Annotated in this window: 59 protein-coding genes and 1 rRNA gene (1 of these 60 running past the window's edge); 7 read left to right on the top strand and 53 right to left on the bottom strand. The window is 46.7% G+C overall.

Annotated elements, in window-relative coordinates; all coding sequences use genetic code 11:
- Positions 1-842: the 3' portion of a vWA domain-containing protein gene (locus tag REC12_RS18040; protein WP_308896872.1), read on the top strand. It extends 367 nt beyond the left edge of the window; 842 of the gene's 1,209 nt are visible here — the last part of the coding sequence; its start codon lies off the left edge, out of view; the stop codon is at positions 840-842.
- A gap of 37 nt (positions 843-879) precedes the next feature.
- Here the strand turns inward: REC12_RS18040 and mltG are convergent, their stop codons facing one another.
- From mltG to REC12_RS17970, 14 genes are all read right to left on the bottom strand, one after another.
- Positions 880-1,899, bottom strand: a complete 1,020-nt coding sequence (gene mltG / locus REC12_RS18035; protein ID WP_308896871.1) for an endolytic transglycosylase MltG — start codon at positions 1,897-1,899, stop codon at positions 880-882.
- Positions 1,900-1,934: 35 nt separating this feature from the next.
- A complete protein-coding gene (locus REC12_RS18030) occupies positions 1,935-3,305 on the bottom strand; it encodes a VanW family protein (RefSeq protein ID WP_308896869.1) in 1,371 nt (456 codons plus the stop codon).
- Between the two features lie 343 nt (positions 3,306-3,648).
- On the bottom strand, positions 3,649-3,957 hold the full coding sequence (locus REC12_RS18025) for a DUF1292 domain-containing protein (RefSeq protein ID WP_308896867.1): 309 nt from the start codon (positions 3,955-3,957) through the stop codon (positions 3,649-3,651).
- A 106-nt stretch (positions 3,958-4,063) separates the two neighbouring features.
- Positions 4,064-4,480, bottom strand: a complete 417-nt coding sequence (ruvX, locus tag REC12_RS18020) for a Holliday junction resolvase RuvX (RefSeq protein WP_308896865.1) — start codon at positions 4,478-4,480, stop codon at positions 4,064-4,066.
- Between the two features lie 86 nt (positions 4,481-4,566).
- Positions 4,567-5,508 (bottom strand): aldo/keto reductase, encoded by a 942-nt coding sequence (locus tag REC12_RS18015; protein ID WP_308896864.1) that lies wholly within the window; start codon positions 5,506-5,508, stop codon positions 4,567-4,569.
- Between the two features lie 89 nt (positions 5,509-5,597).
- Entirely contained in the window at positions 5,598-5,849 is a 252-nt protein-coding gene (locus REC12_RS18010) for an IreB family regulatory phosphoprotein (protein ID WP_308896863.1), read from the bottom strand.
- Positions 5,850-5,921: 72 nt separating this feature from the next.
- Positions 5,922-8,552, bottom strand: coding sequence for an alanine--tRNA ligase (gene alaS / locus REC12_RS18005; protein WP_308896861.1), 2,631 nt, complete (start codon positions 8,550-8,552; stop codon positions 5,922-5,924).
- Between the two features lie 191 nt (positions 8,553-8,743).
- On the bottom strand, positions 8,744-9,802 hold the full coding sequence (locus REC12_RS18000; protein ID WP_308896859.1) for an AI-2E family transporter: 1,059 nt from the start codon (positions 9,800-9,802) through the stop codon (positions 8,744-8,746).
- Between the two features lie 205 nt (positions 9,803-10,007).
- On the bottom strand, positions 10,008-10,202 hold the full coding sequence (locus REC12_RS17995; protein WP_308896857.1) for a YrzR-like zinc ribbon domain: 195 nt from the start codon (positions 10,200-10,202) through the stop codon (positions 10,008-10,010).
- Between the two features lie 2 nt (positions 10,203-10,204).
- On the bottom strand, positions 10,205-10,693 hold the full coding sequence (locus tag REC12_RS17990; RefSeq protein ID WP_308896856.1) for a PRC-barrel domain-containing protein: 489 nt from the start codon (positions 10,691-10,693) through the stop codon (positions 10,205-10,207).
- Positions 10,694-10,767: 74 nt separating this feature from the next.
- Positions 10,768-11,871: a tRNA 2-thiouridine(34) synthase MnmA gene (mnmA, locus tag REC12_RS17985; protein ID WP_308896854.1), complete on the bottom strand. Its 1,104-nt coding sequence runs from the start codon at positions 11,869-11,871 to the stop codon at positions 10,768-10,770.
- 6 nt (positions 11,872-11,877) lie between these two features.
- On the bottom strand, positions 11,878-12,255 hold the full coding sequence (nifU, locus tag REC12_RS17980; RefSeq protein WP_308896852.1) for a Fe-S cluster assembly scaffold protein NifU: 378 nt from the start codon (positions 12,253-12,255) through the stop codon (positions 11,878-11,880).
- A 123-nt stretch (positions 12,256-12,378) separates the two neighbouring features.
- Positions 12,379-13,566, bottom strand: a complete 1,188-nt coding sequence (nifS, locus tag REC12_RS17975) for a cysteine desulfurase NifS (protein ID WP_308896850.1) — start codon at positions 13,564-13,566, stop codon at positions 12,379-12,381.
- Between the two features lie 39 nt (positions 13,567-13,605).
- Complete coding sequence (locus REC12_RS17970) at positions 13,606-14,058, bottom strand: RrF2 family transcriptional regulator (RefSeq protein WP_308896848.1); 453 nt, start codon at positions 14,056-14,058, stop codon at positions 13,606-13,608.
- 257 nt (positions 14,059-14,315) lie between these two features.
- On the opposite strand from REC12_RS17970, the gene REC12_RS17965 reads away from it, so the two are divergent.
- Positions 14,316-15,611, top strand: a complete 1,296-nt coding sequence (locus tag REC12_RS17965; protein ID WP_308896847.1) for a replication-associated recombination protein A — start codon at positions 14,316-14,318, stop codon at positions 15,609-15,611.
- A gap of 176 nt (positions 15,612-15,787) precedes the next feature.
- Here REC12_RS17965 and trxA read toward each other — a convergent pair whose 3' ends face one another.
- The 32 genes from trxA to hypF all read right to left on the bottom strand — a co-directional run bounded on the left by trxA (position 15,788) and on the right by hypF (position 47,790).
- Complete coding sequence (gene trxA / locus REC12_RS17960; RefSeq protein WP_308896845.1) at positions 15,788-16,117, bottom strand: thioredoxin; 330 nt, start codon at positions 16,115-16,117, stop codon at positions 15,788-15,790.
- Between the two features lie 23 nt (positions 16,118-16,140).
- Positions 16,141-16,422, bottom strand: a complete 282-nt coding sequence (locus REC12_RS17955; protein WP_308896843.1) for a metal-sensitive transcriptional regulator — start codon at positions 16,420-16,422, stop codon at positions 16,141-16,143.
- 146 nt (positions 16,423-16,568) lie between these two features.
- On the bottom strand, positions 16,569-18,338 hold the full coding sequence (gene aspS, locus REC12_RS17950) for an aspartate--tRNA ligase (RefSeq protein ID WP_308896842.1): 1,770 nt from the start codon (positions 18,336-18,338) through the stop codon (positions 16,569-16,571).
- Between the two features lie 3 nt (positions 18,339-18,341).
- Positions 18,342-19,613, bottom strand: coding sequence for a histidine--tRNA ligase (gene hisS / locus REC12_RS17945; protein WP_308896841.1), 1,272 nt, complete (start codon positions 19,611-19,613; stop codon positions 18,342-18,344).
- A 462-nt stretch (positions 19,614-20,075) separates the two neighbouring features.
- Positions 20,076-20,696: an MBL fold metallo-hydrolase gene (locus REC12_RS17940; protein ID WP_308896839.1), complete on the bottom strand. Its 621-nt coding sequence runs from the start codon at positions 20,694-20,696 to the stop codon at positions 20,076-20,078.
- A gap of 15 nt (positions 20,697-20,711) precedes the next feature.
- The gene (gene dtd, locus REC12_RS17935; protein WP_308896838.1) at positions 20,712-21,161 is read right to left on the bottom strand and encodes a D-aminoacyl-tRNA deacylase; all 450 of its coding nucleotides are present in this window, start codon (positions 21,159-21,161) and stop codon (positions 20,712-20,714) included.
- 1 nt (position 21,162) lies between these two features.
- Positions 21,163-23,379 carry a RelA/SpoT family protein gene (locus REC12_RS17930; protein ID WP_308896835.1) on the bottom strand — a complete coding sequence of 739 codons (2,217 nt, stop codon included), beginning with the start codon at positions 23,377-23,379 and terminating at the stop codon, positions 21,163-21,165.
- 36 nt (positions 23,380-23,415) lie between these two features.
- A complete protein-coding gene (locus tag REC12_RS17925; RefSeq protein WP_308896833.1) occupies positions 23,416-23,934 on the bottom strand; it encodes an adenine phosphoribosyltransferase in 519 nt (172 codons plus the stop codon).
- On the bottom strand, positions 23,931-26,396 hold the full coding sequence (recJ, locus tag REC12_RS17920) for a single-stranded-DNA-specific exonuclease RecJ (RefSeq protein WP_445223114.1): 2,466 nt from the start codon (positions 26,394-26,396) through the stop codon (positions 23,931-23,933). The genes REC12_RS17925 and recJ overlap by 4 nt, the downstream gene beginning before the upstream one ends.
- 134 nt (positions 26,397-26,530) lie before the next feature.
- On the bottom strand, positions 26,531-27,499 hold the full coding sequence (locus tag REC12_RS17915) for a cation diffusion facilitator family transporter (RefSeq protein WP_308896830.1): 969 nt from the start codon (positions 27,497-27,499) through the stop codon (positions 26,531-26,533).
- 312 nt (positions 27,500-27,811) lie between these two features.
- Positions 27,812-28,258 (bottom strand): hypothetical protein, encoded by a 447-nt coding sequence (locus REC12_RS17910; RefSeq protein ID WP_308896828.1) that lies wholly within the window; start codon positions 28,256-28,258, stop codon positions 27,812-27,814.
- 963 nt (positions 28,259-29,221) lie between these two features.
- The gene (locus REC12_RS17905; protein ID WP_308896827.1) at positions 29,222-29,374 is read right to left on the bottom strand and encodes a hypothetical protein; all 153 of its coding nucleotides are present in this window, start codon (positions 29,372-29,374) and stop codon (positions 29,222-29,224) included.
- A 31-nt stretch (positions 29,375-29,405) separates the two neighbouring features.
- Entirely contained in the window at positions 29,406-29,531 is a 126-nt protein-coding gene (locus tag REC12_RS17900) for a hypothetical protein (RefSeq protein ID WP_308896825.1), read from the bottom strand.
- 284 nt (positions 29,532-29,815) lie between these two features.
- Entirely contained in the window at positions 29,816-30,667 is an 852-nt protein-coding gene (locus tag REC12_RS17895; RefSeq protein ID WP_308896823.1) for a polysaccharide deacetylase family protein, read from the bottom strand.
- Positions 30,668-30,933: 266 nt separating this feature from the next.
- A complete protein-coding gene (secF, locus tag REC12_RS17890) occupies positions 30,934-31,899 on the bottom strand; it encodes a protein translocase subunit SecF (RefSeq protein WP_308896821.1) in 966 nt (321 codons plus the stop codon).
- Positions 31,899-33,137 carry a protein translocase subunit SecD gene (secD, locus tag REC12_RS17885; protein WP_308896819.1) on the bottom strand — a complete coding sequence of 413 codons (1,239 nt, stop codon included), beginning with the start codon at positions 33,135-33,137 and terminating at the stop codon, positions 31,899-31,901. The genes secF and secD overlap by 1 nt, the downstream gene beginning before the upstream one ends.
- 129 nt (positions 33,138-33,266) lie before the next feature.
- Positions 33,267-33,929 carry an HD domain-containing protein gene (locus REC12_RS17880; RefSeq protein WP_308896817.1) on the bottom strand — a complete coding sequence of 221 codons (663 nt, stop codon included), beginning with the start codon at positions 33,927-33,929 and terminating at the stop codon, positions 33,267-33,269.
- Positions 33,930-34,086: 157 nt separating this feature from the next.
- Complete coding sequence (yajC, locus tag REC12_RS17875) at positions 34,087-34,485, bottom strand: preprotein translocase subunit YajC (RefSeq protein WP_308896816.1); 399 nt, start codon at positions 34,483-34,485, stop codon at positions 34,087-34,089.
- Between the two features lie 85 nt (positions 34,486-34,570).
- Complete coding sequence (tgt, locus tag REC12_RS17870) at positions 34,571-35,689, bottom strand: tRNA guanosine(34) transglycosylase Tgt (RefSeq protein WP_308896815.1); 1,119 nt, start codon at positions 35,687-35,689, stop codon at positions 34,571-34,573.
- 33 nt (positions 35,690-35,722) lie between these two features.
- Positions 35,723-36,745 carry a tRNA preQ1(34) S-adenosylmethionine ribosyltransferase-isomerase QueA gene (gene queA, locus REC12_RS17865; protein ID WP_308896814.1) on the bottom strand — a complete coding sequence of 341 codons (1,023 nt, stop codon included), beginning with the start codon at positions 36,743-36,745 and terminating at the stop codon, positions 35,723-35,725.
- Positions 36,746-36,776: 31 nt separating this feature from the next.
- On the bottom strand, positions 36,777-38,117 hold the full coding sequence (locus REC12_RS17860; protein ID WP_308896812.1) for a SpoIID/LytB domain-containing protein: 1,341 nt from the start codon (positions 38,115-38,117) through the stop codon (positions 36,777-36,779).
- Positions 38,118-38,170: 53 nt separating this feature from the next.
- Complete coding sequence (ruvB, locus tag REC12_RS17855) at positions 38,171-39,190, bottom strand: Holliday junction branch migration DNA helicase RuvB (RefSeq protein ID WP_308896892.1); 1,020 nt, start codon at positions 39,188-39,190, stop codon at positions 38,171-38,173.
- A gap of 1 nt (position 39,191) precedes the next feature.
- Positions 39,192-39,818 carry a Holliday junction branch migration protein RuvA gene (gene ruvA / locus REC12_RS17850; RefSeq protein ID WP_308896810.1) on the bottom strand — a complete coding sequence of 209 codons (627 nt, stop codon included), beginning with the start codon at positions 39,816-39,818 and terminating at the stop codon, positions 39,192-39,194.
- Entirely contained in the window at positions 39,815-40,312 is a 498-nt protein-coding gene (gene ruvC / locus REC12_RS17845; RefSeq protein WP_308896808.1) for a crossover junction endodeoxyribonuclease RuvC, read from the bottom strand. The genes ruvA and ruvC overlap by 4 nt, the downstream gene beginning before the upstream one ends.
- Positions 40,313-40,380: 68 nt before the next feature.
- Positions 40,381-40,752, bottom strand: a complete 372-nt coding sequence (locus REC12_RS17840; protein WP_308896807.1) for a hypothetical protein — start codon at positions 40,750-40,752, stop codon at positions 40,381-40,383.
- A gap of 104 nt (positions 40,753-40,856) precedes the next feature.
- Positions 40,857-41,606, bottom strand: a complete 750-nt coding sequence (locus REC12_RS17835; protein ID WP_308896805.1) for a YebC/PmpR family DNA-binding transcriptional regulator — start codon at positions 41,604-41,606, stop codon at positions 40,857-40,859.
- Between the two features lie 124 nt (positions 41,607-41,730).
- Entirely contained in the window at positions 41,731-42,654 is a 924-nt protein-coding gene (gene cysK / locus REC12_RS17830; protein ID WP_308896803.1) for a cysteine synthase A, read from the bottom strand.
- Between the two features lie 113 nt (positions 42,655-42,767).
- Entirely contained in the window at positions 42,768-43,181 is a 414-nt protein-coding gene (locus REC12_RS17825) for a DUF3842 family protein (RefSeq protein WP_308896801.1), read from the bottom strand.
- Positions 43,182-43,200: 19 nt separating this feature from the next.
- The gene (gene hypE, locus REC12_RS17820) at positions 43,201-44,193 is read right to left on the bottom strand and encodes a hydrogenase expression/formation protein HypE (protein ID WP_308896799.1); all 993 of its coding nucleotides are present in this window, start codon (positions 44,191-44,193) and stop codon (positions 43,201-43,203) included.
- A complete protein-coding gene (hypD, locus tag REC12_RS17815; protein ID WP_374214227.1) occupies positions 44,193-45,290 on the bottom strand; it encodes a hydrogenase formation protein HypD in 1,098 nt (365 codons plus the stop codon). The genes hypE and hypD overlap by 1 nt, the downstream gene beginning before the upstream one ends.
- A complete protein-coding gene (locus REC12_RS17810) occupies positions 45,268-45,498 on the bottom strand; it encodes a HypC/HybG/HupF family hydrogenase formation chaperone (RefSeq protein WP_308896796.1) in 231 nt (76 codons plus the stop codon). The genes hypD and REC12_RS17810 overlap by 23 nt, the downstream gene beginning before the upstream one ends.
- Positions 45,499-47,790 carry a carbamoyltransferase HypF gene (hypF, locus tag REC12_RS17805; protein WP_308896794.1) on the bottom strand — a complete coding sequence of 764 codons (2,292 nt, stop codon included), beginning with the start codon at positions 47,788-47,790 and terminating at the stop codon, positions 45,499-45,501.
- A 344-nt stretch (positions 47,791-48,134) separates the two neighbouring features.
- Here hypF and REC12_RS17800 point away from each other — a divergent pair, with 344 nt between their 5' ends.
- The 4 genes from REC12_RS17800 to REC12_RS17785 are packed head-to-tail and all read left to right on the top strand — an operon-like array spanning position 48,135 to position 51,900.
- Complete coding sequence (locus REC12_RS17800) at positions 48,135-49,235, top strand: hydrogenase small subunit (RefSeq protein WP_308896792.1); 1,101 nt, start codon at positions 48,135-48,137, stop codon at positions 49,233-49,235.
- Position 49,236: 1 nt separating this feature from the next.
- Positions 49,237-50,796: a nickel-dependent hydrogenase large subunit gene (locus REC12_RS17795; protein WP_308896790.1), complete on the top strand. Its 1,560-nt coding sequence runs from the start codon at positions 49,237-49,239 to the stop codon at positions 50,794-50,796.
- Positions 50,797-50,812: 16 nt separating this feature from the next.
- A complete protein-coding gene (gene cybH, locus REC12_RS17790; RefSeq protein WP_308896789.1) occupies positions 50,813-51,397 on the top strand; it encodes a Ni/Fe-hydrogenase, b-type cytochrome subunit in 585 nt (194 codons plus the stop codon).
- Positions 51,398-51,399: 2 nt separating this feature from the next.
- Entirely contained in the window at positions 51,400-51,900 is a 501-nt protein-coding gene (locus REC12_RS17785; protein WP_308896788.1) for a HyaD/HybD family hydrogenase maturation endopeptidase, read from the top strand.
- A gap of 171 nt (positions 51,901-52,071) precedes the next feature.
- Here the strand turns inward: REC12_RS17785 and hypB are convergent, their stop codons facing one another.
- Both hypB and hypA read right to left on the bottom strand, forming a co-directional pair.
- Positions 52,072-52,752 (bottom strand): hydrogenase nickel incorporation protein HypB, encoded by a 681-nt coding sequence (gene hypB / locus REC12_RS17780; protein WP_308896786.1) that lies wholly within the window; start codon positions 52,750-52,752, stop codon positions 52,072-52,074.
- Entirely contained in the window at positions 52,753-53,094 is a 342-nt protein-coding gene (gene hypA, locus REC12_RS17775) for a hydrogenase maturation nickel metallochaperone HypA (RefSeq protein WP_308896785.1), read from the bottom strand. It abuts the gene before it with no gap.
- A gap of 246 nt (positions 53,095-53,340) precedes the next feature.
- Here hypA and REC12_RS17770 point away from each other — a divergent pair, with 246 nt between their 5' ends.
- Positions 53,341-53,565, top strand: coding sequence for an alpha/beta-type small acid-soluble spore protein (locus REC12_RS17770; protein ID WP_308896784.1), 225 nt, complete (start codon positions 53,341-53,343; stop codon positions 53,563-53,565).
- Between the two features lie 124 nt (positions 53,566-53,689).
- Here the strand turns inward: REC12_RS17770 and REC12_RS17765 are convergent, their stop codons facing one another.
- From REC12_RS17765 to rrf, 5 genes are all read right to left on the bottom strand, one after another.
- Complete coding sequence (locus tag REC12_RS17765; RefSeq protein ID WP_308896782.1) at positions 53,690-54,499, bottom strand: nitroreductase family protein; 810 nt, start codon at positions 54,497-54,499, stop codon at positions 53,690-53,692.
- Between the two features lie 21 nt (positions 54,500-54,520).
- A complete protein-coding gene (gene larA, locus REC12_RS17760) occupies positions 54,521-55,783 on the bottom strand; it encodes a nickel-dependent lactate racemase (protein ID WP_308896781.1) in 1,263 nt (420 codons plus the stop codon).
- 74 nt (positions 55,784-55,857) lie between these two features.
- Entirely contained in the window at positions 55,858-56,724 is an 867-nt protein-coding gene (locus REC12_RS17755; RefSeq protein ID WP_308896779.1) for a methyl-accepting chemotaxis protein, read from the bottom strand.
- Between the two features lie 590 nt (positions 56,725-57,314).
- Complete coding sequence (locus tag REC12_RS17750; protein ID WP_308896777.1) at positions 57,315-57,500, bottom strand: cell wall-binding repeat-containing protein; 186 nt, start codon at positions 57,498-57,500, stop codon at positions 57,315-57,317.
- Positions 57,501-57,535: 35 nt separating this feature from the next.
- A 5S ribosomal RNA gene (rrf, locus tag REC12_RS17745) occupies positions 57,536-57,652 on the bottom strand.
- Positions 57,653-57,671 lie beyond the last annotated feature (19 nt).

Genomic DNA, 57,671 nt, shown 5'->3' with positions numbered 1-57,671 from the left:
AGGACGCTCCCCATCACGGAGGAAACACCTGGATCGGAACCGGAGGGACATCACCTTTTGGCCACTCCGGCTTTCACCCCGGAGGAATACGGATTGGAGGAGAGTCTCACGGGCAATCGGCTGTCAAAGTAGCCGCCGAGCGAAACTACCGGGATTACCGCCGCGACGCTACCTTGGGAGTTCGTCAGTTTGAGGTCGCTTTACGTCGTTTGCGTCAATTTAGCACCCGTTTCGATGGAGCCAAAGATCAGCTTGATTTGGCAGACACCGTTGAGGAAACCTGTAAGAATGCCGGACAATTAAAGCTCGTCTGGACCAGGCCGCGCAAGAATACCGTCAAAGTAATTGTCCTGATGGATGCGGGCGGCTCCATGATTCCCTATGCCAGAATCTGCAGCCAACTCTTTTCGGCTGTGCATAAATCGTCCCATTTTAAGGATCTTAAGTTTTATTATTTCCACAACTGTATTTATGACCTATTGTACCTGGACGCAAGCTGCAATCCGCGCAAAGCCGTCAAAACGGAAGATATTTTACGGTCACTTCACTCTGATTACAAGGCCATCTTCATCGGAGATGCGGCCATGGCCCCCAGCGAACTCCTGATGAGCGACGGCAATATCTTTTGGGATATAGGAAATACGGAACCGGGAATTATCTGGCTGCAGCGTTTAGCTCGGAAGTTTCCTCACAACGTCTGGCTCAACCCGATTTCTGAACGCTACTGGGAACATGTTCATGGCAATCAAACCATAAAAAGGGTACGCGACATCTTTCCCATGTATGAATTAACCCTTGAAGGGCTTGATCAGGCCATTAAAAAATTAATGGTACGGAAGTGACTGAGGAACCCAACCGGGTTCCTCAGCAGATTTGCCTCTATTGATACAATTTTATATTTTTCAAGTGTTCTTGATATGTCTTGGCAAAGGCATGATAGCCGTCTTTTTTGGCCACATAGTAGAGAAAATCCGTATTAGCCGGATTCAACGCCGCTTGCAAAGAGGCATCTCCCGGGTTGGCGATCGGCCCGGGAGGCAAGCCGCGGTTGAGATAGGTATTATATGGGGAAGGAATTTGCAGATCCTTATTATATAGTTTGGGTTTCGGGGTACCCAGCAGAAACTGAATCGTTGCATCAACCTGAAGAGGCATATTGATTTTCAAACGATTTATTAACACAGAGGCAATTAAGGGACGATCAGATTCCTTCACCGCCTCTTTTTCAATCAATGAGGCTAAAGTTACCCATTGAAGAACCGTGAGTTTTCTGCCGACCAGCTGAGTTTGCACCTCAGGGGTAAGTTTCTTGGCAAATTGTTGCAGAAACATGTCAATGACAGCGTGAGGGCTTGCCTTGGCGTCAATGAAGTAAGTATCGGGAAAGAGAAACCCTTCCAAACGATGAATCCCTTTGGGGGCCCCTGCCAAAAATGAATAGGAAAAGGTATCTTCGACAACTACTTTTGTAAAGGCCTCCTTTGTTCCCAATCCTTTCTGCACGAGCAGCGCGATAATCTGTTCCGTGGAAAATCCCTCCGGAATCGTAACCCGAATCGAATCTGAAAATTCCGCACCACTCATTAACCGTTCAATAATTTCGTCAGGTGTCATAGTGGGGGCTAATTCATAGTCTCCGGCATACATCTTAAAATTCCCATGCCGCGATCGTATTAACCAGCGAAATAGCCAAGCACTTCGGATGACGTGACGCTGTTCCAACTCGTCGGCCAGTTGATCCGTTGTTGTTCCGGAAGTGATAGTAACCTTAACGCTATTTCCCGCTGCGGAGTAAGGCTCTGAAGCCCAAGACCACCATAATAAAAGGCCTAACGTCCCTATTAAGGCGAGAAAAATAATTCCCGCGTGCCAGCCTCCACTCTTTTTCTTTGCGGACACATTTCTACACTCTCTCTTTCCACAGCCCAGACAACCTAAATTCCAATCCTCAAAATACGATTGGCCGGTGCATAAGAATTGCGGCCCAAAAACTGTTTGGTCACATTCCCTGTCCCATCCCGTTTTATTTTCCAAACATTTACTACAATCCCCTTGCTGCCGATTTGATCCACAACGACCCTTCCTCTCGGCAGACTTGAATCTTTACGCCTTTCTGTCCTATATTTTGTTACCTTCTCTACTTTCCGTTCAAGACTTACGGTTTGCCCTGTCTTTTTGCCGTACAGCCGAACCGTCAGTACCCCTGATTTAACATCAGTTCGCAAATAAACCAAACTGCCGGTGTTATTCTTAAACTTAAAATCAATGTTAGGATAATTGACCGTAGCGTCCTGACCCGGCGGAACATAAGTGACGGCAACATCGTGAGGCCTTCGTTCCACAACCTCTAAGTCACTTAGCAAAACGGCATTGTAAAGGGTCGAGGATACTTGACACACACCCCCGCCGGTTCCCTTAACATATTCACCATTAATGATGACGTAAGCCTCTTTGTAACCGTTCTCAGCTTCCCGAGGTCCTACCGTCTTATTAAAAGAAAAGGTAGCTCCCGGCTGAATAATCTGACGGTCTAAAGCCTTGGCCGCCGCAGTTAAATTTGCCGAACGGTTGGTCTCCTGAACAGCAAATTTCGTGGAAAATTCGCCAATAACAGAATCGAAGGCCAAGGACTGAACCTTCTCCGTGGTAACTGAAGCGGGAACTTCTGTCATGGGAACCTTAATCTGTTGAGGCACCTCGGATAAAGTGCCTTTCTGCAGATCGCTTATTAGCTGGTCGACATCCGGCGCACGACCGTTTTGGGCAGGCGCAACAATAACCTTGTCATTCTCGATCTTGTAAGATGCATCTTTAGCAGGTTGACTGAATTTCTTCAGTTTTTCCTCTAGGGCTTGGCTTGCCTGCACTGAATTCACTTTCAGCACGCTAGGCGTTATTGTATTGGGATTACCTTGAGTTCCTGCCAAAGTCTTTTCGGTATCTAAATCAAAACCCAGTTCTTTTAAGGTGACGGGAATCTCCGTTTCATTGTACAACAGGACACGAGATTCTTCCAGCTTGTCCTTTGCCCAGTTCTCAATTTTCGTGGGTGCTTCCGCAACAGGTGTACCGCTTAAATCCAAATCATCCACTTTAGTTCCCCGAGCAAGCGTTTTATCGCCGTTACCTGTGGCATCCTGACGGTCTGCAGCACTTTGAGTGGACGGGCTTGGGGAATTTAGCTTTGAATTGCCAGAGAACGGACTGCACCCCGCTGCTAACCAGCACAATATGATACTCAACAAGATTCTTAAAAAATATAAACTATATAACTTTACTTTTTTACAACTCTTCAATTCCCTCACCTCCACTTTTGTGCTTTTAGTATTTCCGTCAAATACAGGGTTTATCGACAAGATTTAATTCTTTAGCAAATAAACTTATTGTTTTGGCTAAAACTTAGCATGGGGCCGAAGAATCTGTCTGCCGCATTTGTTGAGTTATCCTTTACTTTAGCTGAGCTCATTCTTTAGAATCGGAATGATCTTAACAGACAACAAAAAAAGTGTGCCGCTGACACACTCTCATCCTAATATTCACAATCTAAATAAATAATTTCCTGATTAAAACTAAAATGACAGAAGACCTTGCAAAAACATTCTCAGCGAGGTTTCCTGTCATTTCAGAAACAACATTACAATTCTCTTATTAGTCCTCTTCGGAATCCACTAAATTTTCCCAGGCATCCGCTACTTTTTCCCATTCTTCATCATCTTCGATATCCAGCAGCATTTCGCCTCCCTCGGCATCTTTGCCGAGTTTTAGAATAATAGCTTCATCAGCATCTTCATCTTCGGAATCTTCCTCCGAAATAGGCATCAAGACGAAATAGGTCGAGCCTTCTAATTCTAAGGTGTCAAGATGAAGAAACTCATGGTCTTTTCCTTCATCATCTGTGAGAACGACTGTATCAAATTCCTCAGCATCGTGCTCATGGTCATGGGTATTGTCGGTCATCTGATTCACCTCTTATCTAAGAATATGGTCATTGTACTATTGTAGGTAATGATTGTCAAATATTCAAGGTTGCAAGTGAAAATATTTTTTACCCGATCAGCGCCGGCTAAGATTTTTTTAGATTTCGCCGATCCAAATATCCTTGGAGAATAAAAACCGCCGCCATTTTGTCAATTACCTGTCTCCGCTTACTGCGCGACATGTCCGCTTCCAATAACGTTCTCTGGGCCGCCACGGTGCTTAGACGTTCGTCCCATAGTTCAACCGGCAGTCCAAACTCCGCACGCAACCGCTCCACAAATTCGTCCGTCAAAGCGCAACGAGGCCCTAAAGTTCCATTCATATTCTTGGGATAACCAATGACTATTTCCCCTACTTCATATTCCTCAATCACCTTGCGCAGCTCTTCAATCTCTTCTCGGGACCGCCGAATTGTTTTAACCCCCTGAGCCGTCCAAAGCAAAGCGTCGCTTACAGCCACCCCAATTGTCTTCGAACCAAAATCCAGGCCCATAATCCGCAAAGAAATTCCCCCTCTACCAAGCGCGAAACGGAGTCCAGGCGATTTCCCAAACCAAAGGCTCCAAGAAAATCGCCCGCTCCTCGCCTTTACACTATCTTTAAGCAAAAATGCGGACAAACCCTGCCGCAATAGCCGCAAAGGACACAGGCCTCCTGATCTACCACGGCAATTTTCTCAACATGCAAAGCATTCTGAGGACAAGCCTCTTGGCAGCGTCCGCAGCCAACGCACCAATCCGCGATGTAAAGTTTTCGCGGCTTGTGTTTGACCTTCTCGCGCAAATTGCCCGGAATTTCTTGGCCTGAGACTAAAAGAAGATCGTAATCCACCTCATCTTGGCTCGACATTCCCAAAGCCATAGCTTGTACACTCGAAATCTTTTTAATAAAATCCATGGCCTTTTGGGGATCTTGGCTTAGGTGTCCGCCGCCAAACACTTTCATGGCATAGACCCCGATACCTATTTCTGAGGCAAAAGAGAGGGCACTTAGCATATCCTCAAGAGATCCGTCAATAATTCCCAAACCCTGGTGATTTAAAATAGGATGAATCACATCAAGACCCGGCTGAAGAGCACCGGCCCGAACTCCCTCAACGGCATGGGTCGAAATCCCGATCCAGCGTACCAAACCCTTTTCTTTAGCCCGCAAAAGCTCTTCCCAAGCTCCGGAATGCCCTTTCAGGGTTAAAGCACTTTCTTGTTCATGCAGCAAAAAGAAATCAAGAACGTCTCTGTTTAGTTCTGAACGCGCCTTCTCCAAGCTTTTCCGCATTTCTTCAGCCGTAACCGCATAAGACTTGCTGACAATACGGGCTTGGGGATGATTCCTCGTGGCCTGAGCTATTTGAGTATAATTGCCATAAATCTCCGCTGTGTCGATCCAGTCTATGCCTTGTTCAAGAGCGTACTTTAAAACCTCAGTTCCTTGAGCAGCCGTGACTCGCCCTTGCAAAGGAGAAATTGCCAGACTGCCGAAGCAAATCTCGGAAACTGCCGGACCCCACAGCCCTAGTTTAACCTGGTTCATCTCTGTCTCCTTCCCCGGTTAAGCCCAAACCAACGAACTCCGCACCACGATTGGGTAATGCGGAGTTGTAACGTCGCCATAAAAACATTTTATTTCTCCTGCAAGTAGGACCTAACAAGTTCTTCGATCAGCTCAAAGCGTTCAAGTTTACGAATCATTGACCGAGCCTGATTGTGGCTGGTTATATAAACAGGGTCACCCGACATCAAATAGCCCACCATTTGGTTAATAGGGTCATATCCTTTTTCTTGTAGAGCAGCATAAACTTTTTGCAAAACATCACGAGCGGATACATCTTCACCTACAGCCTTAAACATCATGGTTTCTTCCATACGATCCATTTCCTGTCCCCCTTTCGCCGTCCTTTGCTAAACCTACTAGTTATATATTCTCACTGTCCTATTCTTTCTCCTCTATTTCTGCAAAAATCCCCGGAGGATTGCCGGTACCCGATCTATAGCCTCGCCAACTTTACTGGGATCTTTCCCACCCGCCTGAGCCATATCCGGACGACCGCCGCCGCCGCCTCCTGTGATTTTAGCTACTTCCTTAATAATCTGTCCGGCATGAAGCCCACTTAAACCTGTTGGACTGACAGCTGTCACAAAGTTTACCTTTCCTTCACTGACAGCTCCTAAAACAAGCACTCCAGTAGGAAGTTTGCTGCGCAAAAGATCGGCCATTTGACGAAGGCCTTCCATATCTGAAGCTTGAACTTGAGCGGCAAGCACCGGAATTCCTTCAACCTCAGCGACGCGGCTCAGTAAGCCCTCGGCTTCATTCTTGCTAAGTTTGGCCTGGAGATGGGAAAGTTCCCGTTCCAGATCTTTAACTTGAGCGACAAGCCCGCCGACTCGTTTGCCTATATCGGCCGGTTGTGCTTTAAGGAGTTGAGCAACCTCACTCACTTGCTCATCAAGGGAACGAAGATAAGCCAAAGTTTCTAAACCTGCCACTGCCTCGATTCTCCGCAAACCTGCCCCAATTCCCCCTTCGCTGAGAATTTTGACCATCCCGATTTCCCCGGTGCTCTGCACGTGTGTTCCGCCACACAGTTCTTTGCTGAATGTGCCCATTTTTACAACCCGCACAGTCTCGCCGTATTTTTCTCCGAAAAGTGCGGTAGCACCGCTTTGCTTAGCCTCATCAAGGGACATTTCCGTCGCTTCTACGGGCATATTCTTCAGGACCGCTTCATTAATCAGACCCTCAACCGCTCTCAAATCATCCGGCGTAAGCGGGGAAAAATGGGTGAAGTCAAAGCGCAAGCGTTCCGGAGTCACTAAAGATCCTGCTTGTTGAACGTGTTCTCCAAGGACGGAACGCAAAGCCGCTTGCAAAAGGTGGGTGGCGCTGTGATGCCGGGTTGTTGCCAGACGATTGGTTTGATCTGCTACCGCTTCCACCGTTTCCCCGACATGCAAAACCCCGGTCACGATCTGAGCGCGATGGTACAAAGTGCCTGTGACACCTTTTTTCACATCCAGAACTCGTGCCTCAGCCCGTGAAGTTCTCAGAACACCTCCATCCGCGACTTGACCTCCGCTCTCGGCATAAAACGGGGTTTCCGACAAGAAAATGGTGACTTCTTCTCCTTCACCGGCATCCTGCCTTTCTTCCCCGGCGACAAACAAACCCTCGATATTTGCCATACTGGATATCTTGTCATAGCCTACAAAAGGCGTTATCCCAAGCTGTTTGACCTTTTGAACCAAAGCGGGACTCTCGGACACAGCGCGCATTTGTTGCGACTGCTCCTTAGCCCGCTGGCGGTGTTCTTCAGCCGCAGCTTGGAACGAAGGCATATCTACGGCAAGGCCATGTTCCTCCAGCATTTCTTCAGTTAACTCTACCGGGAAACCGTAGGTCTCGTAAAGGTAGAAAGCATCCGTTCCCGCAAGCACAGTTCCCCCCTGCTCTAAAAGTCCCTTGACCTTTTCCTGCAGCATTTGCGTCCCTTGCTCTAAGGTAGCTTGAAAATTCTTTTCTTCCAAATTTAAATGGTTGACAATAAAATTCTCATTTTCTTTAAGTTCCGGATAGGCATGAGCGTAATCTCTTTGGATAATTCGAAAAACAGACTCTAAAAACGGCTTATCAATTCCAAGAAGTTTGGCATAGCGCACCGCCCGCCGTAAAATACGGCGCAGTACATAGCCACGCCCTTCATTATTGGGCCGGATGCCATCTGCCAGCATAAAAGAAACAGCCCGTGTGTGATCGGCTACCACCTTCAGGGCCAGATCGCTTTTGGGGTTCTCCTTATAGGCTATGCCGGCGAGACCGGCAACAAAATCAATGATCGGACGGAACAAATCCGTATCGAAGTTTGTCTCTACCCCCTGCATCACTGAGGCAATCCGTTCTAACCCCATTCCGGTGTCGATATTCTGTTTGGGCAGCGGAGTCAGCACTCCGGCTTCATCCCGATTGTACTGCATAAATACTAAATTCCAGATTTCCAGAAAGCGGTCGCAATCACAGCCGACGCTGCAGCCGGGCTTACCGCATCCTCTGGTTTCACCGAGGTCTATGTAAATTTCCGAACAAGGACCACAGGGACCTGTGGGGCCGGCAGCCCAAAAATTCTCCGGATCTCCGACGATTCTTTCCGGCTTGACGCCTGCTTTCTCCACCCAAATACTCTTGGCCTCTGCATCCTCGGGATAAATAGTAACCCAAAGTTTTTCGGCAGGAATTTTCAGAACTTGAGTAATATATTCCCAGGCCCAGGGAATGGCTTCATTTTTAAAATAATCACCAAAGGAAAAATTTCCCAGCATTTCAAAGTATGTATGATGGCGCGCGGTTTTTCCGACTTCTTCTAAATCAGGAGTGCGAACACATTTCTGAGCTGTCGTGGCTCGTGGAAAAGGAGGCTCAACGCGGCGTTGAAAATATGGTTTAAAGGGGACCATGCCTGCAACGGTTAATAACAAGGTTGGATCGTCTTTGGGAATGAGGGAAGCACTTGGCAGGATTTTATGTCCTCTTTCCTCAAAATACTTGCGAAACATGTCCCTTAATTCATTACCTGTATACATTATTAACACTCCTTTGAGATCTCCATCGAGATAAAAAATAATCCCATCCCTACATAAATTGTCAGGGACGAGATATCTTCGAATGACCACCCTGCTTATTTCGGGCTAAAAAACCACATATTCTCATTGGTTTTACATAATTCTCATTGTTTCTAAAGTATATACAGGGAATGACTTCTTTGTCAACCATCTTACACCTGGGGAGAAACCAGCTTGTTGTAAATATGCTTAAGCAAGACCCGGATCACGGCCGCTACTGGAACTGCCAGCAGCATACCCCAGAACCCTGCAATCTCGCCGCCCGCTAAAAGTGCGAACATAACCCAAAGGGGATGGAGTCCGACACTGTCTCCCATCAGTTTCGGAGATATTATATTTCCCTCGATTTGTTGGACGACCAAGATAACCAGAGCGACTTTTAAGGCCATGCCGGGAGACTTGGTTAGAGCCAGCAGAACCGAGGGCACAGCCCCAATCACGGGTCCGAAGTAAGGAATAAGATCAAAGACTCCGCAGATTAACCCAATAAGCAAGGCATAATCCATCCCCACTAATTTAACCCCGATCCCTATGAGCACCCCGACAATCACTGCCACAACCAGGTCCCCCCGCACGAATTGACGAACCGTATGGTTAATGTCCTGCCAGACACGTCTCCAGCCCAGACGCCGCCGCTGAGGAACCAAGCGAAAAAACCGAACCCCGATCTTTTTCCAATCTGCCAAAAGATAAATAGTAATGACAGGAGACAGTATGTAAAATGTTACTGTAGACAGGACGTTGGGCAAATTGGTTATAAATTTGTTAAGATGTTCAGCCAGGACCACTTCACCTTGGCCTAAATGCTGATCTAAGACAAGAGCTACGCGGCTTGGCAGACCGCTGGCTTTGAAATGTGCGCGAAACATTTCAATCCGTTCTGTAATTGACTGAATAATAACAGGCAAAATTAAAGCTAACTTGCTCAGTTCCGTGTAGACTACCGGAAGAATCAGAAAAATTGCCAGAGCCAACACTGCCAGGATCACCGCAAAAACAACAGCAATCGCTTTATAACGGCTAAGATGGTATCTCTCTAACCCTTCTACAAAAGGGTTCAGCAAATAAGCCAGTAAAAAACCTAAAAAGAAGGGACCCAGAACCCCCTTCACCTGGTACAGCAAGAGCAGGCCAAGAGCAAGGCAGACAACAGCAAATATCCATTTTAAGGGCAATTTTCTCCAATCGGGACGACGTATGTTGACATCCATCACTAACTACCTCACAGGCCAATAGGGACAGGGGTTAAACTTAGGGCGTGCAGGCAAGCCGCACTTAAAAGTAAAGTGATAAGTAAACAAATTCCTGAAACGCCTCTCATTCATGACTATACTGCGGATTATCACGGAAAAAGCGCGCTAAGCGCGCTTTAATCATCTATATATTAGGAAATTCGGATCTACTTAGCGCTAATTCTTAATCCGCAACCGCACATGAGGTTCCCTGGGCTAAAGCCGGATCTTCCCAAGCAACCAGAGAACCGTCTTCCGCTAAATCATAAATGACGACTTTGTCAGTTTGGGTCGTAAATTCGACACAACAATCCCAGCAGTAGAACTGTTCAACTCCCACTTTACCGATAGCGCGCCCTGAGCAAACCGGACAATTCATGATCAGAAACCCCCTTCATTTGCTTGATCCAAGGGAGATACTTGATTATCAACGATTAAGATATCTTTCCCATCGATCATGACGTGCGGCCGCAGGATTGTACCCCGACCATGAAGAAGGTCAGCGAAGAGTCCGTCTGAGATCTCAAAGCCCACCAACTTTTCTACGGAATCATCAACAAAAATATCTTCAATCGTCCCTCTTGAGTCTCCAGCTTGGGTATAGACTTCGTTCCCAATTTTGTCAGACCATCGTATCCCTTTAAGTTCTTCTACCGTCTTTTCCTGAACTGTAACAGCATCTTTACCGACGTTAACAATGGCCTTCCGGGGAATTCCTTTAGTCGAGTGAAAAATATGTCCGCCTTCAAGGAGAATTCCTGCAACTTCATCTTTGTTACTGTCCAAGACCAGATCCTGCACCCAACCGATGGAAGTTCCGCTTTTCAGGTCCAAAACGGGTAAACCGACAATTTCCCGAGAACGGCGCATACATTTCACCTCCTAAAAAAACTCTATCTATACTCTTCCCTGCTACTCCAAAATCCATTCATAAATTGGTAAAATTAGTTGCTCGTTTCCGAACTGATTTTCCCGCCGCCAACCACTAAGTTTCCATCATAAAAAACCACAGCTTGTCCCGGCGTCACCGCACGCTGGGGTTCGGCAAAGCGCACCAAGACATTTGTACTGCCGCCGGCACTGGGAGGAAAAACTGTCGCAGGCGCCCCTGAAGAGTTATAGCGAATTTTTGCCACAACCTTTAACGGTTCTCTTAGATCAGGTATAGAAATCCAGTTCAAATCCGTGGCCCAGAGCGAATCGGAGTAAACATCCCGATCGTCCCCCAACACCACTTCATTGCGGGAGGGAATCAGACCGACGACATATTTTGGTTTGCCAAAGGCAACCCCCAGACCTTTTCTTTGCCCTACTGTATAGTGAATAATTCCTTCATGCTTTCCCAGAATGTTTCCTTGAAGATCCACAAAGTGACCCGGTTTAATCCGCTTTGGGGACCGTTCCCGGACAAAAGAAGCATAATCATCGTCCGGTACAAAACATATCTCCTGACTGTCCGGTTTGGCAGCTACACCTAAGCCCAGTTCAGCCGCCATTTTGCGGACCTGGTCTTTAGTATATTCGGCCAAAGGAAAAAGGGTATGAGCAAGCTGCTCTTGGTTTAACATATACAAGGCATAAGTTTGATCTTTGCGTTCATCTGAGCTTTTACTTAAAAGGAAACGATCACTATCCGGGTCACGCAACACTTGAGCATAATGGCCTGTTGCTATGTAGTCGGCACCCAAACCACGGGCTTTGCGCAGCATTTCCCCGAATTTTACAAACTTATTGCAGGCTAAGCAGGGGTTCGGAGTCTCTCCCCTTAAATAAGACTCCGTGAAATAATCGACAACGGATTCTTGAAAGTATGAGCGAAAATTCAGGACATAATGAGGTATCCCCAGTTGAGAAGCAACGCGCCTGGCATCGTCAATGGCCGAAATGGAGCAGCAGCCCCCTTCCACTTCCGGAGCGGCTGATTCCCAAATTTGCAGGGTCACCCCTATTACCTCATACCCTTGTTCCTTAAGCAAAGCGGCGGCCATGGAGCTATCCACACCGCCGCTCATACCCACCACTACTTTAGGCTTTGCGGTCAGAGCCATACTCATCTATTCCTTTTTTTCCTGTTTTTCTCGATAATCTTTTATCGCAGCGTGAAGAGCATCAGCGGCAAGATTGGAACAATGCATTTTGGCCGGAGGAAGTCCGCCTAAAGCTTCAGCTACGGCAGCATTGGAAATAACCAAGGCTTCTTCGATCGTTTTTCCTTTGACCATTTCCGTCACCATGCTGCTCGTCGCTACGGCCGCTCCACAGCCAAAGGTTTTAAACTTTACGTCCTTAATAACGTCCCCTTCAACATCTAAATAAATACGCATGATATCTCCGCATTTAGCATTCCCAACTTCTCCAACACCATCGGCATTTTCAATTTCACCAACATTGCGGGGGTTCGTAAAATGGTCCATCACTTTTTCTGTATACATTTTAATCCTCTCCTTGTCATCAGATTTTCGAACACGATTTTTTAAGTTATCTCTAGAGCGAAAACGGCCACAATTCGCTTGAAGGTGCAAACAGCCCTGAAGAAATTAAATTCACTGCCAAGGTTATTGTGCTTTGGGGGCATGAATCGCTTTATCGTAGAGGGGGGACATCATGCGCAGGCGTTCCACAATCCTAGGCAATTGCTCCAGAACGTAATCAATATCGTCTTCCGTATTCTGACGCCCTAAGGTAAAACGAAGAGAGCCGTGAGCAATTTCGTGGACCAAACCCATAGCCAGCAGTACATGAGAAGGGTCCAGAGAACCGGATGTACAAGCTGAGCCACTTGAAGCAGCAATGCCCAGCATGTCAAGGGAAAGCAATAAAGACTCACCTTCAACAAACTGAATACTGACATTGACATTGTTCGGCAAGCGCTTCTCGCCACGGGGTCCGTTAATTTTAACAAAGTCAATCTTCTGCAGAATACCGTTCATTAACTTGTCCCGCAGCTTTATTTGCTGCTGAGCGTCTTGGGCCATGCGCTGACTTGCTAATTCGCAGGCTTTACCGAAACCGATGATGCCCGGAGTATTTTCTGTGCCGGAACGGCGTTTCTTTTCTTGGCCGCCGCCGTGAACTAAAGGTACAACCCGAACGCCTTTGCGAATGTAGAGTGCTCCCACTCCTTTCGGTCCATAGATCTTATGACTGGAAACAGTCAGGAGATCCACATTCATCTTCTGCACGTTAATGGGAATTTTGCCGCAAGATTGCACGGCATCGACATGAAAGGTTATGCCGTGTTCTTTGGCCAGTTTGCCAATCTCGGCAATAGGCTGAATTGATCCGACTTCATTGTTGGCATGCATGATGGTGATCAAAATAGTGTCCGGACGGATAGCCTCTTTGATAGCTTCAACTGAAATGATACCTTCATCATCCACAGGAATAATTGTCAGAGCAAAGCCGTTTTTTTCTAAGTATTCGCAGGTCTCTAAAACTGCATGATGTTCCACAGCCGAAGTAATGATGTGCTTGCCCTTTTGACGCAGCGCTTCCGCAGTTCCCAAAATAGCCAGATTATCGGCTTCCGTTCCGCCGCTGGTAAAGGTAATTTCCGAGGGAGCAGCGCCGATCAGTTCCGCTACTTGCCGCCGGGCTTCCTCCAAAGCCTGCTTGGCTTCTCTGCCAAAGCTGTGAACACTGGAAGGATTGCCATATTTCTCCGTATAGTAGGTCATCATTAAGTCCGCCACTTCCGGATCAACCGGAGTGGTGGCACTGTGGTCTAAATAAACTCGCCGCATGGACTCACTCCCTTTAATTTTATTGTCAGGTAATAAGGGCTAAATATAGTACATATACAAGTTGCGCTCAGATTCGAGCTTTTGAGCATCTTCGAGCATTGTTTGCAGAGTGATGGAATCTAAAACTTCAGCAATAGAATCCCGAACCTTTTCCCAAATTGTCCGGGTAATGCAATATTCTGCCTTAGTACAACATTCCGGGTCCTCTTCGGAGACACAGTCTGTTGGTGCTATAGGTCCTTCCAAAACCCGAATGATATCCCCGACAGTTATTTTATTCGGCTCTTTGCCTAATAAATAGCCTCCTTGGGCCCCGCGAACGCTCTTCACCAATCCCGCTTTGCGCAGTCCCGCCACAAGCTGCTCCAAATAGTGTTCAGAAATCCCCTGTCTTTCCGAAATACTTTTTAGAGAAATAGGTCCCTCACCCATATGCTGAGCTAAATCAAACATAGCTCTTACGCCATACCTGCCTTTGGTTGAGAGTTTCACACCCTCACCTCTTTTCCAAGAGTTATCATGTAGTTATCTTTACAAACATATCTTACTAAAACACTCGGAATTTGTCAAGGCTATATCCAACTCTTTTACTAGATTTTTAAATTAGTGAATTCAGAGCATTATACTTTATATTCCCCTGGAGCAATCCCGCACATCACGTCCAGCACTGGGAAAATCCATGTGTTATAATCTAGAGTAAATAGTTTCTGTGCTTTTGTCTACATCCCTAAGAAAGGAACAGCAATTTTATGAATCTATTTTCAGCGACGTTCGATCAGCATCAAGTCGCACCGCTCGCCGAGCGAATGCGCCCCAGAACACTTGATGAATATATCGGCCAGGACCATATTCTGGGACCCGGCAAACTTCTCCGCCGAGCAATTGAAGCGGACCGCGTTTCCTCCCTGATTCTCTACGGTCCTCCCGGCACGGGCAAAACCAGCCTCGCCCAAGTGATCGCCTCACAAACTACTTCCCGTTTTGTGCGCCTTAATGCTGTCACCTCGGGAGTAAAAGAACTGCGTGAGATCACCCTGCAAGCCACAGAGGACTTGCACCTTTATGGAAAGCGTACTTTAGTATTCTGTGATGAAGTTCACCGCTTTAATAAAGGACAACAGGATGCCCTTTTGCCCTCTGTAGAAAATGGGACCATAACTTTCATTGGGGCAACGACGGAAAATCCCTTCTTCGAGTTGAATTCCGCCCTTCTGAGCCGTTCTACGCTCTTTCATTTAGAACTCTTAACGCCGGCGGAAATCCGTCTCGGCCTGGAAAAAGCACTGCGAGACCCGGAGAGGGGTTTGGGCCGCTATCAAGTTGAAATATCTCCTCAGGCCTGGGAACACTGGCTGAATTATGCCAACGGAGATTTGCGCAGAGCCCTCAATGCTTTGGAACTTGCTGTTCTGACCACCCCGGCGGAAGATGGAATCCGGCATATCACCCTGAAAATAGCTGAAGAATCCATTCAGCAGAGGGCTATACGCTTTGACAAATCAGGGGACAATCATTATGACATCATTTCCGCTTTTATCAAAAGTATGCGCGGCTCAGACCCGGATGCCGCCCTCTACTGGCTGGCTGTTTTACTTGAAGCCGGAGAAGACCCTCGTTTTATTATGCGCAGAATCATTGTTCATGCCTCAGAAGACGTCGGCCTGGCCGACCCTCTGGCCATGCTGCAGGCCCACGCTGCCGCCAACGCCTTGGAATGGCTCGGTTTGCCGGAAGCCCGAATACCTCTCACCCAAGCCGTATTAGCGATCGCCACTGCTCCTAAAAGCAACAGCGCTGCCCAAAGTATCGACAAAGCATTGGCCTATGTAAAAAAACATCCCACCGGAGAAGTTCCCATGCATCTGCGCAGCAGCAACTATCCCGGCGCTGAAAAATTAGGGAATGGCCAAGGATATTTGTACCCTCATAACTACCCTAATCACTGGGTAAAACAAACGTACCTTCCCCCTCAAGTACAAGGACAAGTTTTCTACACTCCTGCGGAAATGGGGCGGGAACGATTTAATCCCGACAACAAATCATAGGAAGCAGACAAAGCAGACAAGGGAACAGTTCCGTCTCACCAGTTAGACAGAAGAACCGTCCCCTTGTCTGCTCTCTTGTCTAGAGCCTTCCCGGTTATGAAGAAGACCCTTTCTTTAGAGTAAAACCAAATTTTTAATAAATTTTAAGTTCTGTATGCCGTCTCTGGTTTTAGAGATTAAAGCTGAGCTTCAATCATTTTCACAAGATCCGGTTTCCCACGGAATCCTGTAATTTTGTCTACCAATTTTCCGCCTTTGAACACAGCGAGAGTCGGGATGCTCATGACACCATACTGGCCGGCAATAGGCCCATTTTCATCAACATCAAGCTTGCCGATAACTATTTTTCCAACATAAGAATCAGCCAATTCTTCAACTACCGGCGCCACCATCCGACATGGACTGCACCAAGGAGCCCAGAAATCAACTAAAACCGGTTTCTCAGATTTCAGAACATCCGATTCAAAATTTGCTGTTGTAAATGTTTTTACATTTGCACCTGCCATGATAATCCCCCCAATTATTAAAATTATTTAATAAATTTCGTTAGCACCCCGATAAGCTCTTCGATGGCGGCCTCTTGGTTATTGCTTTCGATCGCCTTACGCATACAGCCGCGTGAATGACGCTCGAAAACCATAGTACCAACTTTGTTAAGTGCGGCGCGTACGGCGGCGACTTGGATCAGCACATCGACACAGTACTTGTCGTTCTCAACCATACGCTGAATTCCCTTAACCTGGCCTTCAATTTTCTTAAGTCGGCGCGTGAGATCCTCTTTGGATTCTGAGTAAGTCGTTGAATTAATCATACAGTTTCCTCCGATACCCTAAGGGGGTAGCTACAATGTAATTATATCTAAGCGCTGCGCTTATGTCAAATGATTCCTAATTAAATTACGATTACTTTTCCTCAGCACAAACGCAGGCTTAGACTATATCCCCTCTCATGCACCGGCTACTTTAAAACCGTTTTAATATTTAGCTCCCTCAATTGCTTTTCGTCTACAGAAGAAGGCGCGTGAACCATAAGATCCGAAGCGCTTTGAGTTTTCGGGAAAGCAATGACATCCCTGATATTGTCTTTTCCTGTCAAAAGCATAATCATGCGGTCCAGCCCAAAGGCAACTCCACCGTGAGGAGGAGTCCCAAATTCAAAAGCTTCCAGCAAATAGCCGAATTTAGCAGTCGCTTCTTCCTCAGATAAGCCTATTAACTTGAAGATCTGTTCCTGGACGCTGCGGCGATGAATTCGGATGCTCCCGCCGCCGAGTTCTGTACCATTAAGAACCATATCATAAGCTTTGGCCCGTACCTTCAGGGGCTCCTTCTCCAAGATTGCCAGATCTTCATCCATTGGGGCCGTGAAGGGATGGTGAATGGCCACATACCGTTGTTCTTCCTCATCATACTCCAAGAGAGGGAATTCGGTAACCCACAAGAAGTTAAACGTATTCTCCGGTATAAGGCCTAACCGTTTCGCCAGCTCCAAGCGCAGGTGCCCCAGAGCGTCACAAACAATGGGATACTTATCGGCGACAAAAAACAAGATATCACCGGTCTCAGCCTTAGTAATCTCAATGAGGGCTTGCATTTCCTGCTCAGAGAAAAATTTCGTAATGGGGGATTTTATTCCCTCCTCGGAAAAGACGATCCAAGCTAGGCCTTTGGCCCGATAGGCGCCAACAAATTTTCCCAAATCATCAATTTCCCGCCGGGGCATTCCCGCACACCCCTTGGCACAGAGACATTTCACGCTTCCGCCGTTAGCAACGACATTGGCAAACACTTTAAACCCTGACTTGCCTACAATCTCTCCCACGTCAATGAGTTCCATACCGAAGCGCGTGTCCGGTTTATCGGAACCAAAGCGATCCATGGCTTCCTTATAGGTAAGGCGCGGGAAAGGCAGCGTCACGGATTGACCGATAGTTTCCGAAAAGATTCTTACTATTAACTGCTCCATCAGGGAAAGAATATCCTCTACTTCCACAAAGGACATCTCGATATCAAGCTGAGTAAATTCCGGCTGCCGGTCTGCTCTAAGGTCCTCGTCCCGAAAACAACGGGCAATCTGGAAGTATTTTTCCATCCCGCTAACCATCAAAAGCTGCTTAAATATTTGAGGGGACTGGGGTAAGGCATAAAATTCTCCCGGATGGACACGGCTGGGAACGAGATAATCCCTGGCCCCTTCCGGTGAAGATTTAATGAGTGTCGGTGTTTCAATTTCATAGAAACCCCGACTGTCAAAGAAAGAACGCATAATTTGCATCACTTGGTGCCTTGTCTTAAAGACAGCTTGCATTTCCGGCCGGCGCAAATCGAGGTAACGGTATTTTAAACGCACTGTCTCATCGACATCCACTTGATCCACAAGATAGAAGGGAGGAGTTTTAGCTCCATTTAAAATCTCAAGTTTCTGAGCGACAACCTCGATCTCTCCGGTCGCCAAGTTTGGGTTGATCATTCCTTCAGGCCGGGCAATAACTTCACCCAGAATTGAAACGACAAATTCCGAGCGAAGGCTTTCCGCTAAACTGAAGCTCTCTTTCAGTTTCTCAGGGTCAAAGACGACTTGAACAAGACCGGAACGGTCCCGCAGATCGACAAAAATCAGACCCCCATGGTCACGACGGCGCTGAACCCACCCTAATAACCGGACCACTTCACCTACACGACTCAAACTTAGCTCTCCATTGGCAACACGTTCTGAAAATACTGTCATTGCTTAAACCCCTCTCTGCTGCTTCATACAAACCACTTCAACGGCTTCGTTTACAGGAACTTCAATTTGATCTCCTGACGTTAAATCGCGCAAGAGAAGAACTCCGCGTTCCAATTCCTCTTCTCCTAAAATGAGAGCAAATTCCGCGCCCTCACGGTTCGCCATCTTAAGCTGCGCTTTTAAGCTGCGGCCCAAAAGATCCATGCTTACCGGGATTCCTCTGGCACGCAAGGCACTCACGAGAGAAAACCCTTCGTTTTGGGCTTTATCTCCTAAGGCGATCAGCATGGCAAACGGCTTCGAGCGTCTTTCGGAAAATTTGCCCTGAACTTGCAGGGCGGCTAAAACCCGCTCCAGACCCATGGCAAAACCAATGCCCGGAGTCGCCGGTCCTTCAATTTCCTGAACAAGACCATCATAGCGCCCGCCTCCGCAAATAGCGCTCTGCGCACCGATCTCTTCCACCATAACTTCGAAGGCGGTTTTGGTATAATAATCAAGTCCCCGCACCAGGCGTGGATTTGTTCTGTAAGCAACTCCTGCTTCCCTCAGCAAGCTGAGAACTTTCTCAAAGTGGGCACCGCAGTCCGGGCACAGAGTGTCTAAGGTGGTCGGCGCGCCTTCCGTCACCGCTTGACAATTGGGGTTTTTGCAGTCCAAAATCCGCAGCGGGTTCCGTTCAAAACGCTCCTGACAATCATCGCACAACTCCGCTTTTTTCGGCGTTAAAAATTTCTGCAGTTGTTCCCGGTGAGTAGCCCGACAGGTCGGACAGCCCACAGAATTAAGGTGAACTTCCAAACCGGCGAGTCCGAGTCTTTGATACAAATTCCAAACTAAGCTAATTACCTCAGCATCCACCAGCGGTTGATCGGCCCCTAAAACCTCCACGCCAAATTGATGAAATTGACGAAAACGGCCGCTTTGCGGGCGTTCATAACGAAACATCGGCCCAATGTAATATAATTTAACCGGCAAAGGCTGTCCATAAAGCTTGTTTTCAACGTAGGCGCGGCAGACAGAGGCCGTTCCCTCCGGCCGTAAAGTCATGGAGCGGTCCCCTTTGTCCAGGAATGTATACATTTCCTTTTTGACAATATCTGTTGTCTGTCCTACCCCTCGCTGGAAAAGCTCTGTTGCCTCAAAGATGGGCGTTCGAATTTCTTCGTACCCAAAATCCCGGCAGACAGATCGAATCGTTTCTTCAAGATATTGCCATTGTTCGATCGTACCAGGCAGTAAATCCTGGGTTCCTTTTGGTCGTTGAATCGCCACTGTTTTTCCTCCTTAGCTCTGATTGGCATTATTAAAAGCCCTCGTCTACGGCCAAACACCACGAAACTATAAAACGTAACTTCAGCGCAGGCGGAGGCCTGGTTGCAGAGTATCAAAAAAGTTCTCGTTCCTTGCTTTGCGCAAGGGACGAGAACTTCTCGTGGTGCCACCCTTATTGACGGAATTTATCCGCCCACTTTTTGGTTGTTAACGAAACCACCCGCAGTATCAGCTATTCCCATTCGGCTGTCCTACTGCGTATCCTTCAGGCCGGTTCCAGTCACGCCAAGGCCCTCTCTGGAGAAAGTTTATAACGCAGTATCTTCCGTACGGTATCTCGAAAAGCTCAAACTTAAATATTTAAGGTATACATAATAGTTTGTCCAATTATTTTAACAAATAAAATTAATATTTGTCAATGGAGCCGAACTCATCTCTGTTGTGCAACACTTTGCAGAAAGTTTACATTAAAAAGGGATTATCGCGTTTTTCCTCGCCAATGCTGGTCTCTTCTCCGTGTCCGGGGAAAACTCTCGTACTGTCCGGAAGGATGAGCAGCTTTTCTTTTATTCCTCTGAGGAGCAAATCTAAAGACCCTCCCGGGAAATCCGTACGCCCGATTGACCCCGCGAAGAGCGTGTCCCCGCTGAACAATCCTTCGGAACACAAGAAGCAAATCCCACCCGGAGAATGCCCAGGGGTAGCAATCACTTTCAAGCGTTCTTTGCCCACCAAGATTTCCTGCCCGTCTGCCAAAAGTAAATCCGCGCCTTTTAGAACCACAGCGGGGCCAAAATAGCTGGAAAGATTTTTTCTGCCGTCCGTAAGCATCCCTGAATCCCCGGCATGAATCCCGACTTGAACATCTCCTAAGAGCTCTCTTAACTCATCCACAGCTCCGATATGATCCACATGTCCATGGGTCAGAAGGATATACTCGACCTTGAATCCTTTCTCCAGAACCCAGCGATAAATTCTTTTGCCATCAGCGCCCGGATCAATCAAGACAGCTTTTTTGCTTTCCGGACATGCATAGAGATAGCAGTTTGCTCCCATGGGGCCCATTACCCGTCCCTCAATCATGGTAATCCCTCCCGTTTAGAACGTTTTCTCACTGTCCAAAAGTATCGTCACCGGCCCGTCATTGACCAATTCAACGGCCATTTCCGCTTGAAAGACCCCGGTTTCCACCTTTAATCCCCGTCTTCTAAGTTCTTCCGCCTCTTGTTCAAAAAGTATCTTGGCTCTTTCCGGCGGTGCTGCCGCGGTGAAGCTCGGCCGTTTTCCGCTCCGGCAATCCCCATAAAGGGTAAATTGAGAAACCAAAAGGATGTCTCCGCCAAAATCCAGAACAGAACGATTCATTTTTCCCGCCGAATCTTCAAAGATTCTCAAGCCGGTGAGTTTATCCGCCATCCAAGCCAAATCCGAGTCGCCGTCGTGTTGCCCCACTCCCAGAAAGACTAAAAGTCCGGCGGAAATTTTCCCTACGGTTTCGCCTTGTACAGCAACAGAGGCCCGCTTAACACGCTGAACAACACTGCGCATGTTATTTTCCTCCTGAATGAATCCGCTCAACGTCCGTTATGTCTTTGATCTTGCGAATTTTATTGATGACCGTTTTCAGCTGTTCGAGGTTGCGGATCTCGACCCGCAGCTGAATACGCGCTACATTATCCTTTCCCACTCGGGCATTAATCCCCAGGATATGTGTTCTGGTATCCAGCACGGTATTCATGATTTCTGTAACCAAACGCGGCTTATCTATGCCATGTATTTTAATGTCCACAGGGTAAGTAGAATCCTCTTGTTCGGCCCAAACGACTTCTACAACCCGTTCGCGCTCTTCCTGAGAGTGACTCAAGATATTGCTGCAATCCTTGCGATGAATCGAGACTCCCCGTCCGCGCGTTATATAGCCGATAATGGCATCCCCCGGCAAAGGATTACAGCAGCGTGAAAAACGCACCAAAACATTATCCACGCCTTTGACGCGCACGCCGTGAGACGCCTTCCCATAATGGGCTTGAGCAGCCGGTTTTCCCTCGCCTTGCTGCAGAGCGGCCAATTGCAGCTTTTCCCGTTCTTCTTTAGAAAGTTCCTCGCGCAGACGCATCAGAACTTTATTGGGAGTCAGTACGCCATCCCCGATAGAAGCATAGAGGTCATCAATCCCTATGAGATTTTGACTTTTCCCTATGGCTGCAAGGCTCTCGGGCTTCAAGACCAGAGCCGGATCAAGGCCCAGCTTGCGGACCTCTCTTTCCAAGCTTTCTCGGCCGCGGATAATATTATCCTCGCGCTGCTCCTTCTTAAACCATTGGCGAATTCTGTTCTTGGCCTGTGAGGTTTTAACGAAGACAAGCCAGTCCCGGCTTGGGCCGCCGCCTTGCTTAGACGTAAGGATTTCTAAAATATCACCGTTGGCCAATTTAGTATCCAAGGGGACAATCCGCCCATTAATTTTGGCTCCAATGCAGCGGTGACCTACATCCGTGTGCACCCGATAAGCAAAATCAACGGGACATGAACCGGCAGGTAATTCAACGACGTCTCCTTTCGGAGTAAAAACAAAAACCGTATCCGAGAACAGGTCAATCTTTAAGGACTCCATAAACTCCCCGGCGTCCCTGGATTCGTGCTGCCACTCCAGCAATTGACGCAGCCAGGAAAGCTTCTGTTCAAAGTTGACCTTGCCCGCGGGCCTGCTCCCACTGCTGGCACTTTCTTTATTGTTTGCCTCTTTATATTTCCAGTGGGCGGCAATGCCATACTCTGCCGTTCGATGCATCTCGCAAGTCCGAATCTGAATCTCAAAAGGCTCTCCCTGCTCACCAATTAAGGTTGTATGCAAGGATTGATACATATTCGGTTTAGGCATAGCTATATAGTCTTTAAAACGCCCGGGAATAGGCTTCCATAACGTGTGAATAATCCCCAAGGCTCCGTAGCAATCGTTAACAGATTCCACGATCACCCGGATAGCCATCAGATCGTAGATTTCACTTAGCTCCTTGTGCTGAGTGGTCATTTTACGATAAATGCTGTAAAAATGTTTCGGGCGGCCGGCAATGTCGGCATAAATTTCCACTTCGTTCAGACGTTGGCGCATTTGCACGATAACCTTATTGATATAAGCTTCCCGTTCGCGCCGCTTTAATGCTATCCCCTCAACCAAATCATAGTATTCCTGAGGCTTGAGATAGCGAAAGGAAAGGTCCTCCAATTCCCATTTAATGCGAAAGATTCCCAAACGATTCGCCAGAGGAGCAAATATCTCCAAAGTTTCCTGGGCAATTTCTTTTTGCTTTTCCGCAGAGTGATACTTGAGCGTGCGCATATTGTGCAGCCGATCGGCTAGCTTTATAAGGATAACCCGGATATCCTTGGCCATAGCCAAAAACATCTTGCGCAGATTTTCGACTTGCTGCTCAACCTTACTTTTGTATTCAATCCGGCCAAGTTTCGTCACGCCATCGACAAGTAAAGCAATTTCGGAACCGAATTCTTTCTCAATATCGGTCAGCGTAAACGAAGTATCTTCCACAACGTCATGGAGTAAGGCGGCAGCGATGGTTGCTTCGTCCATTTCCAGGTCGGCTAAAATCTGAGCGACTTCCAGAGGATGCAAAATATAATCTTCTCCGGAATTGCGAAGTTGGTTGCGATGAGCCACTTCAGCAAATTGGTAAGCTTTGTCCACAATCGCCAGACGTGATTGTGAAGTCGTCTTTTGCAGTTTAACCCGTAACTCAGCGAAGGACATTAGCGAACTCCTCTCATCCGATTTAACAAGCATAGGCTACTCTTGGTAGTCTACCAGTGAGAAAACGGGATAATCAGCTAACTTCTGACGTCCATTTAAAAAAGACAGTTCGATTAAAAAACCCATTCCCAACACTTCAGCGCCAATTTTTTTCACCAGATTGGCAGTCGCCAGCATCGTCCCTCCTGTGGCCAGCAGATCATCGACGATCACAATTCGCTCTCCGGGGTGTATAGCGTCCGCATGCACCTCTAAAGTATCCGCCCCATATTCCAGCGCATAAGTTTCACAAATAGTCTGAGCCGGCAATTTCCCGGGCTTTCGTACCGGCACGAAACCTATGCCTAAAGCATAGGCAACCGGAGCCCCTAATAAAAATCCGCGAGCCTCAGGACCAACGATGACCTCAGGCCGCCAGGGCTTAATCCTTTCCACCATTTCATTAATCGCCGCACGGTAAACCTCGCCGTTTTTAAGCAGGGTCGTGATATCCTTATAAGAAATACCTTCCTTGGGAAAATCAGCAATGACACGAATGTGTTCGCTAAAATTCATGATCGTTCCGCCCTTCTAAGTTTCTCTCTGCAACTGGGGAAATTTGCCAGTAGTTTCTTCTGAAAGGTTAAAGCCTGTTCAAACCGTTCTTTACTGTAGCGATAACGCAGTGAAGTTTCCAGATCCAACCTGCTCTGGGCCGGTATCCACTCCAAAGCAATTTTTTCGCTTCCGCCAAGACAGTGAAGAAGCCCCAATTCCTCAAAGATTTTCAATGCCGCTTTTAACTCCCGATCCTCTCTGGAAGCAAGCTGGACGTGAAAAGGGTTACTTTCAGACGCTTTGTTCTTAAGCTCTCGATAAAACCGGATAAGCTCGTCACGTGTCAAATATCCACATTGTTTGCGAACCCTCTCTTCTTGAAGATCTTGATATCCTGATATGGCCAAACGATAAATCCCTAATTGCCGGAATTTCTCCAATCCTTCCTCAAACTCCTCTGCTGAGAGCGGGAGACCGAGAATAAGACCCAAACCTTCATCTTCTCCCAAGGACAAGCCGGTCTTATCGAGGAATTGCCTATTTTTTAGGGTTTCGCGTGGAAAATAATTTGGCAGCAAGGAATCAGCCCAAAGGTCCAAGTGTGATTCCAAGCCGGTCATGTCCCAAACCCATATTCTTTTTTTGTCCGCCGGAGTCCACTCGTAAGGATATAACTCGTGCCAGTCCAACCACTCAAAGTCAAGACCGTCCTGAGCTGCGGCAACTTGCTGCCAAGTGCTTTGCTCATCATCCTCAAAAGCTATTTCGCCGCCAAGCCAGCTTGCTTTAAGCTGAACGTCCTTAATCATTAACTGAACCTTATCTTGTCCTTGAAATGTATTCCAGTCTAAACTAAAGGCCGCATCGAGCTTAGCCGAGCCATTAAGTTCAGAAAAGCGATCTCCCAGGCGAAAAGCAATTCCTTCCTGTTCGCCATGATTGCCAAAGCGGAATTTAAGATGATTCCGTTCTTTACCCACTGTATTCACAGAATGTACCGGAATTTCCCGCATCGCCAGAACAGGGCCAGGGTTGCCGAAACCAAAAGGTGCCATCATTTCCAGGTCATGAAGCAAATCTGCTGAAACCTCCTCCAGGGAGATCTTGCGATCTATATGTAGAACCTCTTGAAAAAGTGTTTCCGCAAAAGCTGCGGCTTGACGATTCAGCCCCTCCCTCAGTCGCCCGATGTTCTCCGTAAAAAGGGAAAACCCTGCGGCCGCACTATGCCCTCCATATTTCTCCAGAAGCTCTGTTTGAGTTTTTAACTGCTCTAAAACCGGATAGCCTGGAATCCCGCGAGCCGAACCTTTAGCTTCCTTGCCTTCTTCGGCAATCATAAACACAGGGCGATAATAACGTTCAACCAAACGAGAAGCCACAATCCCTATCACCCCATGGTGCCAATGATCGGAAGAAAGTACAATCACTCTTGGTAAGGGTTCACGTTCTATTAAAGAAATCGCCTCTGCCAAGATCTCTTTCTCCGTTTCCTGGCGAGACTGATTTTCTTTGGTTAACAACCGGGCAAGTTCCTCGGCCCTTCCTAAATCTTCCGTCAAAAGGAGTTCGAGACCTTCCCGGGCACTGTCCATACGTCCTACTGCATTAATCCTCGGTGCTACCATAAAGCCAATTTGCCCCGCTTTAAGAGGCTTGTCCTTAAGCCCGCATTCCTGGAGAAGAGCGTCCAACCCCGGATGGACTGTATTTTCCATTTGCCGAAGTCCCTGATGGACAAAAACCCGGTTTTCTCCGACCAGAGGCACCAGATCGGCAATAGTTCCTAAGGCCACTAAATCAAGCAGGCTGATTTCCGAAGCAACATCAGCTTCTGAGTTGCCAAATACTTGGAGAAGGGCTTGAGCCAACTTAAAAGCTACTCCCACCCCGGCTAAATCGCGAAAGGGATAACCCGAATCCGCAACTTTAGGGTTTAACAAAGCTAACGCTTCCGGCAGACATTCCGGCGGCTCATGATGATCTGTTATCACAACGTCAATACCCAAGTCCTTGGCGATCTTCACTTCGGAAACTGCTGTCACTCCACAGTCAACGGTAATGAGGACTTTAACTTCCGCCCTGGCCGCTCGTCGAATCGCCTCTTCATGAAGCCCATACCCTTCGTCTTGTCGATGAGGGATATAAGCGACTGCCTGAAACCCCAGATCTGTAAGTACTTTATATAATAAAGCAGTACTAGTCACCCCATCCACATCGTAATCTCCATAGACCAGTACCTTTTCTTTCTTCTCCAAAGCCAGAGACAAACGTTCAAGAACCCGCGGCATCTGCCGGAAAGAAAACGGCGAAGCTAAGTTCAGAAGTGTCGGGTGTAAAAATTCAATAACCTCTTCAGGTTCCCGGAGATTTCTCTGAATTAAGATATCAGAAACAATCGGAGAAATTCGCAGACATTTACAGAGAAGTTTTGACATCTGCCCGAATGATGATGTCATTGTCCATATCCGTTTCACAATATACCCCCTAGACTATCATTATATGACAGAACGAAAAAGGCGGCAACCATTCTTAGGGGTTCGGTCCTTCAAGCGCAAAGTTTTAACCTCCAAGGGGCAAAATTAATTATTTGTGTCTGCTTGCGCTCAAATAATTAATTCCCTGAATGCCGAGCTTCATTTTCGTTCTTCTCTTGACAGTGCCGGCAGATAGGACTCGTAGTTTCCTCAAGGGAACAGGCTTCTCCCCGGTTGCCGCACGGTTCGGCGTGGATAAGGATATGAGTTCCGTGGAGCTTTTTATTAATTTCCAGTTCAATCCGGTCGCACAAATCATGAGCATCTACGACAGGAGTATATTTCGCCACCACGAGATGCAAATCAACATGCCGTTCCGCCCCGGCTCTCCGAGTCCGGAGTTCGTGAAACTCGACAAATTCGTCGGCATGCAGCTTGAGAATCCCGGAAATGATCTCGCGCTCCTCCTCCGGTAAACTGACATCGACAAGCGGCGAGAAAGCTTCTTTCGTTAATTCAAAGGAGGTCTTAAGGATCAACAGGGCGACACCAAGCGCTACAATCGGATCTAAGATTATCCAGCCTGTAGCCTTAATTAGCAAAAGCCCGCAGAAAACACCGGCAGAGGTGTAGACATCCGTACGCAAATGAAGAGCGTCCGCTTCAAGGGCTATGGATTCTGTTCTTTTGGCGACCTTCATCAACTGTCTGGAAACAGCAAAATTGATCAGTGAAGAAAAGCCCATAATGATCATACCAATCCCCAAATTGCCGGCACTGCCGGCATTGCCCTCAAAAATACAATAGGCTTTCTGAAGCGCTTTAAAAATAATCATAACCGCTGCTATAAAAATGAGAACCGCCTCGATGGTCCCTGAGACGTTTTCGATTTTTCCATGTCCGTAAGCATGCCGTGAGTCTGCCGGTTTACCGGACTCCCGTACCGCGAAGAGAGCAATAAAGGCGGCCACTAGATCAATTCCGGAGTGAATTCCTTCTGACAAAATACTAACCGAACCGCTCAATACTCCAATAACAATCTTAGTTAAGGTCAGAAAGGAATTGGAAGCTACCGATAAGGTTGCAACTTGAGTTTTATCATTCATTAGTTTATCCTCTCTTTTCGACACGCCACACGATCCAGCCTTGGAAACTCTGTCAAGAAATCAGCTTGGGGCAAAATTCTGTCTGCAACTTGTTTGCCCCTAAGTGCTATGATCGCTGGTATAGGTTGCACTCCTGCTCTGGAAAGCATTTAATCAAGTTATACTTTCTGTACAAAAAATAGGACTCCTTATTAAAGAAGTCCCACGGATTTCTCCGTTGCCCCACTTAGGCGGCCCAGCTATAATGCCTGACAGTTTTCAGTATATGATAACGATACCAAATAGTGCAACTTATGGCAAGGTTTTTTTACATTAGAATGTCATAAAGTTTCCAAAGATTATACTTCCAAGCCCAAGGGCTAAGCGCAAGATAGTTGGGGCTAGACTCAACAAAATATGCTTATTCTGACTTTTCGGGATTAAACCCATACCGACAACGAGAATCCAGAGGACAATGGCCGCCATGGGCGTTAAAAAAGCCCCGAAGAGAACAAGGCCTATCAAGCCGCCCACTATGCCGCTAACCGCTTTACTTTGTTTGCTTAATTTTGCTATAAAAAGCAACAACAATACTCCAAGTGCTCCCCCAAAAAGCAAAGGTATCTCCCAATACCAAAATTCACCAAAGGAATGAACAAATATGTTCAATCCGGTAATCACTACCGTAGAGGCGACAGTTCCCCATATTCCTCCAAAAAAAATCATACCTGCTGAAAAAAGAAGCACTCCTTCAAGTAGGACTAGTTTAATAAAAACCAACAACCTCTCCCCCAACCTAAACTATGGAGCTAGTATGGCCCAATTTTATCCAATCTAGTCTTGCAAACACCCCGCGGAGATTCCGCTTTTGATAGTCACCTTAGTTATCACTTTGTTGAATATATTTACATTTATGTAACATTTTAACTTAATGATTCATAGTTTATATTAGTTTAATCCAGGTTAGGGTTAAATTCAAAGGAGGTAATTCCTATGTGGTGGGGCCGTTGGGGCTGGGGTTTCCCCGGGTGGGGCTTCGGTTTTGGATTTGGACCATGGTGGGGCTTCCGACGCTGGTGGTGGTAAACCGCTAATGCTGAACTTTTCTTTTCTTAGATTTCTCTCTTATCAGAATTTATAACAATTTTCATTGTAATATCTATTTTTTCCTTTACAGTAGGAATTACGGAATCGACTATGGTGCGCCGCTTTCAGCAAAGAACAGTGCACCATAGTTATTTTTATGCTTCAGTCTTCAGAGGATAAAAAACGCTGCTTGTGCCCAAAAACGATGTTTTTGCGCTTTGTTAGTTTTAAGAACAGAAAATCCTAATCACATTTATACCCTAAAGTGTTTAATAAAGCTATGCTTTCGGACAATAAACAGAAAAGGGGCAACGAACTCAACCAAATAGCCGTCACACCCTTTTCAATCTATAATCCTAACTTTTCAATCTATATTCCCAACTGAAATTTTAGAAGATAACTCCTAAAGCAATCAGAATTAAAATTGCAATAGCGATGATTCCGACCCCAACACAGCTTCCTGAACCATAACCGTACATTAAATCACCCCCGAATCGCTCATACAGTTGTCACTTAGAATACAATACCTAAAGCGATAAGCAAAAGAATAATCACGACTACGATTGCAATCCCTGCACCTAAACCGGTTCCACATCCAACTCCACCTGCTCCAAAAGCCATTGTTTTTTCCTCCTTTATTTTTAATCTCGGTAATCTTTAAAATATAACGCCTAAGGCGATTAAAATAAGAATAGCGATCGCTATAATTCCAACGCCAACACCAACACCAGGTCCCATCGGAGCTACAGGGGCTACAGGAGCTACGGGAGCACAACATCCAGCTCCATATCCTACACCATATCCGTACATTGTATACCCTCCTATTCCATTTCCGTAGAAATTAAAAGACAATACCCATTGCAATTAAGAGAAGAATAATCACAACGACAATAGCAATCCCTGGTAAAAAGTTCGGTGTACACCCAACACCGTCAACACCGTCAACAGCACCTGCACCGAAAGCCATACCTAACAACCTCCTATTGCATCGAAATGTTTATCTTGGGCTTACTTTAAGATATGGTGTAAAGGCAATAAATGTTAATAATTACCATAAATTCTTTTATTAACTAATTGCAGCCATGCCCAGTCCATCCCCGGGAAAATATCAGCTAAACCGTCCCTTACTCCGGAGGAAAACGGATATACCTAAGTTCATAACTTCCTAAATAAGATTTGAGGTTAGTCTGCCAAAGATAGTCAGTCCAAAAAAACAAATAACTTCCGGCCTATTTTCCAGCAAACATGTCCTCAATACTCTGGATTCTGTACTCGGCGGATAAACTCGCTCATTCCCATATCGGCATAGCAGTAAACCCTATGGACATGCCAAGCATCCGTCTTGGCATCGGCCCAGCCGCGAAGAGTTGTAAAAGCCATAATATACCCTGTCTGCTTCACCGCTTGCACTATTTCATCATTGAAACTGCCGTAGGGATACGCAAAAAAATCTACAGAATGGCCCAGGCCCTTTTCTAATACTCCCTTGGAAGTTGCCAGCTCTTGGAAAACGTTCTGAGCACTCAAAGCTGTCAAATAGGGATGAGATACTGTGTGGTCTTCGATATCCCAGCCATTCTCAGAAAGCTCTTTAAGTTGAGTCCAGGTCAAAAAACCTTGGCCATCGATAAAACTGGAAACCATGAAAATTGTCGCCACAAATCCATATTTCTTTAGAATAGGAAAGGCCGTTTGATAATTATCGGCATACCCATCATCAAAGGTTATAACAAAGGGTTTCGCGGGGAGCGTGCCTTCGTGATATAAGGATTCGAATAATTGATACAAGGAGATGCTATGGTAACCCTGACTTTGCAGGTAAGCCATTTGTTCTTCAAATTGCTCCGGGGGCATTCTTACTTCGTTATTCTCCTCGCGCATAACAGAGTGGTAATAAAGGACAGGGACCGGCGAGGAAGGCGCCCTAGTTTCCTGACTGCTTAAATTCCCGGGTAAAACGCTTGATGGTTCCGTTGGCAAAGTTAGGGAAGAAGGACTGACCGACTCTGTCTCATGCTGTTTAAGAATTGGTTTTTCCAAGGAACAGCCACTGCTTACTAACAACATAACTATTAAAGCCAATAATCCTATCGTCTTGCTCATGCTTGCTTGCTCCTTTACTTAACCTTAACTTGAAGCACTGGGTTTAAATAGCTGCCTATAGTCTACCATATTTTTCTCTCTACTCAAGTTTTTACCACACAATTCTCAGGTTAAGTGCCTAAGAAAGCTTGGCCAGCGCCTGAAGAGTAAAGGATAGGGGCGAAGCTGCCTGACCCAAAGGGTCTCTTTTCGCGGCATGTCTGACCGTACAATAAAAGCGGCCTTGAGAATCATCTCAAGACCGCTCTAAGGGACAATAATTTAGTTTAAGCGCGAACCGGCTTACCGCCTTTGCGGGGAGTTTTTTTCATGTGGGTTTTGATTTCCACTAATATTTGACTGGCATTGAAAATGGAAGAATACGCTCCGCTGAATACTCCGATAAGCATAGCAAGAGAGAATACTTTTGTTGATTCTCCGCCCAGGATAAAGACCGAGAATAGGGCGATTAAAACAGTGACGACCGTATTCACGGAACGACGCATGGTTTGCCAAACTGACTTATCAACCATGTCCTCATAACTGTCCCCGCGTCTCATTCTTGTCTCATTCTCGCGGATGCGGTCAAAAATGACCACGGTATCATTAATAGAATATCCGAAAATCGTCAAAACTGCGGCTACGAAAGGGGCGTCAATTTGCCACTGGAATATGGAAAACAAGCCTAAAACCACCAAAACATCGTGCAGCAAAGCAATAATCCCCGATATAGCAAACACGAACTGAAATCTAAAGGATATATAGGCGATCATCAGGCCCATGGCGATGAGTAAAGACCAAAAGGCGTTGCGGGTAAGCTCTTGACCCATTGCCGGACCTACTTCATCCTCTTGCAGCGTTTTTTTATCGTAATCCCCAACCTTTTTTTGCAAGGCTGTCATTAAATCATCACGCTTATCCGGTTGAAGGGCATCCGTCCTGATCAAAACGGATTCATTGCCGTTGGACAATTGCACTTCACCCTTAAGCCCGACGGATTGCAGGGTATCGGTGATAGCACTTTGGGTCACAGGTTTCTGGAAGGTCATTTCAATCATGGTTCCGCCCTTGAAATCAATCCCCAAATTCAACCCGTGCATAAAGAGAGAAATTATTCCCGGGATAATTACCAGGAGTGAAATAGCAAACCACCAGTAACGCTTCTTGACAACATTAAAATAGAGCGGATGTATTTTTTGAACCTCTTCATAGGTTGCCGGATGCCCCTTTTCTCCTTTTTCCCCCTTTTCCATTATACACCCCTCCTAACGCCAAACCATGCTGTGTTCATTTTTGCGCTCATGCCAACAATTAAACGCAGGACAAGACGAGTAAAAGTAATGGCTGTGAACAAGCTGGCAACGATACCAACTCCCAAGGTTAAGGCAAACCCTTTAATCGTGCCGCTGCCAAAGTAATACAAGGTCAGAGCCGCAATCAAAGTTGTCACGTGAGCATCTATAACCGTAATAAAGGCGCGGCTGAAACCTGATTCGACACCCGCGCGCAGGGATTTTCCCGCCCGCACCTCTTCTTTAACTCTTTCGTAAATGATAATATTAAAGTCCACGGCCATCCCGATCGAAAGAATAAATCCCGCGATTCCCGGCAAGGTAAGTACCACGCGAAACATCCAAAAGATCCAAAGTACAATGAGGCCGTATACGATTAGGGAAAAATCAGCGACAACCCCAGGTAAACGATAAAACGCAAGCATGAACAGGAAAATGAAAATTAAACCGTAGATTCCTGCCTGGATGCTTTTATGTAAGGAGTCAATTCCCAAAGACGCACCCACCTGGTGTTTCTCGGAAATCGTCATGCTTACGGGCAAAGAGCCGGAACGCATCAGGACAGCGTCATTGGCGGCAGCTTCAAGGCTTGAATAGCCGGTAATCTCAGCCTGACCGTTTGTAATCGGCACATTCACTGTCGGATTCGTCAACAGCTTGTCGTCTAAGTAAATTCCTATCCGTTGTCCGATGTATTTTGTCGTTAAATCCGAAAATTTCTTGGTTCCATCGGCAGAAAAGGTTAAATTAACCACATAACCGCCGGTGGCGCTAGGGTCCTGTCCGGCTTTAGCGTCTTTAAGCTCGGCTCCCTGCAAAACAACGTTTCCGGTGGGATCTTTAAACGTTAACTGGGCTGTAGTCTTTAGAACATTCACAGCTTGATCAGGATCGGAAACCCCGGCTAAATCTAAGACTAACCGTTTCTTAGTATAATCTGTCTGGATAATCGGTTCGGATACCCCCAGATCATTGACCCGCTTGGAAATAATCGCTTTGGCCTTGTCCATATCATCGTTGGAAATCGGCGTTCCATTTTTATTTGGCTCAGCTTGTAAAACTAAGTGAACTCCACCGCGCAGGTCAAGTCCCAGTGGAATTCCCTTTGTAGGGTCCGCAAGGGGTTTAATCGATAGCGCTACTGCCGCAGCTACAAGAAGCACCAGCGTCACGAGTTTGATGATGTTTCCCCGTCTCATCTGCTTTCCTCCCTTTTAAATATGATGGGACTTGCCCATGCCAATCCTCATTATAAAACGTTCAGGATTCCAATGTCAATCTGAGATAGAACAGCGGAACTTTGTCAATTCCACAGTCAACGTTCCCCATCAGAGTAATTTGACCTCGTTAATTTTTAATTCAAATTTTGTGTTGAGAAATCCGGCGGCTTTCCGGCATAACAGCATCCGTGCCAGAAAGATTTCGAAATACTCCATAACCGGACATATTTCCGTGTCAATCGTCAATTCTAAGGCAATGCGTTCTTGCGGATAAACGCGGAGAAAAGACCGTTCGACAGCGTAATTGACTCTGTCGTGGATGTCAAAGGTGGCAAGATCCGAATTGCGAACGCGGGAACGATGCACATCCGATTTATCAGCCAGAATTAAGGCCGCCGATATATTATTGACCGGATTCCCGTCACTTTCATCGTGATTGCCGATTGCTCCGATAATGCCGGCGATTTCCTCCGGCGGCATTCCGTGGCGTTGGAGGATGCCTGCGGCCAGAATCGCCCCGGTTTGAGCGTGGGAAACACGATTTACCGAATTGCCGATATCGTGAAGGTAGGCCGCTATGGCCGCCAATTCACACTCCCTCTCGGGATGTTCCAGCTTCTCTAAAATATTCGAGGCGATATGAGAAACCAGGCCCACATGCCTGAGGCCATGTTCGGTATAGCCAATTGCCGCGAGATGACAGTTTCCCGCCTCGATCAGACCGTGAACGTAAGGATCTCCTTTTATATCTTGCAATGTGACTCTTGGCAAAACAATCTCCTCCCACAACACCAAGGCTTGGAAAACTTGGCTGACGCCGCCCGGTTGCATAAAAAGCAAGTGGAGCTAACCACTTGCTTTTAAACGACTTGTTCTTGGCACGTGTCTCTGTCTCATGGTCATTAGTATGCCCCAAAATCGGGAATATCTAAGCTTTTTCACTCTCGGAGATTTCCGGAGTTTCTTTTCCCAGATCTATCCCTTTGTCATCCTGATTATCTTTGGTTTTGCCATTCTTATCATTTTTCTTGTCACTCTTTTTAGAATCCTCAGCATTAATATCGCGGTTTTCCACACTTGTAATTCCCGATTTGGCGACTTCGATCTCCACTTTGTCCGCAATTTGCAAAATAACGGAGTTATCTTTTACTTTTGTGATTTTACCATAGATTCCTCCGGACGTGATGACCCGGTCTTTTACCCGAACTCCACTGAGCAAAGCCTGACGCTGTTTCGCCTGTTTCTGTTGCGGACGAATCATCAGAAAATACATGATAGCGAAAAAGACAACGAAATATAGGACTAAGGACATAGTCGATTGAGACATTTTTAAATCCCCCTTAATTTATTCTTTGAACATATTCCCCATATCATAGCAAAAATCCTTCTCAATTCTTTGCCAACTGTAAAACTTACTCATATCCATAATCCGCAAAACACTTCTGCCGAAATTCAGGCAAACGCTCTTCCTTAATTGCTTCCCTGATCTCGCGCATTAAATTTTGCAGATACCTCAGATTGTGGATCGTCATCAGGCGCAAGCCTAATATTTCTTCCGCTTTAAGCAAATGTCTGATATAGGCCCTTGAATAATTGCGGCAAGCGTAGCAGTCACAAGTCGGATCAATCGGGCCAAAATCATGGGCGGAGCTGGCGTTGCGAATAATAACTTTGCCATAACGGGTCATGGCCGTGCCATTTCTGGCAATACGAGTCGGCAAGACACAATCAAACATGTCTACCCCCCGCATGACTCCTTCAACAAGAGCGTCCGGCGAACCTACACCCATGAGATAACGAGGTTTTTCTCTCGGCAACAGCGGAACTGTGTAATCTAAAACCTCATACATCACTTCCTTAGGCTCTCCCACACTCAATCCCCCTATGGCATAGCCGGGGAGGTCGAGTTCGGTGACTTCAGCCGCACTTTGACGACGCAGCTCCTCATACATACCCCCTTGGACGATGCCAAACAAAGCTTGCGTCTCTGTGGTCGTCAACGTCTGCTTGCAGCGTTTTAGCCAGCGTGTCGTTCTTTCCAAGGAATTCTGTACGTACTCCCGTGAGCTGGGATAGGGAGCACATTCGTCAAAGGCCATGACAATATCCGATCCCAAAGCCATTTGAACCTGGGTCGCGATTTCGGGACTTAAGAATTGGCGTGAACCGTCGATATGGGAGCGAAATTCTACTCCGCTTTCCTGAATTGTGCGCAGATCTCCCAGACTAAATACTTGAAAGCCTCCGCTGTCTGTGAGAATTCCTCCATCCCAATTCATAAAGCGATGCAGTCCGCCCGCTTCCCGGATCAACTCCTGTCCCGGCCGCAAAAAGAGATGATAGGTGTTGCTTAAAATAATTCCCGCTCCGATCTCCCTGATCTCTTCCGGGGTTATAGATTTAACCGTTCCTTGTGTACCGACCGGCATAAAGACAGGGGTATCAACCACACCGTGGGGAGTATGTAATTTTCCTAACCGTGCTCTCGTTCTGGAATCTTCTTTCAGTATTTCCAAATGAACCGCTGGCAAACCCTTCACTCCTTCTATCTTTCTAAAACTGATCTAGCGAATAAACATGGCATCTCCAAAACTGTAGAATCGATACTGCTCAGCCACAGCCAGGTTATAGGCTTTGAGAATAAGTTCCCTTCCTGCTAAAGCACTGACCAACATGACTAAAGTGGACTTGGGAAAGTGGAAATTGGTCAAAAGGGCGTCCACAATTTTAAAAACATAGCCCGGATAAATAAAAATGTCCGTCCACCCTTCACCGGGAATTACTTTGCCTTGGCTGCCCACGGATTCCAGAGTCCTGGCAGCAGTTGTCCCCACGGCAATCACTCGCCGGCCTTCCAGCTTGGCGCGGTTGATTCGTTCAGCGGCAGCCTCTTCCACCCGGTAATACTCGGAATGCATAACATGTTCCTGGATATCCTCTACTTTAACCGGCCGAAACGTTCCTAAACCCACATGGAGAAGAATCTCGACAATTTCTACCCCTTTAGCTTTCAATTCTCCGAGCAGCTCCGGCGTAAAATGAAGCCCTGCCGTGGGCGCGGCTACCGAGCCACGCTCCTTGGCATACACTGTCTGGTAGCGTTCCTGGTCTTCCAATTGCGCTGTAATGTAGGGAGGTAAGGGCATCTCTCCGAGCTGATCCAAAATAGTCTCAAAAACTCCCGAGTAGCTAAACGTAATTTTCCGGTTGCCATTCTCCAGAATATCCTGAAGTTCACATCTCAGCATCCCCTTGCCGAAGCTTACTTTTTGACCGACCTTCAGACGTTTTCCAGGCTTGATTAACGCTTCCCATACATTAAGTTCCAAACGCTTTAAAAGAAGGACTTCTATTTTAGCTTGCGAACCCTCTTTTTCCCCGATCAAGCGTGCCGGTATAACGCGCGTATTATTGAGTACCAGCACATCACCGGCTTTCAAAAGGGCAGCAAGATCCCGGAAGGTATGATGTTCTATACTTCCATTATTCCGATCCACAACCATCAGCCGGGAGGCATCCCGCGGCTCTACCGGATGTTGAGCAATCAAGCTCTCCGGCAACTCAAAATCAAATTCCGAAACATTCACATTATCTTCTCCTTAATATGAGCCAATACATTTATCCAGTAACATTTTGAATAAGCACGTGGGTGTAATAAAAATTCAAGATCTCTTGGTAATTATATCCGATTTGGGCCATGTGATAAGCTCCCCATTGGGACATACCAACACCGTGTCCCCAGCCCCTTCCCTCAAAAATAAAAACGCCATAGGGCTGAGGCTCGGCACGAACTCCTAGAGAAGAGCTGGCTATTTTGGCCAGCTGCGGTCCCGCATCCTCTACTGAAGACCTCCTTTGAGTGGCGAACATTCTGAGGAAGGAGGTAAGCTGCATAGGTTCAAAGGCTGCCTGATTTACGGCCGCGCTGCGGACTGCAAAAAGACTTCCTAAAAAATCATTTGCTTGTATTGACTTGCCGAAAGGATAAAAGGCCTGAACAAACTTCCGGCCCGGAATCTTCAAGGAGTTGCCGAATCCATCCTCCAGGAGCACACTTTGCACTCTGCCCGAAGGGAACTTATCAAGCCCTATTTTTTTAACGGGACCTAAGCCAAAGGTCGAGCCCAGAAGCGGGGCCGAAACCATAAAGCGCCAGTGGTCCGCGGCGCCTCCGACTCCGTCGGAAAATTTGTCGGGATGAGACACATTGTGAATATCGGAATTACCCCAAACATTCTTGGCGTCTTCTGTATATCCTCCGCTATGGGAAGAATAGAGGGCTTCGATGGGCTGCTTGCTCTGCGCATCAACTAAAATCATGCCGCGGGTTGCTTCAACAGCTGCGGAGGCCTCCCCCTCCACCTTGACTCCGGCATAAGCCTGGTCGATATCCGGAGAATCGGTAATTGTTTCTCCATTCTGAGTATGCTTGATTAGATACGTACGAGCCGCCACAGCTTGAGCTTTTAGTCCTTCCAGCCCGAGTTTAGCCCAGCCGTTGCTCATTTCAATAGGCACAACCCCCTTAAGATAGTCTTCACTATCCAGGCGGTTGACAAGCCGCCAGTGATCCTTTTGCCAATCAAGGAACATATCGCCGCGATATAGTGCATCGTCACCTTTGGGCATTTTTACCCGCAGATTCCCGCCCCCTGTTTCTTTAATCTCTAAGTCGGTCCCCTTGAAGGCCTGATAATCGTCGCTGTTAATTCGCCAAACCGGACTCCAGCCACCCCAACCTACTTGAAGAGTAGAACCTTGGGGAAAATCAAGAGTCTTTTTATCCAAGATAAGTTGATAAGAGCCTCGTTCGACTTGAATTTCAACCCACCCCGCCTGGCCAAATTTCCAGACAAGCTCAACGGAAACTTCTTTCGCTTGGCACGTTTTTGCTTGACCTATCAAGAGCACAAACACGGTCACAAACAAAAAGGGCCAACGCCAAACACCCCAAAGCATGCTTTTCACACCCTTTCTGTGTTCAGATTACCCCTTTTTCTTCGCTTATATGCTTAAGCTTCTTCTTCATCCGTGAACTTTTGGGGCAGCGAATATCCAAAATGTTGGTAGGCCCTTGCCGTTGCCATCCGGCCTCGCGGTGTACGCTGCAAAAAACCCATTTGCAGCAGGAAGGGTTCAACAACATCTTCCAAAGTCTCAGCCTCTTCCCCAATGGTCGACGCCAGGGTATCTAAACCGACAGGTCCTCCGGCAAAGGCTTCAATAATCGTCCTTAAGGTCTTCTGGTCTATGTTGTCCAAACCTACCGGATCAACTTCTAAACGATTGAGAGCTTCCTGGGCAATCGCTTGAGTGACAATCCCGTCTTCCCAGACTAGAGCAAAATCCCTGACTCGCTTCAGCAAGCGATTGCCGACGCGCGGGGTACCTCGCGAACGACGAGCGATTTCATCAGCACCCGTTTCGGTGATGCCCAGCTTCAAGATACTCGCGGCTCGCAGGATTATTTTCTTGAGGTCGTCAACCTCATAAAACTCCAGCCGGCTGATGACTCCGAAGCGATCACGCAGCGGTGAAGTCAATTGGCCGGCACGAGTTGTGGCACCTACTAAAGTAAAAGGGGGCAGGGACAGGCGAATAGAGCGCGCACTGGGCCCTTTGCCGATCACAATATCTAAACAGCCGTCCTCCATCGCGGAGTAAAGGATCTCCTCAGTCGAACTGTTTAAACGGTGAATTTCATCGATAAACAGCACATCCCGCGGCTCTAAAGCCGTTAGAATCGCGGCCAGGTCCCCGGGCCTTTCGATAGCCGGACCGGAAGTAGTCCGGATGCTCACGCCCATCTCCGAGGCTATAATATTGGCCAAGGTTGTTTTGCCTAAGCCAGGAGGACCATATAACAGGACATGATCCAAGGCCTCCCCGCGAGTCGCCGCCGCTTGAATAAAAATACTCAGATTGTCTTTCACTTTTTGCTGTCCAATATAATCATGCAGGCGATTGGGACGCAGGGCTTCCCCTTCTTGATCTGAAACTAGTTCTTGCGGAGCAACCAAACGCTCTTCTATTTTATATTCCTCCTCTCAAGGATTCCGGCTTACCCCCTGCAAGCACACGCAAAGCCTTTTTAACCTGTTCTTCAAGGGTTAAATCTTCTCCCTCCTTGCGAACAGCTCCCAAGGCTTGTCTAGCTTCAGCCAAGCCAAAACCTAAGGCCAATAAAGTCTGAAGAGCTTCCGAGTGGTTGGGGGACATGGGCGCAGAAAACCCTTCATTATCCGAAGTCAAAGCGCTATATCCTTTGAATTTTTCTTTTAGTTCTAAAATAAGGCGCTGTGCGGTTTTTTTCCCTATCCCGGGAACCTTGGTCAGAATATTAACATTTTCACTAGCAATGGCACTTTCGATTTGAACCGCCCCAAAGGTCGACAATAGGGATATCGCCGCTTTAGGTCCAATCCCCGAGACACTTAACATTTCTAAAAAAAGCTGCTTTTCTCCCAGCGACGAAAATCCATATAAGGACAGATCATCCTCGCGAAGGATCACATGCGTGTAAATAACAAGTTCTTGTCCCGGAAATGCTTTGCTCAAAAGCCCATTCGGTACGGTTAAAAGATACCCGGTTCCGTGAACATCCAGCACCAGCCGCTCAGCTTGAATTTCCCACACTATTCCGCGCAGCATTCCTATCATCGGAAATCCTCCATTCTCCGCTCCAGAGCATAGCTGTGAGCATGACATATCGCCAAAGCCAAAGCATCCGCCGTATCATCCGGTTTAGGTATCTTATCCAAAACCAACAAACTTTTAACCATTTGCTGAACTTGTATTTTCTCCGCCTTGCCATAACCGACGACTGCTTGCTTAACCTGCAGCGGAGTATACTCATAAACGGGAATACCTTGCTGGGCCCCAGCCAACAAAACAATGCCGCGAGCCTGTCCAACCGCTATGGCAGTTGTGGTATTGCGGTTAAAAAAAAGCTCCTCGACTGCGATGTGATCCGGGCAGTTTTCTCTAAGAAAGGGGGAAATCTGATTATATAATAACAATAAACGTTCCGCTAAAGGGGTATGTGCCGGAGTGCGCCAGCAAGAATAGGCCAGAGGGCTTAAGCGATTCCCTTTTTGTTCTATGAGGCCATACCCCATAATCGCAGTTCCGGGGTCAATTCCTAAAATAATCATCCGCGTCTTCCTTTCAACATAAATAAAGTTCGACAGAAGACGGACGATTCCTTTTCTTATTATACGTTTTACTCCTGCCACAAAGGTTCGTTGACAGTATCAATAAAAGACTGAACTTCATCTAAAGAATAAAACTCGACCTTTGGCGCCAATGCCAAGATATCTTTGGGCCAAGTATGGACATTCAAACCCGTTATAATAATCTTCCCGTTCGTCCCCGGTTTTCCTTCCATAACAGAAAGAACGTCATTCTTCAGGACGAAATGGTAGACTTTAGTTTGGGAAGAAGGAGCATTCGCCGACATGGTTGCCACATCCCCATAAGAAGGGATGTTCCCTCCCCGATTTTTATCCGGCCACCAAGAGGTTGCTCTTGGTGCAATACAGCCGATTCCCAAACCTAAAATAAGTATAAGACTTATGACTTTCCAGCGAGACATAACTAAAACCCTCCCGACATTGTCTTCTTAACGCTAGTCTTGCCAGGAGGGCATGGTTTAACCGTCTTATGGGGTTAATCAATCATAACTTGATTTGATCTGTTTTAAAACTCTGCCGCTAAACTGTCCGACAACTCGAAGTTGGCATATACCCCTTGGATATCGTCATGATCCTCCAGAGTTTCCATCAAATGTACTATCTTGCGAGCTTGGTCAGAGTCCGTTATCTCAATAGTATTTTGAGGGATCGGATTAAGCACGGATTCGGAAACAGGAATTTTTTGATCCTGAAGGGCCTGTCGTACACCCTCCATCGCTTCGGGAGAAGTATAAATCAAAAATTCTTCCGGGTCGGTTTCCAGATCGTCTGCTCCTGCTTCCAAAGCAATCAACATTAAATCATCTTCAGTGAGCTTAAGTTCTTCCCGGGGAATTGTCAGTTGGCCTTTATCTTGAAACATCCAGCTGACACAGCCGGTTTCACCCATATTACCGCCATTTTTGGAGAATATGTGGCGAACCTCCCCCGCTGTCCGATTGCGGTTGTCCGTAAGGATATCCAGCATAATGGCCACTCCGCCCGGACCATAACCCTCATAACGCAATTCTTCATAAGCGGCTCCATCAGCGCCGCCGCTCCCTTTTTGGATAGCTCTTTGAATATTTTCATTCGGCACATTTTGCGCTTTAGCATTTTCAATAGCTATTTTCAAACGGAAGTTGTTCACGTCTCCGCCGCAAGCACGGGAGGCCACGACAAGTTCCCGGCCGAGCTTGGTAAACATTTTCCCCTTTTGGGCATCCGCTTTTCCCTTTTTATGCTTGATATTTGCCCATTTTGAATGTCCTGACATATGTCTTCCTCCTTATGCTAGTCCACTGTTAAATAGTTTAGCATAGGGCAAATTCCCTTGTAAAGGACTTTACTTTAATTCCAGCGCAGACCGGCCGTTAGCTCAGAAAGCAACCGGGCCTCGCTTAACTGCGGATGGTGAAAAGCTCCGTACTTAAATAGCGTTCACCGGTATCCGGGGCAATTACGACTACATTTTTACCTTCACCTAAAGCTCCGGCAACCTGAAGCGCAGCACTGACGGCAGCGCCTGAAGAAATTCCAACCAGCAGGCCCTCTTCCCGCGCAAGTTTCCGGGCAGTCTCCATGGCATCTTCATTAACAACCTGAATCAGCTGGTCGAGAATGGTTTTGTTCAAAACTTTGGGCACAAAGCCGGCGCCAATACCCTGGATTTTATGAGGACCCGGTTTTCCACCCGAGATAACCGGAGACGATGCCGGTTCCACGCCAATAATTTTCACCTCAGGAAGACGGGCTTTGAGAATCTCACCAACTCCGGTGATCGTCCCGCCGGTGCCGATTCCGGCGACAAAGGCAGCGATGTCTGGCAACTGCTCAAGAAGCTCTAAAACCGTGCTCTGGCGATGAGCCTCGGGATTAGCCGGATTTTCGAATTGTTGAGGTATAAAATAGTCAGGATTTTCTCTGACTAAACGCTTAGCTTCTTCGATCGCCCCATTCATTCCTTCGGCACCGGGCGTTAAGACAAATTCGGCGCCATAGGCAGCCATCAGCAACCGACGCTCCACACTCATCGTTTCTGGCATGACTACAATCAGGCGATAGCCGCGCGCCGCCGCAATCATCGCTAAACCGATCCCCGTGTTCCCACTGGTCGGCTCAACAATAGTTCCCCCTGGTCGCAGTGCTCCCCGCTCTTCCGCGTCCCTGATCATACCCAAAGCAATCCGGTCTTTAATGCTCCCGCCGGGATTAAAGGCCTCAAGCTTGACAAAGATATTAGCCATTCCCGGCTTAACTACCCGCTGTAAACGAACCAATGGCGTTTGACCTATTAACTCTGTAATCGAACTGGCGACTCTCATAAAATTCAATCCCCCAAATTCATATCATTTTACTATGGTTTAATGGTAGCAATAAATATACCGTTTGTCAAATGACAGTTATGCCCAATATTATCCAATAATATTAGAAGGGATTATCCTGCTTTAACTCTTTGTTCAACCTCCAGGACGAGAGCCTCAATTAAATGAGGTAAGGGAGCCCGGGGAACACCGATAAGCTGAATATTCCCGCGCTGAATAGGGAGAAGCAGTTTATCGGCTTTACTGTCAGAAATTGCACCGGCCATGAGCGGAGTGATTTCCCCCAAGAGCCCGTAAACCGTGATAATGGCAACTGAACCCACAATCAGGTCTACTCGCCCGGCATTGTAACAGATTGCCGATTCTCCTGAAGCGCCCTCGGTTGCTCCGGCTCTTAACATGGCGCCCGTTGCCAATGCGTTTGTTCCCAAGGCCAAAATCTCTAACTCGGGAATTCGTTTGCGCAACTGTTCAACAATGTGCCTGCCTATTCCGCCGCCTTGCCCATCTATAACTGCAATTCGCATAGTGCCCTCCTTTTTATGCTTAACATATCCGGGGCAGGTGTTCGCCTTCAAGCATGCCAAGGATTCGTTTACCGCCTAAAGGAGTTTCCAAAAGTACGAGGCCTGGTTTGCCTTCAAGAACTTTTCCGATCTGCGCCGCATTTTTGCCCAAAGGATGTTCACGCATCGCCTGAAGAAGGCTCCCGGCAGCTTCAGGTGACGCGATCACCAGAGCCTTTCCTTCGTTAGCCAAATAGAGGGGATCAAGCCCCAACATGGCGCAGGCCCCTTCTACTCCCGGATTTATCGGCAGCGCTTCTTCTTGCAGGAGCATGCTTACCCCGGCTTGTTGGGCTAATTCATTTAACGTCGTTGCAACCCCTCCCCGTGTCGGGTCCCGCATGCACTTAACCTCTGGCTGAAAGAACGAATCAATCAGGCCATTGAGAGGCGCGCAATCGCTTTTAACAGGGGTTTCAAACTCCAGCCCTTCCCGTTCCGACAAGATGGCAATCTCATGATCTCCGATCGTCCCGGTACTGAGAATCACGTCTCCCGGCTCAATCCGTTGGGGACCAAGGAAACGATTGGTAATATACCCGATACCCGTCGTGTTGATAAAAATTCTATCCGCGCTTCCCCGTTCCACAACTTTTGTATCACCGCAGACAATTGCGACTCCGGCTTCGAGGGCCGTCTCCGCAATACTTTTAATGATTTCTTCCAGCTCGACCAAGGGCAAGCCCTCTTCTAAGATAAGAGCTAAGGTTAAAAACCGGGGGGAGGCGCCACTTACCGCCAAGTCGTTGACCGTTCCGCATACGGCAAGTTTGCCAATATTTCCTCCCCGAAAAAATAAGGGCGAAATCACGAAAGAATCCGTGGTTACCGCCAGTTGGGCTTGTCCCGGCAAAAAAGTGGCGTCATTCATTTGATCCAAATAAGAATTTCCCAAATACCTTTGAAAAAGAGTACGGATTAATTCATGGCTTAATCGCCCACCGCTTCCATGGGCCATCATAATTCGTTCCATCAATCGTCGCTCCTTTGCGAATACCGGTAATAGGCGGCACAAGACCCTTCCGAGGAAACCATACATGGTCCTACAGGTTTAAGCGGAGTACAGCGTTTGCCGAATAAAGAGCACTGTGGAGGATCAATTCGCCCTTTCAAAACCTCTCCGCATTGACAGCCCGGCGTGTCCGGCGAATAAAACTGGGGTAGAGAAAATTTCCGCACTGCATCCCAGGGGCCAAACTCTGCGCGAATCTCCAGACCGCTGCCTGGAATTAAGCCCATTCCCCTCCAGGAAGCGTCTACAGGTTTAAAAACTCTTTCGACTGCCCTTTGAGCATGGGGATTTCCTTCGGCTCTTACAACTTGATGATATTGAATTTCAATGTTCGCCCGCCTTTCAGACCGCTGCCGAAGAAGCATGGCAATAGCTTCCAAGATGTCCAAAGCTTCGAACCCTGTCACGACTCCGGGTTTGCCAAATTCTTGAGCCATAAACTCAAGCGGCTTAAGCCCTATAATCGCGCAGACATGACCAGGGTCAAGAAAAGCGTCTATATCTAATTTTGGGTCTTCAGCCAATAACCTTAGAACGGGAGGAACTATTTTATGCATTGACAAGACACTGTAATTGTTAAGTCCCTCGCGCCGAGCTGTTTCAAGACTGACGGCAACCGTAGGGGCCGTTGTTTCAAAACCCACTCCTAAAAAGACAACCTCTTTGTCCGGATTCTTACGCGCCACCTCTAAGGCATCCTGGGTTGAATAAACAACACGCACGTCCGCACCTTCAGCCCGCAAGGCCTGTAAATTTTTTTCGCTGCCGGGGACCCTGATCATATCGCCAAAGGTCGTCGTTATAACCTTAGGCTGGGCAGCAAGAAACAGATAGCGATCAATATCACTGCTGTCCGTGACACATACCGGACAGCCCGGTCCGGATATCAGGCGAACCGTCGGCGGCAGCAGCTCTCGCAGGGCGTGTTTGGCAATCGCTACTGTGTGGGTTCCGCAAACCTCCATAATCGTGAAGGGTTTTACCGCCAAAGACCTGATTTCCGCAAGATAATCCTCCGCCTGAGCTAAGGCTTCCCTACTCCCCTTCTTCATAAGCATTGGCTACCTCCAACAAAAGCTCTTCCGTTTCCCGGGCGCTCTGATCATCAATAATTCCAATGGCAAACCCGGCGTGAACCAAAACATATTCGCCAATCCTGACTTCGGGCACCAGGTCCACACTAACAACTCGTTCATTCCCCATCATATCTACCCTGGCGATGGAACCGTCCAGAGAAACAATTTTAGCTGGAATGGCTAAACACATTTATAACACCTCATTCGCGATTAATACTTGCCCGAAGGCCAACCCGCCATCTCCGGGCGGCAAAGCACGGGAACGCAGGACTTTAACCTTGGTTTGCTCAAAGTTTCGCAGGACAACCTCAGTCAAGAGTTTATTCTGAAATACCCCGCCGCTTAAAACAAGCGGGCCTTCCGCTTGGAATTTCAGAGCTAAATCGACAATCGCCCGAGCTATCGTATGGTGAAAACGATAAGCAATTTCCCCGCGGGCCACCCCTGCAAGGACATCCCGCACCATGGCTGCAAAAAGTGGGCCAACTTCAAGAATATATTCCGGACTCTCTAATCTTACTTCATAAGGATATATAGGAAAATCCTCTTTTTTGTGGAGCCCTTTCTCATTGAGAAATTGCTTGGCGAACACCGCAGCGGCACTTTCCAGTTCGATAGCTGCTTGTCCTTCATAGGTAACTTTCGTACAAATACCCAACAGGCCGCTGACCGCATCAAAGAGCCGGCCCGCACTCGAAGTTTGGACAACTTGAATGCCCCTTTCTATCTGCCGGTCAAGAACCTGACATTCACTCTGAGAAAAGGTTTTCCAAAAAGGCTTCGTTTCTTGCCAGGCTGCGGCGGAAAGAAGGGTCTTTAAGTACGCATAGGCGATACGCAAAGGATGTTTTATCCCCATATCCCCACCGGGGAGCGGCAGATATTCAAGATGCCCTTTGCGTTCATACCCTGAAGCATTTCCATAGAGTACTTCAAACCCCCAAATGCAATGATCCTCTCCAAAACCTGTGCCATCACAGATGACTCCCAGAGTCGGCTCTTGTCGTTCCCATTCTCCCAAAACACTCACTAAATGAGCGTGATGATGCTGAACTGAGGCCTTCGGAGAAACCTGCTCCTGGGCGAATCTCGCTGAGTGATAATTCGGGTGCCGGTCATAGGCTATACTCATGGGAACAATATTAACAACCCTCTGAAAAGACTCCAGTTCTTGGTGGAAACGCTGCATCGTTTCGTATCCTTCCAAGTCCCCCAGGTACTGGCTCACAAAAGCCCGCTCTCCAGCAGCCAGACAAAAAGCGTTTTTTAAATCTCCGCCTACCCCCAACAACGACCTCTTAAAAGGTGAAGAGGGTATTAAAAGCGGCAAAGGAACGTAACCCCGGGCTCTCCGAAAAAAAACCGCGGCTTCTCCAATCACTTGTACAACAGAATCATCGCAAGGGTGATAGATATCGCGATCATGGAGCAAAAAATAATCTGCAATTCCCTGCAACGCCGCTAAAGCCTCTTCATCGGTATAAATTAAAGGCCTTCCGCTGAGATTGGCACTGGTCATCACTAAAAAATCATAAGATCCTTCGAAAAGCAGATGGTGAATAGGCGTATAGGGAAGCATCAGCCCTAAGGTATGAATACCTGGCGCAATAGTTTCAGGCAATGCTTTAGCATGCCCGGGTTTCCGTTCCAGAATCACGATGGGAGCTGCCGTACTTAGCAACAATTCCTCCTCGGTTTTCCTTACCACAACCTCTTCTCGGGCCTTTTCTATCGACCGGGCCATAAGCGCAAAAGGCTTGGCGCCTCGTTCTTTCCGCTCGCGCAAACGATCTACCGCTTGTTCGTTTCTGGCATCACAGACAAGATGAAATCCCCCTAACCCTTTCACTGCCAGAATACTTCCTTGCGCCAATTGTTCCGCTCCAATCCCGGGGAGCGATTGCCCGGAAGCATCAAGCAGGCGAAGCGTCGGCCCACACTCCCCGCAAGCCACAGGCTGGGCATGAAAACGCCGGTCTCGGGGATTCTGATACTCCAAAGAACAGGATCGACACATGGCAAACTTAGACATTGTCGTTCGGGAGCGGTCATAGGGAACATCACGAATAATTGTATAGCGCGGCCCGCAATTCGTGCAATTCGTAAAAGGATAGCGGAAACGCCGGTTATTCTTATCCGCCATATCCCGCAAACATTCTTGGCACGTGGCCACGTCCGGAGAAATTAAGACGTCCGCTTCCTGTAGAGTTTCACTGGGGGTGATTCTGAACGATCTATAATTTTCGGGCGGGACCTCTTGGGATCTTGCTATTAGGATTTTAGCCAAAGGAGGAGCTTCTCTGAATAAACGTTCATAAAACAAATCAAGGTTCTCCCCTTCGGCATGGATCGTCACGCCCTGGCTTGAATTATTGACCCAGCCGTTAATGCTCAGTTCTTCAGCCAGATTAAACACAAAAGGACGAAAACCTACTCCCTGCACTATTCCATTTAAATATATCTTCTTGGCATTTAGGTTCATTTCCTTTTTCCAGCTTTCTAGTTTCCTTTTCTAAATTGGTTATTCTTTAGTAAATGTCTAAAGAAACCCTTTATTATCGTCTGATCTCTGACTTGGCAGTTATTTCTGATAACTTCCTTCATTGTACACGCCATACTCTGGTTTCTACAAGTCAAAAACATTGAAAAGTTAATCGCAATAATGTCGGTAACCTGGAATTTCCTCAAATTTTCTGAATAATTATTAAACACAAGGCAGGAAATATTCAGGTTACCTCGAATATATCTTTTTAATAAGGAATTTTAATATTCTTAAATTCTGCGCCCAAAAAGAACAAAACACATTTAGGAGGTGTTCATTAAATTATGGGGAATTTCGATCTACTCAAAGTCAAGGGAGTTTCCCGGCGTGATTTTATGAAGCTGATAGGAGCAACAACCGCCGCGCTTGGCTTACCGGAGCTTTTCGTGCCTCAAGCAGCTGCCGCTATGGAACAGGCCATCAAGAAACCCCCGGTTATTTGGTTGGAGGGAATGGACTGTACGGGATGCACGGAATCAACGATTGCCACCTTAAATCCGTCGGCAGCCGAACTTATTTTAGATATGATCTCCATTCGGTATCATGAAACGATTATGGCCGGATCTGGCAATGTAGCGGAAGAAGCCTATCAGGAAGCCCTCAAGGACAAATTCATTCTGGTTGTCGAAGGGGCAACTCCGTCACAGGAAGATCGTTACTGTATGGTTGGCGGAAAAGCCTTTAGGAAAACACTTATTGAGACCGCGAAAAAGGCTCAGGCGATTATTGCCGTTGGAAGCTGCGCTTCCGAGGGAGGAGGAATCCCTGGGGCCTGTGCCACAGGCGCCGTAGGAGTCTCCGAGATTCTTAAAGCAGAGGGGATAAATACCCCGCTTATCAATCTCCCCTGCTGTCCTGTGAAACCTACAACTCTGATCGGCACGGTTCTGTATTATTTAACCTATCAGAAAGTTCCACCTCTTGATTCTCAAAATCGTCCCGTAGCTTTTTACGGAACCTTATTACATGACAACTGTCCCCGGCGCGGTCACTTCGAAAACGGCGAATTCCTTACGGATTGGAATGACCCGGCTCAAAAAGAGTATTGCCTTCTTCTGAAAGGATGCAAAGGACCTAAGACCTTCACGGATTGTGCTCAGGTATGGTGGAATGACAATGCCAATTTCTGTATTAATGCAGGGTCTCCCTGTTCCGGATGTTCCGAGAAAAGCTTTTATAAAGAATTCAGTCCCCTGTATACCAAGCAAGAAAATTTCAGGCTTCCGGGCATAGGCCAGGTTAGCGCTAATACTGTCGGAGCTGTCATCGGAGGAGCTGCCGTCATCGGCCTAGGGGTTCACTTAATTGCCACGGCTGCCAGCGGTAGACTGACTAACCAAGGTCAAGGTCAAAGTCACGGACACGACCACAAGGAGGATGCATAAGATGACAAAGATTGTTGTCGATCCCTTAACACGTATTGAAGGACACCTGAAAATTGAAGTTGAAGTAGACAACGGCAAGATTTCCGAGGCTCATGTCGTTGGCACAATGTTCAGAGGGATTGAACCCATGCTGCGCGGACGCGATCCCCGGGATGCGACTTATGTCACCGAGCGTGTTTGCGGAGTTTGCGCCGGTTCCCACGGCTGGGCTTCCTCTCTGGCCTTAGACAAAGCTTTCGGGGCTAAGGTTCCAGCCGGAGGCCGAATAATCCGCAATCTTATTCTGGGGGCTATGTGGCTGCACGATCACCCACTGCACTTTTATCATCTCAGTGCCCTCGATTACCTTGATGTCATGGCCGTTGCCCAATATCAAGGCAAAGACCCCGGGCTATTAGCGGTCAAAGATAAGGTCATGAAACTTGTAGCTGCCGGAGATACGGCTCCCTTAACCCCACGCTACAAGCCGGATGAATTCAGCGTCAATAACCCTGAATTAGTCACTATGGCGGTTGCTCACTACCTTAAGGCTTTAGAAATGCAAGCTAAAGCCAAGAAAATGTCCGCTCTCTTTGCCGGTAAACAACCTCATCAATCCTCTATTGTTGTCGGCGGGGTTACAATGCTCCCGAACATTGAAGTCGTAGAGCAATTCCGCTCCATGCTTCTGGAACAGCTTGATTTCGTTGAAAAGGTCTATCTGCAGGACGTACTGACCTTCGGCACCGGGCCGCTGCTTCCTTTAGCTCAGGCTGGGGTTGGCGGCGGAGCCCTTAATTACATGTCGTATGGAGGGTTTGCCCGGGACGATGAAGGCAAAGACTTACTCCTCAAATCGGGAGTCATTATGAATGGCGACCTGAGCAAGATTCTGACCCTTGATGAATCTAAGATCACGGAAGACGTACAATACTCCTGGTATAAAACCAGCGCCAATGGTAAAACACCCTATAGCGAGGATACCATTCCGGATCTGGATAAAAAAGACGCCTATACGTTTGTCAAAGCACCCCGCTATGACGGCAAGCCTATGGAAGTGGGACCTCTTGCCCGCATGCTCATTATGCAGCCGAAAGGATTAATGGACATTATTGCCAAATATAACATCAAACCGGGAGCCGTCGCCCGTCACGCCGCCCGGGCCTATGAAACCCTGATGCTCGCGCAGGATATGCTGACCTGGCTTGATGCTTTAGAAAAAGAAATGGGAGCAAATTTCCGCATCCATGACACCGAGCACTGGGAAGCCCCGGCCACCGGGCAAGGTTCCGGTTTAACCGAAGCACCGCGGGGTTCACTCGGCCACTTTATTAAAGTTGCCGATCACAAAATAGAAAACTATCAAATGGTCGTTCCAACCACTTGGAATTTCTCGCCCAGGGATGACAGCGGAGTACCCGGACCCCTTGAGCAAGCTTTAATCGGGGTTCCCGTTCCCGACCCTGAAAATCCTCTTAACATCGTCAGAGTTGTTCGCTCCTATGACCCATGCCTGGCCTGTGCGATTCACCTCATCGATCCAAAGACCAACGACGTTCAAAAATTCCGGATCGGTTGGTAGAAAAGGAGGAAAGAACATGGTTAACCCACTCGACCACCCCTTATTCCAGCGTGTAAGCCATTGGATAAACCTGATTAATTTCTGTGTTTTAGCCGTAACGGGCTGGCTTATTCACTTTCCTTATCCCGGCGCGCCCATGAACCTGATTCGCAATTTGCACTTTGTGTTTATGTATTTTCTGCTCATCAATGGAATCGTACGTTTTTATTACTCCTTTTTTGGCAAATATAAAGATTATGATTCCATTCTGCTCAACAAGCAAGATATCAAAAATATTTGGCCTCAAACCAAATACTATCTGTTCCTTGGCAAACATCCGGAAACGGGAAAATACAATCCTCTGCAAAAAATTGCTTACATTGCCCTACCGATCCTGGCAATTTTTCAGGCAATCACCGGCTTTATATTATACAAACCCGAACAATTGGCAGGGTTTGCTAACATGCTGGGCGGATTAGCTGCTGTGCGCGGACTTCACTGTCTTATTATGTGGATACTGTTAGCCGTTATTGCTGTTCATATTTATCTAGTCTTTACCTCGGCCTACGAACAATTTTTATTCATGTTCTTTGGCAAACTGAGGAATGAGAAGGGAATTTAATCATGGACTCACCAAAAATTATGGTTATGGGAGTTGGCAACATCCTTTTATCCGACGAAGGTTTAGGCGTTCGCTTTTTAGATGAACTGGCCCAGAGATCCCTCCCGGAAAATGTGGAACTCCTCGAAGGAGGTACCGCCGGGCTTGAACTTGTTCATCTAATTCAAGAAGTCGACTTTCTGATCGTTGTTGACGCTATTAACGCTAATTCTGAACCTGGTGCTTTATTCCGATTTCAGCCCGGTGACATTCAGGTCTTTCCGGAACAATACGAGGTCTCCTTTCATCAAATCGGGATAGTGGAAGTACTTACTATGGCAAATGTTTTAGGGCACGCTCCTCAAACCTTAATTTTCGGTGTACAGCCCAAAAACCTCGAATGGGGAATGGACATCAGTCCGGAGATTCAAGCTTTATTTCCACGCCTGGCGGAATTTGTTCTGCTGGAAATAGACTCAATTCGGGGCCAAGGAAAATTCACTTCGGCATTACCTTCAGCCTAAATGTTAATGTTTAGGATCTCTTTTTACAGGCAACGTCCTTAAAATCTGTGCCTCAATAACAAACAAAGCATCCTCACTTTGAAATGAGGATGCTTTCTGATTGTTGGCGTACCGAAATAAGAAACTGTATTTTACACAGCCTCTCTAAGTCCCGCGGGATTTACCAAATTCTTATTTTAGGCCTTTTTGATAGGCGGCTACTTGATTACTCAGCCAGTCCGTCCAGGTTTGCAGCCCTTCACCCTTCCGGCAAGATACCTCGAAAATAAGGATGTCGGGGTTTATGATTCGGATATCTTGCTTCATTCTCTCCATATCCACATCCGTTAATCCTTCTAAATCCATCTTATTGAGAACAACCGCTTTAGCCTTTCTGAAAATGACAGGATATTTCGCCGGCTTATCATCTCCTTCAACAATACTTAGAACGATAACCTTAAAGGACTCTCCCAGGTCAAAATCAGCGGGACAAACAAGGTTGCCGACATTTTCGATGATCATTAAATCCAAACTATTCCAGTCAAATTCCGGCAAAACCTTGCCGATCATTTTGCTGTCTAAATGACAAGCACCACCGGTATTAATTTGAATAACTGGGGTGTCATAAGCCGAGATTCGATCGGCGTCCTTGCTGGTGAAAATATCTCCTTCGATCACCGCCACCCGCAGCGTTTTATTCAGGAGCGGCAAGGTTTTTTCCAAGAGTGATGTTTTGCCTGCTCCGGGTGAACCCATAATATTAACGGCCAGACAATTATTTTGGCGAAAATGTGCGCGATTTACCTCCGCTTGCATGTCATTGGCATCAAGCAAATTTGCCATCACTTCTATTTCACGACGTTTGACATCCATCTATTCAACCTCCAAACTTTCCAGTAAAAGTTCTTCACCCTGAATTACTTCGATGCTCGTCGAAGCACAGCGGGGGCAGAGAAAATACATAGTCTTAACGGTAAACTCATAATGACAGTTCCTGCAACATCCACGCAAAGGAACCCGTTCCACAATCAATTCCGCTCCCTCACATAGGGTATCCTTGCTATAAGCCTCAAAAGCCATCGCTAAGGAATCGGGTTCGGCATTCGTCAGCTCTCCAACCTTTATCTTAACCTGCAAAACCTTTTTTACATCATGCGAGGCAAGAATTCGGTCGATCACTTCGAAAATCCCCCCCATTAAAGACATTTCATGCACCTTACCACCCCTTATTTAAGCTTTGTGTGAAGAACGGGCCAGAGTTCTCCAGTATATAAACTATTGCCTTAATTTAAGCATACTGTAAATAATTCAACAAAGAAAAAGAATATCCCTTTTTGTTCTCTCAGGAGATGTTGAGGTTATTTTTTCCTTAATATCTTTCCCTAAGTTTATGTATAGTGTCTTATTAGGTTGGGTAGGTTAATCCTGTACCGAAAACAACTGTAAAAGGAGGATGGTAAAATGAGCCGCAATACGCCTGAAGTTCCAGAATCCGAAGGTCAGTTGGATAAACTCAAATGGGAAGTCGCAGAAGAATTACAATTAGACGATGATATTCAAGAAAAAGGGTTCGCCAATATGACCACCCGTGAAGTCGGACAAATTGGCGGTAATATGGTTAAAAAAATGATTACTTTCGCTGAGAAAGAAATGGCTGAACAAGGTTCAGATATTATTGATGATTAAACTTAAAGAATTGTTGGCAGCGTGACTCGGCCAACACGATTGTCAACAATAGTATCTCCTGGATAACAGGAGTGATATTCCGCAGAAGAAAGGGATGACCGTTAAAAACGCTCATCCCTTTCTTCTATTCTGTTGGTTTATACTGTTTTCCGCGCCAATTTTCCAAAGCTTTCCGAACGGATCGGGCCATTTCAACCGAAAAAGACGCGCCTGTCTTCTTAGCGTACATCCATTGACCATAATTTTCGGCAGCAAAAGAATTATGCGGGTCAAACCCCGCTGACCTGGAAGCAAGCATGGCTTCCAAGTCTTGATTTGTTAATCTCCGGTATTTATTCTCATGAACAATATAACGGGAGTCAAAACGCTCTCGCGGTCTGGGGCGCTCATTCTCCGGGTAATAACCAAAACAGACCATACTAATGGGGAATACAAAAGGCGGAAGATCCAGCAGGGTTTGATGAATCTCATAATTTTCCATGATATCCCCAATATAGCATGAGCCAATTCCAAGCGCTTCGGCGGCAATAACAGCGTTTTGAGCGGCAATCAGCGCGTCACAGCTTGACAACAACAAATCCGCCTCATCCGGCCCGGTAAATTCAATGCCTTGTTTAAGACAAAAATCCTCTACACCGGATTTATGATAGTAATCAAACCAACGCTGAAGATCAGACAGGAAAATGATAACTAAAGGCGCCTTAGCTATAAACGGCTGATGGTCACAGGTAACACTGAGCTGTTCTTTTAAATTCTGATCGGAGACAATAATCATTGAATACATCATCATATTGCCCGCAGTAGGTGCTCTCATGGCAGCTTCAACGATTAGATTTACGTCTTTTTCATCGAGCGGTCGTTGGGCATATTTCCGCAAAGAAGCACGGTTTCTAAGTATCTCCTGAACAGCCAAACTTTCTTGAGGATCGTTCACTGCTTAACCCCCACCTTTTTTTTACTCTTCGACATAGGGAATCGTCAATGGTCCTAGAGGCAAAACGGCAATACTCATATCTTTGCCGTATTTGTCTTGAAGTTCCTTTAATGTTGACTCGATATTCTTCGTTGGAGTAAGCATAGCTATGGCCACCGACTCATCGGGGAGGGTGGAATAAATATATACGTCCGCCCACTCCTGAATCATAGCCAATCTCTGTGCCTCCCACTGGTCAAACATTCGGAATGACGGATCGTTGATCATTTCCAAAAGATCTTTGGGCGTATTGCGCATTTGCAATATTTTCGAGAAATTTCCATGTTCGGGCATTCCTTCGATGCATTCCGCCGCACAGATAATTGTGCCTCCTTGTTTGACAATCTTTTGAGCCGCATTCATGCCCTTTACGGCTTGATAGAGGTTCTGATCAAGCGGATAGCCGGCATTCGTGGTAACCACGACGTCAAAGCGTTGCTCGCATTGAATCATGGCATGCTCTTTAACAAAGGCACAGCCCTTCTCATGCGCTGAAACCAGCTCACCGGCAAAGACATTGGTTATTTCATTGTTCCCATTTAAAGCTACATTAAGAAGAAAATTAGGTTTACAGAAAGTGTTTACTTCCCTCGTCATTTCCTGAAGGGGGTTTCCATCTAAGACACCCCAAGTTGCTAAAGGATGCCCAATCATCTTGGCATTATGAAATGTCAAGATCGTCTCTATGCCTGCAATCCCCGGCATTATCCCTTTAGGCCCGCCTGAGAAGCCCGCAAAAAAGTGTGGTTCAATAAATCCTGTCACAATTCTAAAGTCAGCTTCAACATATTCCTTATTCAAATAAACTTCACAACCAAAGCTGCTTCTGCCTATGTGTGCCAGTTCGGATTTCTCATGACAATGATGATTAATTATCCGGACAGTATCCACAATTTCTTGGCCTAACATTTCAATTAATTCATCTCTAGTTTCATCGCGATGGGTTCCTGTGCCATTAATGATCGTAACGTTTTCTACGGGAATATGGGAAAGTTCTTCTAATAACCACGGAATCAATTTGTGATTTGGGGTAGGCCGTGTTATGTCACTAATTACGATGACAACCTTATCCTTCGAACTGACCATTTCTTTAAGAGGCTTTGTACCAATAGGATTGCGCAGAGCATCTAAGACCATTTGATGATCGTCTGCGGGCAGTCCAATATGATTAGGCGCGACAACTTTCGTATGATCAGGAACGTTAATTTTTAAACCACTTTTCCCATAGGTAAGGCAAACTTCCATAGATAAGACTCTCCTTTTACCGAGTTTGACTCCTCGTATAGTTATTAAACTCAGGGTTACTAAAAAAACCGCGCCTATAAACTAACAGCAATAGACTTTAAATTCTCACTGACTTGAAAAACTCCATCTATCATCTGAGCAATCTCTTGATTCGCTTTTGCCTGTTCTTGGGTAATTTCATTATTTCTGAGCGAACTATCCACTATCTTTTGAATGATCGCTTGAAATTCCCGCAAAATATCTCTAATCCCACTTGCCGAACGGTTGCTCTCTTCCGCCAGCTTACGCACCTCTCCTGCTACTACCGAGAAACCACGGCCCTGTTCTCCTGCCCGAGCCGCTTCAATTGCAGCATTTAAACCTAATAAATTCGTCTGCTTGGCAACTTTATGTATTAAGTCTAAAATCATGGTTGTAGAGTTTAACTGAGTTTCTCCATCCTTCGCTTCCTGAGCAATCTTTTGGCTGATAGAAGCAACTTCTTCGGCTGAAGCGGCAGTTTGTTGGACGGCACTGGCAGCTTGCTCAACAGCAGTACTCAGAATCTGAACTTGATTGCGAATGACTTCTTTAAGCTCCTCATCCCTAATCATCAACACTACCATGCCCGCAGCTACCCTAGCCACCGGACGCACAATTTCCAGCTGTCCTGCAATGCCAAAGGTACCAATTTTTTTCCCTTCAGCTTCAATAGCAATATTATATCCTTCCTTGATTCGCCCCGTAGTATCAGCAGCCGCATCTTCCGCAGTGATCTCAACGGAGGTGCAGTCAGTCGTTAATATCTTCTGACTCCCCTTATGCTTAACCCCTATTCGTACTTGAGCAGAGTCAGCAATAATTGTACCGGTTGTATCACAGACAATGGCATGATAACCACTTGTGCGATATATTAAGTCCACGATTTTTCCGGCAATATAATCACTGAGCTTGCATTCCAAAGTTAATCTCCCCTTTTCCAATATATGAATAGTTCCAAGGAATTCAGGCAAATGAGCAATTATTTAGTTAAATCAACGCTTTAACATTGCCATTTTCTATTACAGGAATTCATCTTCAGAAACAGCAGTACTGCCAATACCTACTTAGACTGGTTTATCATGCATTTCAGTATTATTATCATATTTATAAATGAAAATGCGGCAAAATGTTATATTCGTTCTTCTTATTATTACACAATTTTGTCCCAGGCGCTAGGTCCAGTAAGCCAATCCACCCCCCTATCTGCTTGAAATTAAAAATATTAATTATAGATTTTATCCAGGATAGACTATAGAATTTTCAATATAGTATTCAAATTAATTTAAACCCAATACTAAAATCCGCAAATGTGATAATATGAACATTGCAAATTCAGAATTCAATGTCAAATGGCTATTTAACATTAGATAATTATTTTAAACAAGTCAAACCATTACTTCTTGTGATTTAATTCTCAATAAATTGTGTAGTAAGTTACAATTAAAAAATCACCCATTAAGTTAAATCTCAATAGGTGACATTCTTTTTTCGCTCTTTATCGACATAAAGGTTACTCTTTGCTTCTTACCAGCTGGCTGAGCTGCCGCTCAATACCCTTGCTAATTGTAGCCTCTCCGCCGAATATAGTCGCTCCGGTCAAGTCTTTGCTCTTTAAATAATTTATGACCTGATCCGACAAACTGCCGTCCGCCAGAATAATTGGAGCATTGTGATTGGCCGCATTATGAATACACAAAAAGGACTACCTGATGGTAGTCCCTCTTGCTTCTTACCTGGCGATGACCTGCTTTTCCAGGAGCTTGCGCCCCAAGTATCATCGGCCCTGGAGGTCTTAACTTCCGTGTTCGGGATGGGAACGGGTGGTACCCCTCCGGCATGATCACCAGATCTCTGAGATCCCTTCGTC

The organism is Candidatus Desulfosporosinus nitrosoreducens (genome assembly GCF_030954495.1).
Lineage (GTDB): Bacteria > Bacillota > Desulfitobacteriia > Desulfitobacteriales > Desulfitobacteriaceae > Desulfosporosinus > Desulfosporosinus nitrosoreducens.
This window is presented reverse-complemented; position numbering and strand designations above follow the sequence as displayed.

Coding starts and splice junctions, on each gene's coding strand:
- REC12_RS18025 (WP_308896867.1), bottom strand. CDS start 3,957: ATGACCGACAATACCCATGACCATGAGCACGATGCTGAGGAATTTGAT.
- REC12_RS18015 (WP_308896864.1), bottom strand. CDS start 5,508: ATGAACCAGGTTAAACTAGGGCTGTGGGGTCCGGCAGTTTCCGAGATT.
- REC12_RS18010 (WP_308896863.1), bottom strand. CDS start 5,849: ATGGATCGTATGGAAGAAACCATGATGTTTAAGGCTGTAGGTGAAGAT.
- alaS (WP_308896861.1), bottom strand. CDS start 8,552: ATGTATACAGGTAATGAATTAAGGGACATGTTTCGCAAGTATTTTGAG.
- REC12_RS18000 (WP_308896859.1), bottom strand. CDS start 9,802: ATGGATGTCAACATACGTCGTCCCGATTGGAGAAAATTGCCCTTAAAA.
- REC12_RS17995 (WP_308896857.1), bottom strand. CDS start 10,202: ATGAATTGTCCGGTTTGCTCAGGGCGCGCTATCGGTAAAGTGGGAGTT.
- REC12_RS17990 (WP_308896856.1), bottom strand. CDS start 10,693: ATGCGCCGTTCTCGGGAAATTGTCGGTTTACCCGTTTTGGACCTGAAA.
- mnmA (WP_308896854.1), bottom strand. CDS start 11,871: ATGGCTCTGACCGCAAAGCCTAAAGTAGTGGTGGGTATGAGCGGCGGT.
- nifU (WP_308896852.1), bottom strand. CDS start 12,255: ATGTATACAGAAAAAGTGATGGACCATTTTACGAACCCCCGCAATGTT.
- nifS (WP_308896850.1), bottom strand. CDS start 13,566: ATGCGGCGAGTTTATTTAGACCACAGTGCCACCACTCCGGTTGATCCG.
- REC12_RS17965 (WP_308896847.1), top strand. CDS start 14,316: ATGAATCTATTTTCAGCGACGTTCGATCAGCATCAAGTCGCACCGCTC.
- trxA (WP_308896845.1), bottom strand. CDS start 16,117: ATGGCAGGTGCAAATGTAAAAACATTTACAACAGCAAATTTTGAATCG.
- REC12_RS17955 (WP_308896843.1), bottom strand. CDS start 16,422: ATGATTAATTCAACGACTTACTCAGAATCCAAAGAGGATCTCACGCGC.
- aspS (WP_308896842.1), bottom strand. CDS start 18,338: ATGACAGTATTTTCAGAACGTGTTGCCAATGGAGAGCTAAGTTTGAGT.
- REC12_RS17940 (WP_308896839.1), bottom strand. CDS start 20,696: ATGATTGAGGGACGGGTAATGGGCCCCATGGGAGCAAACTGCTATCTC.
- dtd (WP_308896838.1), bottom strand. CDS start 21,161: ATGCGCAGTGTTGTTCAGCGTGTTAAGCGGGCCTCTGTTGCTGTACAA.
- REC12_RS17930 (WP_308896835.1), bottom strand. CDS start 23,379: ATGTCCTTCGCTGAGTTACGGGTTAAACTGCAAAAGACGACTTCACAA.
- REC12_RS17925 (WP_308896833.1), bottom strand. CDS start 23,934: ATGAATTTTAGCGAACACATTCGTGTCATTGCTGATTTTCCCAAGGAA.
- REC12_RS17915 (WP_308896830.1), bottom strand. CDS start 27,499: ATGAATGATAAAACTCAAGTTGCAACCTTATCGGTAGCTTCCAATTCC.
- REC12_RS17905 (WP_308896827.1), bottom strand. CDS start 29,374: ATGTACGGATATGGTGTAGGATATGGAGCTGGATGTTGTGCTCCCGTA.
- REC12_RS17900 (WP_308896825.1), bottom strand. CDS start 29,531: ATGGCTTTCGGTGCAGGTGCTGTTGACGGTGTTGACGGTGTTGGGTGT.
- REC12_RS17895 (WP_308896823.1), bottom strand. CDS start 30,667: ATGAGCAAGACGATAGGATTATTGGCTTTAATAGTTATGTTGTTAGTA.
- secF (WP_308896821.1), bottom strand. CDS start 31,899: ATGGAAAAGGGGGAAAAAGGAGAAAAGGGGCATCCGGCAACCTATGAA.
- secD (WP_308896819.1), bottom strand. CDS start 33,137: ATGAGACGGGGAAACATCATCAAACTCGTGACGCTGGTGCTTCTTGTA.
- yajC (WP_308896816.1), bottom strand. CDS start 34,485: ATGTCTCAATCGACTATGTCCTTAGTCCTATATTTCGTTGTCTTTTTC.
- REC12_RS17860 (WP_308896812.1), bottom strand. CDS start 38,117: ATGCTTTGGGGTGTTTGGCGTTGGCCCTTTTTGTTTGTGACCGTGTTT.
- ruvA (WP_308896810.1), bottom strand. CDS start 39,818: ATGATAGGAATGCTGCGCGGAATAGTGTGGGAAATTCAAGCTGAGCGG.
- ruvC (WP_308896808.1), bottom strand. CDS start 40,312: ATGATTATTTTAGGAATTGACCCCGGAACTGCGATTATGGGGTATGGC.
- REC12_RS17840 (WP_308896807.1), bottom strand. CDS start 40,752: ATGTCTCGCTGGAAAGTCATAAGTCTTATACTTATTTTAGGTTTGGGA.
- REC12_RS17835 (WP_308896805.1), bottom strand. CDS start 41,606: ATGTCAGGACATTCAAAATGGGCAAATATCAAGCATAAAAAGGGAAAA.
- cysK (WP_308896803.1), bottom strand. CDS start 42,654: ATGAGAGTCGCCAGTTCGATTACAGAGTTAATAGGTCAAACGCCATTG.
- REC12_RS17825 (WP_308896801.1), bottom strand. CDS start 43,181: ATGCGAATTGCAGTTATAGATGGGCAAGGCGGCGGAATAGGCAGGCAC.
- hypE (WP_308896799.1), bottom strand. CDS start 44,193: ATGGAACGAATTATGATGGCCCATGGAAGCGGTGGGCGATTAAGCCAT.
- hypD (WP_374214227.1), bottom strand. CDS start 45,290: ATGCTTATGAAGAAGGGGAGTAGGGAAGCCTTAGCTCAGGCGGAGGAT.
- REC12_RS17810 (WP_308896796.1), bottom strand. CDS start 45,498: ATGTGTTTAGCCATTCCAGCTAAAATTGTTTCTCTGGACGGTTCCATC.
- hypF (WP_308896794.1), bottom strand. CDS start 47,790: ATGAACCTAAATGCCAAGAAGATATATTTAAATGGAATAGTGCAGGGA.
- REC12_RS17800 (WP_308896792.1), top strand. CDS start 48,135: ATGGGGAATTTCGATCTACTCAAAGTCAAGGGAGTTTCCCGGCGTGAT.
- REC12_RS17795 (WP_308896790.1), top strand. CDS start 49,237: ATGACAAAGATTGTTGTCGATCCCTTAACACGTATTGAAGGACACCTG.
- cybH (WP_308896789.1), top strand. CDS start 50,813: ATGGTTAACCCACTCGACCACCCCTTATTCCAGCGTGTAAGCCATTGG.
- REC12_RS17785 (WP_308896788.1), top strand. CDS start 51,400: ATGGACTCACCAAAAATTATGGTTATGGGAGTTGGCAACATCCTTTTA.
- hypB (WP_308896786.1), bottom strand. CDS start 52,752: ATGGATGTCAAACGTCGTGAAATAGAAGTGATGGCAAATTTGCTTGAT.
- REC12_RS17770 (WP_308896784.1), top strand. CDS start 53,341: ATGAGCCGCAATACGCCTGAAGTTCCAGAATCCGAAGGTCAGTTGGAT.
- larA (WP_308896781.1), bottom strand. CDS start 55,783: ATGGAAGTTTGCCTTACCTATGGGAAAAGTGGTTTAAAAATTAACGTT.